Below are 43,215 nucleotides of genomic sequence, written 5' to 3'. Positions count from 1 at the left end.
CTCCAGGCCCGCGGGCTGTGCGCCGGTGGCGGGGCGGGGCGGCGGGACGATGCGCTTGGCGCGCAGGTCCTTGATGACCAGCCGGGTGATGGCCTTGAGCGTGTCGAGCACCCCGCGGCCATTGGCGGCGGACGTCTCCAACTCCGGGACACCCCGGGGGTTGAGCTCCTTGCGGAGCTCCTCCACGGGCAGCACGCCGTCCAGGTCCCGCTTGTTCCACTGCATCACCAGCGGGAAGCGGTCCAGGCGGATGCCGTGCTCGAAGAGGTTCTCCTCCAGGTTGGCCAGGGACTCGCGGTTGGCGTCCATGGCCTCTGGCTGCGAGTCCGCCACGAACACCACGCCGTCGGCGCCCTGGAGCACCAGCTTGCGGGTGGCGTTGTAGAAGACCTGTCCCGGCACGGTGTAGAGCGCCAGTCGCACGGAGCAATCGCCCACGCGCTCCACCTTCACGGGAAGGAAGTCGAAGAAGAGCGTCCGGTCCCCCTCCGTGGCGATGGACATCATCTCGCCGCGGTGTGCGGGGCGGACCGTCTCGTAGATCTTCCTCAGCGAGGTCGTCTTCCCGGAAAGGCCCGGTCCATAGAAGACGATTTTCGCGGCCACTTCACGGGCCATCAGATTGACGCTGCTCACGGTGCCAGCTTACCTAGTCCGACTTGACACCTCGCGCCAGTTGACGACGAGACATTCACCCCAGGACCGCGAGGTTCAGCGCTGGAGGTGAGGCCAAGGCCCCAAGGCAGGCTCGCCAGGATGCGCGCCCGCAAGCCCTCCGCGACGGCTCACGCCGCTTTCCGGAAAGGGAAATGCGGCACGAACCGCACGAAACGGGATGAATCCGCTCGTGGGGGGCAGTCGCCGTGGTGAGACGCGCGTCATGCCCCCCTTCGAGCGAGAGGACCTCAAGCGGCCTTCGTTACCTTGCCCGCCTTGATGCAGCGGGTGCACGCGAGAACGCGCTGGGTGCTGCCCTGAACGCTGGCCCGAACCTTCTGGAGATTCGGCAGGGTCCGCTTCTTCGTCTTGTTGTTCGCGTGGCTGACGTTGTTACCCACCAGCGGACGCTTGCCACACAAGTCACACTTCCACGCCATGACCTCTAACTCCTTGAAAACTGGGGCGTTGGACGCCTGCCGATTAAAAGAGCGGCGGAACCTGCCAGAGAACGGCCTGGAAATCCAGCCTTAGATCCTGGATCAGCCCTTGAGCGGATCCTTCTTCTTCAACATGTCCTGCACCAGCCGCGCGGCCCGGATGCCCGAGAGCAGCTCGCCTTCCAGCCCCAGCCCGGGGAGGACCTCGCGGTTGGCGAGCAGGATGTTCTTGGCCGGCGTGCGCTGGGCCAAACCCGTGACACCCAGGAAGGCTTCCGATTCGAAGCTGAACAAGGGGTGCGGCATCAGCCGGCTGCCACGGACCCCGCCGGCGTCCAGGTAGGGGGCCGAGCGCAGCACGCGGTGCTGGGCGGTGAAGGGCATCAGCGCGTCCAGGTATTCGTCGATGCGCGTCGCCAGGCCCTGCAGGTGCTCCTCGCCCAGGTCCCGCGCCGAGGCCGGGACGAAGGCGCCGGCGCACACCACGCGCAGCCCTTCCGTCGCCTTGGCCTCCTTGCCGCCGTGCGCCTGTGTCGCGCGCGCGGGCTGGATCTGGAGCAGCACGGGGCCCAGCTCCGCGTCGCCCGTGTCCAGCAGGGCCAGCTCACCCAGGCCGCGAGGCAGCGCCGACTCCGGCACCACCCAGTTCACGGTGAAGAGCAGGGACTTGGTGTTGGACTGGTCCAGGTGCTCCAGCAGCCCGCGGTGGTGCTTCTTGTCCGTCACCAGCCGCCGCAGCGCGCCCGCGTCCGTGGCCGCCACCAGGCAGGACGCGCGGTACATCGTGTCCGAGCGCATCAGCTTCATGCCCGCGAACTTGCTGCCGTCGAAGGCCAGCTCCTCCACGATGAAGCCCGCCGGGTTGTCGCGCCCGAGCACGTCTCCACCCAGCTCCGCCACGCGGCGCGCGAGCACCTCGCGCAGGCCTTCGTGTCCGCCGGGGAAGTAGGAAGGGGTCGACAGCACCTGGGACATGGCCCGCGTCAGCGCCAGGGGCGCCTCCGGACGGTCCAGGTGGGTGACGAAGGGCAGCAGTCCCCGCACCAGGGACACCGACGCGCTGTCTCCCGTGAGCCGGGGCGGCGTCTCCAGGCCCGGATGCGCCCGGATGAGCTTCTTCAGGCCCCAGCCCTCGAAGAAGCCGTCCGGCGGCAGGGCGGGGCCCGCCTTGAAGAAGGCATCACTGGCTTCGTGCTGCGCGGCGGCGCCGGCCAGGGTGCCCAGCAGGGCTTCGCCTTCCTCGCCCAGCTCGCGCGTCACCTCGGCCTTGCGGCGGGCGGCATCACCATGGAGGTCCATGCGGCTGCGGGACATGAGGAGCTGCAGCTCCGGCGCGTGGGGCCGCAGCGTGCGCTGGACGTTGGCGTTGAGGCCCAGCTCCGTGAGGGCCTCCTCCACCGCGGGCATGGCCTTGAGCGGCGGCGCGACGAAGGGGGCGTAGGGGAGCACGTAGCCGCCGTGCTCGTAGCCCGGCCCCATTCCGTCGTGCTCCACCAGCAGGACGCGGTGGTTGCGCTTCGCCAGGAGGGCCGCCGCGAGCGCACCGCCCAGCTGACTGCCGAGCACGATGACGTCGTAGACATGCCGGGACGGCCCGGCGGGGAGCTTGAGCTTGGCAGAGGACGTCGCCATGAGGCGGGCAACACTACACAACGTGCCCGCCGCTGGCGCCCTTTTCACCACGGCGCGCCCGCGGGGGGCGGGTCAGCGGGCCTGGGCGCTGAAGAGGCGCTGCTCCAGCTCGGGCGGCAGCTGGGTGAAGTCCTGGACCACCCAGTGCGCGCCGGCCTCGCGGAGGTCGGCCTCCGGCGCGGCGGTGGTCAATCCCACCACCGTCATGCCGGCTTCGCGGGCGGACATGATGCCCAGGACAGCGTCCTCGAAGGCGAGGCACTCGGTGGGGGCCACGCCCAGCGCCTTGGCGGCGGCCAGGAAGATGTCCGGGGCGGGCTTGCCACGCGTCACCTGTTCGGCGCCGACGATGCTCGCGAAGAGGGGCCGGATGCCGAGCCCGTCCAGCACCAGCTCGCGGTTGCCCTGGGGCGCGGCGGTGGCGATGGCCGCTGGGACGTGGGCCTCCCGCAGGCGCTGGATGAAGGCCTCCGCGCCCTGGTGCAGCTTCAGGTGCGGCCGGTACAGGGTGCGGTAGTGGTGCTCCTTCTCCTCGGCGATGCGCTCCACTTCATCCGGGGCCACCGGGCGGCCGAGCAGCTGGGGGATGATCTCCTCGTTCTTCCTGCCGGCGAAGCGGCTCTGGAAGTCGCCGGCGGTCAGCGGCAAGCCCAGCTTCCGAGCGAACGAGACCCAGGCCTCGTTGTGGAACTGCATGTTGTCGACGAGGGTGCCGTCCATGTCGAAGACGACGGCACGCAGGGGCGCCAGTGCGGAGGTCATGCGTTCCCCATAGCGCGTCCGTCCCGGCGGCGGGCCAATGAATCCACCCAAAGGGGCTGCTCGCCTGATATCCCCGGCGCCATGACGGACGACCTCCTGCTCGAGACGCGTGGCGCGGTAGGCGTGGTGACCCTGAACCGGCCCAAGGCCCTGAACGCGCTGACCCTGGGCATGTGCCGCAAGCTGCACCCGGCGCTCGACGCCTGGGCGGCGGACCCGGCCATCCAGGCCGTCATCATCCGGGGCGCTGGCGGCCGGGCCTTCTGCGCGGGTGGAGACGTGCGCGCGGTGGCGCTGTCGGTGGGGGATGCGTCCGTTGAAGCGGAGGAGCGGGTGTCTCGCGAGTTCTTCCGCGCCGAGTACGGGCTGAACCACCGCATCCACTACTTGGGCAAGCCGTTCATCGCGCTGGTGGACGGCGTCTGCATGGGCGGCGGGCTCGGCCTGTCGATTCACGGCACCCACCGGGTCGTCACCGAGAAGCTGGTGCTGGCCATGCCGGAGACGGCCATTGGCCTCTTTCCGGACGTGGGCGGCGGCTGGTTCCTGCCGCGCTTCCCGGGTGAGTCGGGCACGTACCTGGGCCTCACGGGCGCCCGGTGCGACGCGGCGGACGCGATGTGGCTGGGCTACGCCACGCACCACGTGGAGTCCGCGCGGCTGGACGCGGTGCTGGACGCGCTGGTGCGCGCGCCCTGGGGCACCGGCGCGGCGAGCACCGTGGTGGACACGGTGCTGGCCGGCTTCCACGCGGACGCGGGCACGTCGCCGCTGAGCGTGCAGCACGCGGCCGTCGACCGGTGCTTCGCGGCCGAGCGCGTGGACGACATCCAGCAGGCGCTGGAGCTGGAGGGCACGCAGTGGGCCCAGGAGACGTGGGCCACGTTGCTCCACAGGTGCCCGGCCAGCTTGAAGGTGACGCTGCGCCAGCTCCGGATGGGGCGCACCCGCGGCTACGACGAGATGGCCAACGTGGAGTACCGGCTCAGCCAGACGATGACGGCGCGGCCGGACTTCCGTGAGGGCATCCGCGCGGTGCTCGTGGACAAGGACAACAAGCCGCACTGGCGGCCCACCACGCTGGCGGAGGTGACCGAAGACATGGTGGAGGCGCTCTTCGCGCCGCTGCCTCATGACACGTGGACGCTGCCGGCGCGTCGCGGGTAGGGGCTGTCGCTAAAGGTCCTCGTCGCAGAGGACGGTGATGCCGTCCGCGCGAAGCAGCGCCGTGGTGATGCCTTCGCCCGAGCGGAGCTGGCCGGACTCGTAGACCCGCTGGCTTCCGCACGACGGGCTCTTCTCCTTCAGCAGCGCCACCGTCGCGCCGAAGCGTCGGGCCGCGTCGAGCGCGAGCCGGGCGCCCCGTTGGAAGGCCTCCGTCCGGTCGATGCCCTCGGCGCGCTCGACAGCGGTGGCCCGCCCGGCCCAGACGTCCACCCCCGTGCCTCCGCGCAGGTCCACGGGCGGGCGCGGCACGGGCAGGCCCGAGGCCACCTCCGGGCACACGGGGACGACGTCCTTGTCCGCCAGCGCCGCGAGGACGCGCTCGGAGCGCTGGCAGCGGCCGTCGTACCGGCAGGCCTCGCCCAGCAGGCAGGCGCTGACCAGCACCACGCGGGCTTCCCGGAGCGCGGCGATGCGCTCGTCGCGTGAGGGCGGGGCGCGCTCGCTCACGCCGGGTCGACCGTCGCGCCGGGATTGCGAAGCGCCAGCTCGCCCACCGTGGCCCGCGCGTCCACGCGCGTGCGCGCCGCGTCCAGCGTCACCTTGCCCGTCACCGCGAGCCGCACGGCCAGCGGGTAGAGCCGGTGCTCCTCCGCGAGGATTCGCGCGCTGAGCGCCTTCTCGTCGTCTTCCGGCAGCACCGGCACGGCCGCCTGCGCGATGATGGGCCCCGTGTCGGTGCCCGCGTCCACGAAGTGCACCGTGCACCCTGCCACCTTCACGCCGCGCTCCAGCGCCTGTCGCGGCGCATGCAGGCCCGGGAAGGCGGGCAGCAGCGACGGGTGGATGTTCAGCACCCGCCCCGCGTAGTGGCCCAGGAAGTCCGCGCTCAACAAGCGCATGAACCCCGCAAGGCACACCCACTCCACGTTCGCCCCGCGCAGCGCGTCCAGCAGGGCCTTCTCGAAGTCCGCCTTCGTCGCGTGGGCCTTGTGGTCCACCACCGTGGCCGTCACCCCCGCCTTTCGCGCCCGCTCCAGGGCGAAGGCGGTGGGGACGTTGGACACCACGCAGGCCACCTCGGCGGGGAAGTCCGCGCGCGCGCACACATCCAGCAGCGCCTGCAGATTGCTCCCGCTGCCGGACACGAGCACGCCCAGGCGGACCCGCTGGCCGCTCATGGGTCGATGACCGCCGTGGCCTCGCCCTGGCCCGCCTCCACGCGACCGACCTCGAAGGCCCGCGCGCCCCGGCCGCTCAGCACGCTCAGCGCCTGGGCGACGTCCTCCTTCGCCACGACGAGGATGAGCCCCAGGCCCATGTTGAACGTGCTGAACATCTCGTCGCGGGCCACGCTGCCCAGCTTCGCGATGAGGTCGAAGATGGGCGGCTTGGGCCACGTCTGCTCGCTCAGCACCGCGCGCGTGCCGTCCGGCAGGCAGCGGGGCAGGTTGCCCGGGATGCCGCTGCCGGTGATGTGCGCCAGGCCCTTCACCTTCACGGCCTGGAGCAGCGCCAGGACGTCCTTCACGTAGATGCGCGTGGGCTCCAGCAGCGCGTCCACCAGCGGCCGGTCCAGGCCCTCGGGCGTCGCGTCCAGGGCCAGCTTCCCGTCGTCCAGCAGCACCTTGCGCGCCAGCGAATAGCCGTTGCTGTGCAGGCCGGAGGAGGGGAGCCCGATGAGCGCGTCACCCGGCTTCACGCTCTTGCCATCGATGATGGCGGCGCGCTCCACCACGCCCACGCAGAAGCCCGCGAGGTCGTATTCGCCACGCGCGTAGAAGCCCGGCATCTCCGCCGTCTCGCCGCCCAGCAGGGCGCAGCCGGCCTGCTCGCAGCCCAGGGCGATGCCCTTCACCACCTCGGCGGCGTCGTCGACCTCCAGGCGCCCGGTGGCGAAGTAGTCGAGGAAGAAGAGGGGCTCGGCGCCGCAGGTGAGGATGTCGTTCACCGACATGGCCACCAGGTCGATGCCCACCGTCCCATGGCGTCCGGCGGCGAAGGCCACCTTCAGCTTGGTGCCCACCCCGTCCGTGCCGGCCACCAGCACCGGCTGCTGGTACTTGCCTGGCGGCAGGGCGAACAGACCGCCAAATCCACCGACTCCGCCCATGACTTCAGGGCGCAGGGTGCGCGCGGCATGGGGCTTGATGCGCTCGACGAACGCGTCGCCGGCCTCGATGTCTACTCCGGACTGCTTGTAGGTCGTTCCCACGGGCGGCCTTCTACCCGGCCCCCGCGCCGGTGTCTCGCGTGGCGTGGCGGGTGTCCCACCGTCGCGCACAGAAAAGGGAATTTGACCCGGCGAGTGTGGGCTGATTGACTCCTTTGCAGGATGGGCGCTGAGGAAACCCTCTTTCAACGTTTCGGTAAGGAGTTCCCCCAGGGCACCGAGCTCTTCCATGAGGGAGAGGCCGGCAAGGAGATGTTTGTCATCCAAGCGGGACGGGTGGCCATCTCCAAGCGAGTCCGCGACGTCGAGAAGGTCCTCGCCGTCCTGGGGCCCGGTGAATTCTTCGGGGAGATGGCCATCATCTCCAACAAGCCGCGCAATGCCTCGGCCACGGTCAACGAGGACGCGAGGCTGCTGGTCATCGACCCCAAGACGTTCGAGGGGATGATCCGCGGCAACGCGGAGATCGCCGTCCGGATGATCAAGAAGCTGGCGGAGCGCCTCTCCGAGGCGGACGCCCAACTCGAGAACCTGCTGCACAACGACCCGGCCAGCCGGGTGGTGCACCGGATTCTCCAGGCCTGCCAGCACCGGGGCCGGCCCCTGGACGAGGGCGTGGAGATCGACTTCGCGGTGCGGGAGCTGCCGCGCCAGATTGGCGTGGGCGAGCCCGCGGTCCGCGCCATCGTGGACCGGCTGGAGCGTTCCGGCCTGGTCGAGCGGGACGGGGACCGGATGACCGTGCCGGACACGGCCGGGCTGCACGACTTCCTCCAATACCTGGAGATGAAGTGGAAGTTCGGAGACCTCTAGCGTGAAGCTGCGAGTCCTCGGCTGCCACGGCGGCGAGCTACCCACCTGCAAGAGCACCTGCTTCCTCGTCGATGACGTGCTGGCGCTCGATGCGGGGGCGCTCACGGGGACGCTGTCGCTGGACGAGCTGTGCCGCGTGGACCACGTCCTGGTGGGGCACAGCCACTTCGACCATGTGAAGGACCTGCCGTTGATGGCGGACCTGGTCATCGGCCGGCGCGACACCCCGGTCACCATCCACGCCTCGCGCGAGTGCGCCCGGGCCCTGCGCGACAACATGTTCAACAACGCGCTCTGGCCGGACTTCACCCGCATCCCGACGAAGCGCCAGCCCGTGCTGCAGATCAAGACGTTCCGGGCCGGGAGCAGCTTCCAGGTGGGCCCCTACACCGTGCGCAGCGTGCCGGTGAGCCACCCCGTGGAGTCGTGTGGCTTCATCATCTCCAACGGCAAGAGCGCCCTGGCGATGAGCGGCGACACCGGCCCCACGGACAAGCTGTGGAAGGCGCTGAACGAGACGAAGAACCTCAAGGCGCTGCTGCTGGAGACGTCCTTCCCCAACAAGCTCCAGTCGCTGGCCGACATCTCCGGCCACCTCACGCCACACACGCTGGGCCTGGAACTCCAGAAGTTCGAGCGCAACGGCGCCTCGGTGCTGCTGTACCACCTCAAGCCCGCCTTCGTGTCGCAGCTCAAGAAGGAGCTGGCCGAGCTGCCGGTGGACGTGCTGGAGCTGGGCGATATCTTCGAGCTGTAGACGCGTCGCGCCATACGGAGGGGTTGACGGCCGAAAGCGACCGGATTAACCCCGCCCACCTCATGGCCTGGTTTTCGAAGAAGCCGCGCATCGCCGTCGACACCGAACCGCAAGCCGAGCCCCGCCCGTCCCGCATGGAGGGCCTGTGGGCGAAGTGCGAGACGTGCGACGAGATCATCTACCGCCAGGAGCTGGAGAAGAACTGGATGGTGTGTCCGCACTGCGAGCACCACCACTACTGGGCGGCGCGCGCGCGGCTGGCGGCGACGCTGGACCCCGACAGCTTCGAGGAGTTCGACAAGGAACTGGAGCCGCAGGACCCGCTCGGGTTCAGTGATTCGAAGAAGTACAAGGACCGGCTCAAGTCCTCCCGGAAGAACCTGGGCGAGCCGGATGCCTTCATCTCCGGCGTGGGCCGCATCCAGGGCCACCAGGTGTCGGTGGGTTGCTTCGTCTTTGAGTTCATGGGCGGCTCCATGGGCTCGGTGGTGGGTGAGAAGGTGGCCCGCGTCTTCGAGCGCGCGCACGAGCTGAAGTGCTCCGCCATCGTCTTCTCCGCGTCGGGCGGCGCGCGCATGCAGGAGGGCATCTTCTCCCTCATGCAGATGGCCAAGACGTCGGCGGCCATCGCCCGCTTCCGCACCGGCACGCGGCCGTACATCTCCGTGCTGCTCAACCCCACCACCGGCGGCGTCGCCGCGTCCTTCTCGTGGCTGGGCGACGTCATCCTCGCCGAGCCCAAGGCCCTCATCGGGTTCGCCGGTCCGCGCGTCATCGAGCAGACCATCCGCCAGAAGCTGCCGGAGGGCTTCCAGCGCTCCGAGTTCCTGCTGGACCACGGGATGATCGACGCCATCATCCACCGCAAGGACCTGCGGGCGAAGCTGGGGCAGATCCTGGGGCTGCTGGGCTGAGCCCGCCCCGGACACCGGAGGAGGCGCTGGCCTTCTTCACGAAGCTCAACCCCTCCGGCATCAAGCTGGGGTTGGAGCGCGTGCAGGAGGCCCTGGCCGCCCTGGGACATCCGGAGCGGCGGTATCCGGCGCTCCACGTCGCCGGGACGAACGGGAAGGGCAGCACCTGTGCGATGACCGCGGCGGCGCTTCATGCCGCCGGGCACCGCGTGGGCCTCTACACGTCTCCGCATCTGGTGCGCGTCAACGAGCGCATCCGCGTGGACAGCGAGGACATCTCCGACGCGGACCTCGGTCTGCGCATCCTGGAGGTATTGGAGCGCTACCCCAGCGCCGTGTCCTCGCCCATGACGTACTTCGAGTTCGGCACCGTGGTGGCCCTGTGGCACTTCGCCCAGGTCCGCGTGGACGTGGCCGTGCTGGAGACGGGCCTGGGCGGCCGGCTGGACGCCACCACCGCCGCCAGCCCGGTGGTGACGGCGATTACCCCCGTGTCCTTCGACCACATGGAGTACCTGGGCGACACGCTGGCGGCCATCGCCGGCGAGAAGGCGGGCATCCTCAAGCCCGGGGTGCCGTGTGTCGTCGCGCGGCAGGCTCCGGAGGCCCTGGAGGCCATCCTCCGCAAGGCCGAGGAGGTCGGGGCGCCGGTGCGGCTGGAGGGGCGTGACTTCGCCGGCGAGCGTCAGCCCGACGGCGGCCTGTCGTACCGCGGGGCGGCCTGGTCCCTGGAGGGGCTGTCCGTCGCGCTGCGGGGGCCCCATCAACGGCAGAACGCGGTGGTGGCGCTCGCCTGCCTGGAGGCCTTGCAGGAGCGCCGCGTCACCGTGCCGCCCGAGGCCGCGCGCGCGGGCCTGGCGTCGGCGTGCTGGCCGGGGCGATTGGAGGAGGTGGGGCAGCAGCCCGTCCTCCTGCTGGACGGCGCGCACAACCCAGCGGGCGTGGAGGTGCTGCTCGCGTCGCTGGGTGACCTCTACCCGGGGCGTCGCATCCACCTCGTCTTCGGCGTGGTGGGGGACAAGGACCGGGGACCGATGCTGCGAGCGCTGCTTCCCGAGTGCGCCTCGGTGCAGCTCACGCCTCTGGAGACGCCTCGCTCGCTGCCTCCCGAGGCCTACCTGGCGGAGGCGCGCGCGTTGTGCGCGGACGTGACTGCCTGGCCGGACGCGGACGCGGCCCTCGCCGCGGCGCGCGAGCGGGCAGCCGCGGATGACCTCGTCCTTTGTACAGGTTCACTGTTCCTTGTCGGGATGATGAAGGCTCGCCTGTATCGAAACCTTGGCGCGATGCATCAGCCGCCGTAGATTCTAGGCATGCGCCTGCCGGACTGGAGAGCCGCCGCGACATCGGGGCCGCCCATCCCCTCCATCGACGAAGTCGACTTCAGGGCGCTTTACTCGAAGACGAAGTACGTCGTGGAGACGGCGGACGGCTGGTCGCTGGTCATCACCCGCTACCGTCCGGTGAAGCAGCCTTTCGCGCAACCGTTGTTTGGTGAGCCCCTGCTGCTGGTGCACGGTTTCTCACAGAACCGGCACACCTGGACCAGCGGGCAGTTCGTCAAGAACCTGCTCTTCTTCGGGGTGGACATCCACATCCTGGAGCTGCGGGGCCACGGCAAGAGCTCCATCGCGTTCCAGAAGGAGCGGGCCGACCGCTTCAAGCGCCCCCTGCCGCCGGACATCGACTACGGCTGGGACATCGACAGCTACTTCCTCTACGACCTGCCAGCGGCGGTCTCCGGCGTGAAGCGCATCACCCGGCGCGAGCGCATCTTCTACTGCGGCCACTCCATGGGCGGGATGCTGGGCTACGGCTACGCCGGCATCCACAACGACTTCGAGGGCCTCATCACCATCGGCTCTCCGGCGGACCTGGGCCGCGGCTTCATGCTGCTGCGCCTGGTGGCGCACGGCGCGCCCCTGCTGGCCGGGATGATCGACCTGACGCTCGCCAGCCTCAACGTGAGCGGCAAGGTGGAGGGGGCGGGGCGCTCGCTGCTCGCGCGGGGCGTGGGCGTGTTGAACAAGGGCCTGGGCCGCCGGCTGAAGCCGCGGGTGCGGCGGACGCTGCGCTTCGACGCGGTGCCGGTGGACATCATCCTCAAGTCGCTGGAGCGCCAGCTCGCGAAGGCGGAAGACTCGCCGCTGTATCAACAGCTCACCACGCGGCTCAACCGTCTCATCAATCCGGAGCGGGTGAGCGCGGATGACATCCGCTGGTTGCTCCGCGAAGGTGGAGAGCGGGAGCCGCGCCGGGTGCTGGAGCAGTTCGCGCGGTGGATTCGCCGGGGAGAGATGGTCTGCTACCGCACCGGCTTCGACTTCAAGCGGGGCTTCGGTCGCATCGAGGTTCCCATGGCCATCATCTTCGGGGACCTGGACCCGCTGGCCTCGCTGGAGTCGACGCGCAGCGTGTATCGCGCCGCGAAGAGTGAGTACCTGCTCTGGCGCCCGGTGAAGGGCAACAGCCACATCGAGCTGACGATGGGGCACGACATTCGGCAGATCTGCTACGACATCAAGAACCTCATCGAGTACGCGCGGACCCACCGGTATCGCTCGCCGAGCCTTCCGCGGCTCCGCTAGACGCGTCTGGATGGAAAGTTGGAGGCACGTTGGTGCGTGATAGCCTCCACGCTCTTTTGTCAACGTGAAGGGGTGTGGTCGATGAAGCTGTTTGCCGCGTGGCTGCTCGGTGTGGTGCTCGTGCCCTTCTTGGCGCTCGCGCAGGCTCCGGCCACGAACCTGAACACCATCACCGCGGTGCAGGTGAATGGTGGGACGGTGACCATCTCCGGCTCGCAGAAGGCCAACTTCACCACGTTCACCATGACGGACCCGCCGCGGCTCGTCATCGACATCTCCGAGGCCGTCTTCACCGACGTTCCCGAGGAGATCCAGGTGGGCAACGGCACGGTGACGGCCATCCGCACCGCCAGCTATGGCTCCGAGGCGTCCTCCATCGCGCGCGTGCTCATCGGCTACGAGCGCGAGGTGGAGGCGGACATCCAGGCCAATGGCAACCAGCTCGTCGTCCGCGTCGCGGGCGGCGGAGGTCAGGCCGTGGCGCAGGCGCCGGACACCGAGCAGCCCCAGGCGGGGAGCGGCGCCGCGGAGGCCGCCGCTGCCGCCGCGGCGGAGCGTCAGGCCCAGGAGCAGGCCGCCGCGGAGGCCGCCGCCGCGGCTCGCGCCGAGCGTGAGGCCCAGGCGCAGGCTTCCGCCGAAGCCGCCGCCGCCGCGAAGCGTGACGCGGAGGCGGAGGCGAATCGTCAGGAGGAAGCGCGGGCCGCCGCTCAGCGTCAGCAGGAGGAGCAGGCTCGGGCCGAGGCGGACCGCAAGCGCCAGGAGGAGGCTTCGCGTGCCTCCGCGCAGGCCTCCGCCGACGAGCAGCGGCGCCAGGAAGAGGCCGCTGCGGCGGAGCGCAAGCGCCAGGAGGAGGCCGCGCGCGCGTCCGCGCAGGCCTCCGCCGCCGACGAGCGCCGGGCCCAGCAGCAGGCCGCCGCCGAGGAGCTGGAGCGTCGCAAGGCGGCGGCCCGGGCCGAGGCCGAGCAGCGGCAGGTCGCTCAGCAGTCCGCCGCCGAGGAGCGTCGTGCCGCCGCGCGGGCCGCTGCGGCGGAGCGCCGCGCTCAGCAGGAGGCCGCCGCCGAGGAGCGCCGTCAGCGTCAGGCCGAGGCGCGTGCGTCCCGGGAGCGCCGCCAGCAGCAGGCGGTGGAGCCGTCCCGGCCGAGCAGCTCCGGCGCGGTGTCCTCGCGCCGCAAGACGCTGACGCTGGTGGGCTTCCAGCAGCAGCCGGGGGCCTCGCGTGTGTTCATCCGCACCAATGAGCCGGTCAGCTACTCCGTGTCGGAGCAGGGCCGCTCCGTGGTGCTGGAGCTGGAGAACACCCGCGTGGACGCCAGCAACAACACGCTGCCGCTGGACACGTCCTTCTTCGCGACGCCGGTGAGCCGGGTGGACCCGAGCGCGTCCGGGCGGGATGTGCGCATCACCATCGAGCTCCGGCAGTCCGCGCCGTTCGAGGCCCGCCAGGAGGGCAACGTCATTTCATTGGACTTCCAGCGCACAGGCCGGTGAAAAGGGCGGGCCGCTCGGCCTGGGCGCGGCATACCCTGCACCCCTGAATGAGCTTCCTCGTTCCGCTCGCCGCCGCGCTGCTGGTCTCCACGTCGCAGGTGCCGCTCACCACCCCGTTGGCGCTGCCCAACGGTGAGCAGGCGCAGCTGGCCGCGGACCTGGTCGTCTATGAAGCGGACACGAAGGTCGTCACCGCGCGCGGCAACGCCGTGCTGCGCACGGAGACGATGCAGCTTCGCGCCGACGAGGTGACGTACGACGAGGTGAACCAGTTCGTCACCGCCTCGGGCGGCGTGATGTTCGTGGGCCCCAGCGGCCTGGCCGCGGTCGCCGACACCGTGAAGATGGATGTGCGCACCTCCGAGGCGAACCTCGAGGGCGGCCTCTTCATGCAGAAGCAGGGCGTCACCCAGGAGGCCCTGTACACGGCGAAGACGCCCCAGGAGCTGCGGGCCATGGGGGAGACGCCCCTGCTCATGAGCGGCTCGCGCATCCGCCGGACGGGAGAGAACACCTTCCTCGTGGAGGACCTGGCCTTCACGCCGTGCAACTGCAGCCCGGGGGAGCCCGGCTGGCGCATGGAGGCCTCGTCGGCCACCGTCGTCCTGGGCGAGCGCGCCACGATGACGCTGCCCGTGGTGTACGTGAAGTCCGTGCCCGTGTTCGCGCTGCCGTGGCTCTACATGCCGCTGTCACAGCGGCGCACCGGCCTGCTGCTCCCCAAGCCCACCTTCTCCGCGCTCAACGGCTTCTCCCTGGAGCAGCCCCTCTTCATCACGCTGGGGCAGAGCTACGACGTGACGCTCACGCCGGGGTACTTCAGCGGCGGCTACGAACTGCACGAGGGCGTACCGGGTGCCCCCGGGCCGGTTCGGGAGCCGCGCTACCTGGGCGTGAAGGGGCCGCGCCTGCTCACCGAGTTCCGCTATGCGCCCAGCGAGCGGACCCGGGGGCGGGCCACGCTGGGGTTCCTCTACGACCTCCGGCCCATCCGGGATCCGCGCAGCTTCCTGTTCTACCGGCGGACGGTGGACGGTGTTGAAACAGCCGAGTTCGTCAATGAGCGACGAGGACTCCGGGGCGAGGCATCCTGGCAGCACACCCAGGACATGGGGGGCGGATGGCACAACCGGGTCGACGCCTCGTTCGTCTCGGACGGCAACTACACCCGCGACCTCACGGCGGACCTCGTCACCCGCGAGTTCACCTACCTGCGCAGCACGGGCACGGTGTTCCAGCGCCAGGACGACCTCTACGCGGGGCTCGACGTGGCGCTGCGCCAGGACATCCGGTGGGGGTATCGCTTCTTCCAGGACAACCGCGTCCCGGCGGCCACGGACCCGGCGCGCCCGGACCTGAAGGGCCCCACCACGTTCCAACGGCTGCCGGCCATCACCCTGGCCCTGCCGGAGCGGCCCGTGCTTGGCGGAATCATGGGGGGCCTGTCGGTGAAGTACCTGCGGCTCGCGCCCCTGCGAGGCGGGTACGGCGACGAGGGCATCGACGGCCTCTTCCAGCCCGACGGGCGCTATGTCCCGGTCGGCTCCGATGCGCGTGACGTGGACCCCTCGCAGTCCGACGGCATCTTCAACTCGAACGACCGTGAAGCTCGCGACCGGGTGGACTTCTTCCCCCGCCTGTCCACGTCCTTCGGCCTGGGCAGTCTGATGCGCGTGTCGCCGTCGCTGGGCCTGCGCCAGGACGTGTGGCTGGGCGAGGTGTCGGGCCGGACGTGGCAGCGGGGCTATCCCATCGCCGGGCTGCTGCTCGAAAGCCAGGTGGCGCGCGTCTTCGAGGGCCGTGAGACGAGCTTCCGTCATGCCATCACCCCCTCGCTGGAGCTGCGCTACGTGCCGGGCGGGTGGGGCCGTCTCCCCTCGGTTGGGACCTCCGGGGAAGACCTGGCCCGCCCCTATGACGAAGTGGACGCCGCGGTGCCGTTCCAGGCCGACGGCCGCACCCAGGGCTTCCTCCACGCGGTGCTCGCCGTGGACCAGACGCTGCGCTTCAAGCGCGGCAACGACATCCGCGAGCCGCTGCGCCTGCGCATCGGACAAGGCTTCGACCTCACCCGGCACGTGCCCGCAGCGGGGAAGGTGGACGACCCGGGGCCCGTGCTGCGCGACACCTTCGCCCGCCTCAGCGCCACCGCCGGAATCCTCACGGCCGCGGGCACCGTTCGCTATGACCCCAACGCGGGCCGCATCTCCGGGCTCTCCGCGGAGGTGAATGTCGACAATGGCAAGGGGCACGCCGTGTACGCGCGCTTCGATGACCTGCTGTGGGCTGGTGGCGCCGCGCTCAACATGGGGGTGGATCCTCGCTCCGTGGGCCCTGATGTGCTTCGCCGCTCGCTGGATACCCTGGTAGGCGGACTATCCCGAGTAGAACCCGGCTTCCCTCCGGCCGAACGGGCTCAAGCCCTCATCGCGGGTACGCGTTTGAAGCTCGGATTTGGGCTGGGAGTGCGGTACGAAGCAATTGTGCAGCCGCTTTACCAGGATTCAAAAACTCAAGAAAACCGCCCTCTGGCTCAGCAGACGTTCGGCCTCTCGTATGGGCCTGCATGCGACTGCTGGCGGGTAGAGGGGGTGGTGACGCTGCGACGGGAGCTGGGGCTGGAATTCTCCGGCATCAACCTCATCGTGGCGGATTTCGGATCCTTTGGTTCCGGAGGCTAGGAATCACCAGCAGTGGGTGGTGGTTCCTCCAACCCCGAAACAGCCAGGAGAAGTACTTCGTGTCGGACCTCGGAAAACGAATTGGGCAGCGCATCCGCGAGCTTCGGACACAGCGGCCGGAGCGATGGACGCAGGAAGAGCTCGCGGAGCGGGCGCAGATCAGCGTGTCGTTCCTTTCCATGATCGAGCGCGGCGAGCGTGTCCCCCATGTGGAGACGCTGGCGGCCCTCGCCAACGCGCTGGGCGTGAGCCTGGGCGAGCTCTTCACGGGAACGGAGCAGACCCTTGCTCAGACGGAGGACCTCCTGCGGCCCCTGTCTGACTTCGCGCGCGCCCGTGGCCTCACCGCCCGGGACGTGGACCGTCTCCTGGGCGTGGCCCGGGTGATGTTCAGCGGCACCGCCGCCTGAAGTGACCCCAGGGATTCCAGGCCCTGGACGCAAGAGGGCTCCGGTCCACCTGTCCTGTCCTTGACTGGACGGTAGGTGGCCCGGGAAGATGCGGAAGATGCGCTGTGCGCTGCTCGCGTACAGCCCGCTTCCTTCATCGCCTTCAAGGAGTTTCCCCTGATGCGTCCGGGTCTGGCCCCGTGGGTGGCCTTCGCGAGCCTGCTGTTCGTTGCATGCTCGCCGTCGGCCCCCGCCACACTTGAATTCGTGGACCAGTCACCGGCTCAGCCGCGACTGGGAGAAATCACCACGCTGCGCTTCCGCGCGGTGGACTCCCGAGGCCAGCCGCAGGCGGGTACGCCGGTGTCCTTCACGCTGGAGTCCCCCGTTCCGGGCATCGAGCTGTCGCCCACCGAGGGTGTCACCAACACGGGTGACGGCATCGTGTCCGTGCAGATGACGGCGCGCGGCGGCCGGGTGGCCTCCGCCGTGGTCATCGCCACCGCTGGCACCGGCGCCGAGATGAAGCGGGCCGTCTCGCCGGTGGTCAGCTTCGCGGGCACCAACTCGAACTCCCGCCAGTTCACCTTCCAGTGCGGCTCGTTCTCCGGCAACGGCTCCGGTCTGCACCACGCCGTGGGCGCCTGGGACGAGACGCGCAGCCTCATCGCGGGCGTGAAGGTCAACTGCATCGCCCACGTGGGAGATCGCAACGGTGACGGCGTGGTGGGCGCGCAGGTGTCCTTCCTCACGGAGGCGGGCACCATCGGTCCCAGCGCCGTGTCCGTCACGGACGTGGTGGGCAACGCGGAGGTCCTCTACAAGACGTCCCTGCCGCTGCCGCAGGACGTGGAGCCGGGCATCTTCACCTGGAACCCGCTGGTGGACGCGACCCACACGGGCGAGTACCTGGCGCCGCTGTGGATGCACCCCTTCCTCTGGGACGAGAACCCCATTGCCGTCTACGGCAACGCCCCGCAGCCCCAGCAGGACCGCCCGGAGCCGCGCCGTCCGGACCCCATCCGCCCCGGCATCGTCCTCAACCCGCGTGACAACCTGGTCTCGCTGATCGCCATCACCAGCGGTGAGGAGGCCTTCGACGACCTCAACAACAACGGCGTCTGGGACACGGGCGAGCCGTTCACGGACCTGACCGAGCCCTTCGTCGACAACAACGACAACGGCACGTGGGACCCGGGCGAGCGCTACGTGGACACCAACGGCGACGGCCGCTGGACGGGCAAGAACGGCGAGCACGACGCCAGCACGCTCATCTGGGTCCAGGAGCGCATCCTCTGGACGGGCATGCCGCACGGGCTGGACAAGGACCAGACGCAGCGGCAGATCAGCCCGCCGCCCAACGCGCCGCCGCCGCTCATCAGCCACTACGGTGGCCTCGCGATTTCGTTCATCGTCTCCGACCCCTGGTACAACCGCATGGCCCAGAACGGCGACGATGACGGTTGCGATGGCGGCGGCACCGGCCCCGTCAATGTGTCTCCGGCCGGCACGGGCATCGCGCTGACCTACCCGTCCTTCAACTTCGAGACGTACGTGGTCAGCGATGCGCACGAGCCGCCCGCCGAAGGCCCGCCGCCGCCGCTCTTCGTCCCCCCGGCGGAGTGGACGGTGTCGCCCATCTGCAAGTACACGGCGGCGCTGCTGGAGGGCCACGAGGCCGTCGTCCAGGGGCCCACCGTCAGAGGCACGGTGGAGTAGCCGCCGCCGTTTCTCCGGGCGGGCCCAGGAAGGCATTGACCCCAGGGCCCGCCCTCCGTAGGTTCTCCACTGGTTGACTGGCGAATCACCCGCCGGTGGAGGACAACCGTGGGTCAGCAGAGCAAGCCGGCGGCGGACGGTGGCACGCGCGAAAGCGAGCGCCGCCGCACCATCCTCCGCGCGGCCATCGACGTGTTCGCGCGCAAGGGCTACCACGGCTGCCGCATCGCGGACGTGGCGAAAGAGGCCGGCGTCGCGTACGGGCTCGTCTACCACTACTTCAAGAACAAGGATGAGCTGCTCGAGACGGTGTTCGACACCGGCTGGAGCGGCTTCGTCACGCGCGTGCGCGCGGTGGTGGAGGGCGAAGGCTCGCTGGCGGAGAAGGTCCACGGCATCGTCGAGGTGGCCTTCGAGGCCTACCGGGTGGACCCGCGCGCGGTGAAGGTGCTCATCCTGGAGATTGCGCGCAGCCCGGCGGGCTCGCGCATCAACCGGCAGACGGCCTTCGTGGACGCCATCCGGCTCAGCTCGGCGCTCTTCCACGCCGCGCAGGAGCGGGGCGAGTTGCGGCGGGGGTTGGACCCGCACCTGGCCTCCGCGCTCCTCTTCGGCAACATCGAAATGGCGCTCACCGCCTTCGTCGTGGGGCTGGCCGACGCGCGCGACCCCGACGCGCTGGAGCGGGCGAAGTCGCAGATTGCCGACTCCTTCCTCTACGGCGTCCTCACGGGCGCCCAGGCCGCTGAGGTGTCCGAATGGAAGCCGGAGAAGTCCGCTACGAAGTCCAAGGCCCCCAAGCGCTCCTGACCATTGACCGGCCCAAGGCCCGCAACGCCTTGTCCCCGGGGGGGGTGCGCGAGCTGATGGCCGCGCTGGAGCGGGCCGAGTCCGACGCCGCGGTGCGCGTGGTGGTGCTCACGGGCGCGGGTGAGAAGGTCTTCTGCGCGGGCGGGGACCTGGGCACCCTGGCCGGTGACGCGGGCTTCCTGGCCACGCACGAGGGTCGCCGCTCCTACGGGCGGCTGCTGGCGCGCTTCCAGGAGCTGCGCAAGCCCACCGTGGCGCGCGTCAACGGGCACGCGCTGGCGGGAGGCCTGGGGCTGGTGCTCGCGTGTGATCTGGCGGTCGCCGTGGAGGGCGCGGACCTGGGCACGCCCGAAATCGACGTGGGCCTCTTCCCGATGATGATGATGGCGCTGCTCCAGCGTCACCTGGGCCGCAAGCGCGCGCTGGAGCTGGTGCTCACCGGAGACCGGCTGCCCGCGCGCGAGGCGCTGACGTTGGGGCTGCTCAACCGCGTGGTGCCGGCCGCGGAGCTGGACGCCGCGGTGGGCGCGCTCGCGGGAAAGCTGGCGGGAAAGAGCCAGGCGGTGCTGGCGCTGGGGCGCCGTGCCTTCTTCACCGCGGAGGACCTGCCGCTGCCCGCCGCGCTGGAGTACCTGGCCTCGCAGCTGTCGCTGAACGTGCTGGCGGACGACGCGGGGGAGGGCATCTCCGCGTTCCTGGAGAAGCGTCCCCCGAAGTGGAACGACCGCTGACGGCGGCTACGGCGTGCCCAGCCGGGTGTTGCCGCCCCGGGCGACGCTGGGCGGCAGGTGCGGGAAGAAGTCCAGCTTCAGCAGGTTCGCTCCGTCCACCCACAGCCCGTCCACCTTCACGCCCCAGTGCAGGTGCGGGCCGGTGACGCGGCCGGTGCTGCCCACCTTGCCCAGCACCTGGCCCTGCTTCACCCGTGCGCCCGTCTTCACGTCGATGCGGGACAGGTGGAAGTACGCCGTGTAGAGCCCCGCGCCGTGGTGCACCAGCACGGTGTTGCCCGCCGCGTAGTTGTCGCGCGCCATGACCACCGTGCCGTCGTTGGCGGCCTGCACCGGAGTGCCCGGGTCCCCGTCGATGTCCACGCCGAAGTGCTGGCTGGACAGCTTGCCGTTGAAGGTGCGGCGGTCGCCGAAGGGCGCGGTGATGCGGTCCTCCCGCGGCCACGCGAAGTTCCGCGAGAAGTGCGGCGCGCTGAAGTCCTGGGCGAAGGCCGCCGCGAAGGCGCGGCGGTCCGCGGCCATGCGCCTGCGCACCGACGCGGGCGGCTTCACGTACTTGCCGGCCACGCGCAGCTCGCGTGACGGGTAGCCGGACTCCACGATGTCCAGCGTGCCTTTCAGCTCCACCTGCGGCGCGCCCGGGATGACAGGGCCCATGGCCGTCACCTCCGCGGCACCGGGCGTCAGCTCCACCGGCAGGCCGGAAACGGCCAGATAGCCATCGCCCCAAGGGAAGAAGCGCAGCGCGCGTCCGGCGAGCGTTCCGGTGGGAGGCGCCGTCACGCCGCTCACCCTCACCAGCACCGGGTCTCCCGGCTTGGCCGCGGTGGGCTGCAGCGTCAGCTGGGGCGGGGCCTCCTGGGGGGCGTTTTCGCTGGACGCGCCCGCGGGCACCGGGGCGGTTTCGGTCGCACCGGCCTTCGCTCCAAGTGCGAGCAGGGCGAGGAGCAGGAAAGGGGACTTGGAATACTTCCGGCCGGGTGCGTGCGAAGACATGGGCCGTTTTTACACCACGTCGCGCGCAACTCTTCCCGGGGTGTGGTGTTGATTCGCCGCACGCTTGCTCCGCCCCTCGAAAGCGCTCGGCATGTCGCCTGGGTGGGAGGACGGCCGCACGCCTCCTCTGCGCCAGGCCGACGCCAGAGGTTGTCGGTACTTGGACGACGCATCCTGTCCGCGCGCCGCCTGCCTGGCCGCAGGGCAGGCGGGCCACCAGGGCACATTCCGTCAAGGCGTACCCGGGGGACTGGGGGCTTCCTAGCTTCTGAACGGACTCGTTGACTGGGAGATTCGCGGATGCCTCGTCCCTATAGCTTTGACCACTACCAGGTTCCGAAGACGCTGCCGGCGCCGAAGCGAAGCCTGCGTCGGCAGGACAAGGCGCGGCTGGCCCATTCCAAGGCGCATCCCGAGGCCATGGAGAGCCACGAGGGCGTTCACTACGGCAAGCGCTTCGCGGAGACGGAAGAGCGCTACATCGCGCATCAGATGGAGGCGCAGTTGGAGGAGCTGGCGCGGCCGGAGCCGGACGCCAAGTTCTCTCATGGCCCGGAGTTCAAGGCGGCGGGTGGCGCGTCGAAGCGCAAGGCGCGCCCGACGTCCGCGCCTGTCGTGGGAGGAACGGCGCCGATTGGCGCGCTGCCCCCCACGCGCGAGCAGCCGCCGCGCGGGCGCCTGCCGGAGCTTCGCGACGAGGTGGCGCATCAGCTCCAGGCCCTGCGGGGTGGGCTGGGCGACGCCGTCAAGGCCGTGTCCCGGCTCATCTTGCTGCCCGTCACGGTCGTCCGCATGGCCGCGGGCCGCATCCTTCCGCTGTCCTGACCTGGGTGAGCGACGCGCGTGGAGCTGAGTCTCGTTTCGTACAACATCCATAGTGGTATCGGGACGGACGGCCGCTTCGACCTGGGCCGGGTGGGCGCGGTGCTCCGCGAAGTGGACGCGGACATCGTCGCGCTCCAGGAGGTCGGCGACTTCCGCGCGGTGACGCCTCGGGAGGACCAGCCAGAGCACCTGGCGGACATGCTCGGGTTGCACATGGCCTTCGGCCCCAATGTCGTGCGCAACGGCCGGCGCTACGGCAACGCCATCCTGTCGCGGCTGCCCATCCTCAAGTCGAAGAACTACGACTTGAGCGTGGGCCGCCGCGAGCCGCGGGGCGCGCTGCGCTGCGACCTGGACATCGGGGAAGGGCAGCAGCTCCACGTCTTCTCCCTCCACCTGGGCCTGCGCCTGGGCGAGCGGCGCAAGCAGGAGGCGCTGCTGCTGTCCTCGGACATCCTCCGCGATGCCGCGCGGAAGGATCCGTTGGTGGTGTGTGGAGATTTCAACTATTGGGGCAACGGCCCGGTGCCCTCGCTGGTGCGCGAGGCCATCCACGACGCGGCGCTGGAGCTCGGCGCGCCCGCTCGCACGTACCCCACGCGCCTGCCCCTGCTGCGGCTGGACCGCATCTTCGTGGACGCGGGCGTCCGGCCGCTGTCCATCCATCCTCACCGCACGGAGCTCAGCCGGGTGGCGTCTGACCACCTGCCCCTCGTGCTGCGCTTCGAGAGCCCCATCGCCGTGGAGCCTTCCGTCTCTCCCCCGGTGCAGCTCATCGGGTAGACTGGGCGGATGGGCTGGCGCGCGCGTTCACTGGCCGACGCTTGCGGGTGCCGGACAAAAACTCCGTGACGTGGTTGTCGCGGAACGGGTGCATGCCTAGGTTGGCCCGCACCTGAGAGGCCGTATGCGTCGGCCGGAGAGCGCATGCACGTGGGAAGTGAACAGGCGGAGCGCGGAATCTCCGCGCTCGTCGGGCGCATGGCCGACGGCTTCAGCCGGCTGGTGACGCAGCACCTGCAACTGGCGCGCATGGAGCTGGCCGAGGACGTCAAGGCCACGGGCCTGGACGTGGCGATGATCGTGGCCTTCGTGCCCTTCATCCTCGTGGGTTATGGTTTCGTGTGCGCGGCGCTGGCGGCGTGGCTGTCCACGTGGTTGGGGTGGCCCGGAGCGCTGGCCGGAATCGGCCTGCTGAATCTGGTGGGCGGCGTGGGCGGCGCGATGTGGGCGGTGAACCGGCTGAAGGCGCGCCGGATGATGGACGATTCGTCACAGGAGCTCTCGCTCAGCGTGGCCGCGCTCACCAACACGGCCCCTGCCGCATCCGCGAACGCGCTCCAGGGGACGAACAGTGAAATCTTCAAGGAGCCCCCGCATGGCCGGTAGCAATGGACAGTCCAAGGCCTACGGCCCCCGCAGCAGCGCGGACCTGCGCGCCGAAATCGAGCGCACGCGCGCCGAGCTGGCCACGTCCGTGAGCGCCCTCCGCGAGGAAGTGGCCGTGGCCGCCGACTGGCGCCAGTGGGTGAACCGCAATCCCTACGCCTGCGTGGGCGCCGCCTTCGTGGTGGGGCTGTGGCTGGGCTCGCGCGACTGACGACTTCCGTAGTACCCCCAATGAGGAGCTGACTTCGATGGAGATGAATCCGCAGCAGATGGCCGACAGGGCCCGTGAGTTGCAGGACCGCGTGGTGCCGCAGATCGACGAGGCCCGTCAGAACATCGTGGACCTGAACCACCGCGTGGTGAGCTTCATCCGCGCCAATCCGGGCACGTGTCTGCTGGGCGCCGTGGCCGTGGGCTTCCTCGTCGGACGCATTGCCTCGCGCCGCTGAGCCGCGCGCTGGAACCACACGAGAGGGTGAACGCATGACGACGTTTCCAGGTGCATCGAGCAATGGCACGCCGCAGGACCCGCAGGGGAGCGGCTTCGGGCAGCGGGTGGACCACATTGGCAGCGACGCGCAGCAGCTCTGGTCCGACGCGCGCAGCGCGGTGACGGACTTGGGGCAGACGCTGGACCTGCGCGGACGCGTGGAGCGCAACCCGTACGGGATGATGGCGGCCGCCGTGGGCGTCGGCTATCTGCTGGGCGGCGGGCTCTTCACGCCGCTGACGGCGCGCATCCTCCGGCTGGGCGTGCGCCTCGCGGCGCTGCCGCTCGTCAAGGATGAGCTGATGGGCATGGCGGAAGCGGCCTTCCAGGGCTATCAGACTGGACGTGGTATGGCTGATCCGGGCCCGCAGGGCTCCGCGTCGGCGAATGCCAGCTCCGCAGGAACTCCTCGCCCGCCGACGTACTGAGTCCGGGCTCTCCTCCACCCCACAACCCCTGGAGTCGCAAATGGTGAACTTCAACAACCTCAAGAAGCTGGACAAGGACGACCTGCTGCACCTGGTGGGCCTGGAGACGCGCCGGGACACGGTGGACACGCTCCTGCCCGTCGTGGGCGCCTTCGCCGCGGGCATCCTCGTGGGCGCGGGCCTGGGGCTGCTGCTGGCGCCCAAGACGGGCAACCAGCTGCGCGATGACCTCCGTCAGCGCCTGCACACCGGCCAGGAGTACCTGTCCAACGCGGTCGGCCGCTCGTCCGAGGGCGCGGCGCAGACGGGCCCGCAGGGCACCGTGTCCCGCACCTCCTGATTCGCGGCATCCGCCGTACACGGCCCCGGACGGGGCCATGGGCCTCCATTCGCGCCGGCGACGGCCGCGGGTGGGGGCCTTCCCGTTTGGAGCCGGTTAGAGTCCACCGCCGTGAGCGAGACGACGCAGGGAGGGGTGGTGAAGCCCGCCGGGGCCAGCGAGGGCGTGCGCCCGGACGCGGCGCTGGCGCGGCTGCGCGCGCTGGAGACGCTGGAGTCCGGCTACGAGGCGTGGCTGGAGCTTCAGGTGGAGCATGCGGCGTCGCGGCTGCGCTTCCGCGAGGAGCGCGAGCGGTTGGAGCAGCAGGGCTCGTTCCTGCTGGGCGCGGTGCGCGCAGCGGGGCTGACGCCGCCGTCGGGCGCCGAGCCCGCGCTGGTGACTCCGCCGGCCGCTCCGGGGGACTTCCTGCGGGACGCGGAGGACAAGCTGACGCAGGCCCGCGACGCGCTTGCCCTGCGCGAGGCGCAGAGCGAGGCGAAACATGCCGAGGCCTTCGCGGAGATTCGTGCCACGCTCAAGGACCGCATCCAGCGCTACCTGAGCGCGAGCCGCCCATCCCTGACGTTGCTGCTGCGCCGCGTGGGGACGGAGCGCGCGATTCTCCATCTGAAGCGCGTGTCCGGAGACACGCCCGTGCTGCTGTGCTTTCTGCTGACGGGCAGGATTCCGTCCCGGTACGGCTTCCTGCTGGATGACTCCACCGAGGACGTGTCGCTGCCGCCCGCGCCGCTCTACGCCGATGAGGGCGTGGCCGCGGAGGAGGTGCGTCCGGACGCGGCGGGGCTGGAGGCGCGCGTGCGGGGGGCCGGGGAGGTGGCGCCGCTGAAGGGCTTCCTGCCCTTGTTCGTTCCTCGCCCTTCGGGAGGCGAGGACTTCTTCCGGTTGCTGCAGCGGGGCGTGGTGCTGGAGGTGGAGGTCTCAGACGGGACGGCCTTCCGCAATGTCCTCTCCCGCGAGGAGTCCGAGCGCTTCGCGGGGCACCTGCTGCGCCTCAAGCTGGAGGGGCGCATCGGGCTGGACATCGAAGTGGGCTGACGCGCCGCCGAGGCGGTGCTTCCTAGCGCGTGCGCACCACGCCCACCTCGGCGGTGCCCGCCAGCAGCGCGCTGCCGAGGAACAGGTTGCCGGACTCGGCGCCGCCCATGCGCACGGCGTGGAAGATGACCAGGTAGGTCTGCTCGCGCTGGGGGAACGCGGTGGCGGGAATCGTCACGCGGGCCTCGCGGTACGGACCCGGCAGGCCCACCAGTTGGAGGAACTGGACCGGCGTGGAGGGCAGGTTGGTGTACGTCGGCTCGCCCTGCGCGCCCTCGGCGCTCAGGGGCACCACGGTGACGAAGCCGAGCGTGCGTTCGGTGTTCGCCGGGGGCGCGGGCCGGTCAAAGGACAGGGGCGTGCTCGCGTCGATGCGCAGGAAGCCTTCGGGCGGGTGCAGCGCGGCGATGGGCTCCTTCATCGGCGCGTCGTCCACCTGGCCCACGTAGCGCGTGCCACCCCGGTTCGCGATGAACTGGTACGTGGCGCCGGACTGGTAGGTGAAGTCGGAGGCGCCCACGCTGGTGCGGCGGTAGTTGCCGGAGCCCTCGTCCGTGAGCGCCGTGGCCTGGCCCCCCACCGGCTGCACCGTGAACTCAGCCCCCGACAGGCCGGAGGGCTGCGAGTCCTCCCCCGTCCGGCTGCCGAAGAAGAGGATGGCGGCCGTCTGCGCGGGCAGGGCGATGACGTCGCCGCCGTCCGGGCTGAAGGTGCCCGCGTCATGGCCTGCCAGCGCGGAGGCGGAGACCTCGACCTCCGGGGTGGAGAGCAGCGTGCCGACCATGACGTGCTCGGCGGTGAGCTGATCCAGGTCGCAAGCCAGGAAGGCGAGGGAGGAGGCGGCAAGCGCCGCGGACACCAGGGTGCGTTTCATGGGAACGCGAGCATAGCAGGTGCCCACGTCACGACGCCCGCGCGCGGGCCCGTCTCGGGGTATCCTCCGGGCCACCCGTGCAAGGTCACCGCGTTCACTCCGCAGGCCGGCGCTTCCTGAAGCGGCTTGGCGTCTCGCTGTTGATGGCCCTCCTCTTCGGAGGCGTGCTGGGGCTGCTCGTGTACCTGCGCCCCACCAGCATCGTGCCGCCCAAGGATCCGCCGTCGGCCTGGGTTCCCTCCGCGGCGGTGAACGCCGCGCAGGCCTGGCTGGAGGGCTGGGAGCGCGTCACCTACGACTGGCGCGTGCGGGAGCTGGGGGAGCGCTCCGAGCGCCCCGACGAGGCCGTCGTCATCGCCATCGACGACGAGACGCTCGCCGAGGCCCGCCAGGATGTGCGCCCCGGCGTCGCCACGCAGCCCTGGCCGCGCCAGCTCGTGGGCCGCATGGTGCACCGGCTGGTCCAGGAGGGGGCGTTGCTGGTGCTCGTGGACCTGCCCTTCACGGACCTGAGCCCCAACGCCTGCGCCGAAGCCTCGCCCGCGTCGTCGCTCTCCTGCGACGACGCGGCCTTCGCCGCCCTGCTGGCGAAAGACGCGGGCCGGGCGCTGCTGTCGTTCACCTGGGAAGCGCAGGGCCCCCGGGTGTTGCCCCCCGCCAACCGCCTGTGGCCGTACCGCGTGAAGCTGGGCGTCTATGACGCGTCCGAAGCGGCCTCCCTGCGCGCGCAGGCCGTGCTCGCGGCGCAGCGCCCCGCCTTCATCATCCCCGCGGGCAGTCAGGTGGAGGTCTGGGGCGGCGCCACGGACGAAGCGGACGGCAAGGCGCTGGGCTCGCGCCTGGGGGCCACCGCGCACGTCCTGGAGGAGCGCCGCGCCGCGGATGACAGCTATCGCGTAGGCCCCACGGAGCTCTTCGTCGCGCTGGCGGAGGTGCAGGTGGAGGGACTGGACGCGGCGGGCCTCATCGAGCTGCGCCAGGTCCAGCACCCCGTGGTGCCGCTGTTGAACGGCAGCGCGGGCTTCGGCGCGTCCACGCTCGTGGCGGGCCGGGACGGGCGCGTGCGCGCCGTGGCGCACCTCATGAGCTACACCGTGCGCGGCAAGCGCCACATCCTGCCGTCGCTGCCCCTGGCCGCGGCCATGCGGCTGGCCGGTACGCGCACGCTCCGCTACGCGGACGGCAAGCTGCACGTGGGAGACCAGTACGCGTTCCCCATGAGCGCCTCGGGCCTGAGCCTGCTGCGCTGGGACGCGCCCAACGCGGGCCGGGGCTCGCGCGGCTCGCTGGCGCGCTCCATCCGCGCGTGGAACGTGCTCCTCAACGTCTTCGACGTGGCGGACGAGCGCCCCGCGCGCTTCGAGAATGACCTGGAGGGCCGCACCGTCGTCCTCACGCGAACCGCCGGCGAGTCCGCGCACCTGCGCCCCACGCCCCTGGGGCCACAGACGCCCGGGGGCGCGATTCTGGGGCAGGCGCTGGCCAACATCCTCCGCTCGGAGGGCATCACCCGCGCGGCGCCAGACTTGGACCTGCTCCTCACGCTGGGGCTGGCCTTCCTCGGGGCCTTCCTGGCGCTGTCGCTCAGCTTCCTGCTGCGCTCGGTGCGCGGCGCCGTGCTCTACGTGGGCTTCCTGGTGGCGGCGGGCGCGGGCTACACCTTCGGCGCCGCGTACGTCTTGGTCGAGCAGCGGCTGTGGGTGGCCATGGCCGGGCCGCTGCTGGCCATGGTGGGGGCCTTCGTCGCGACCATCCGCTACGCCTACGGCACGGAGCGGCAGATTCGCGACTTCGTGCACAACGCGCTCGGCCGCTACGTCAGCCCGGACGTGGCCCGCCTGGTGGCGCGGGACTTGAGCCTGATGCGCCCCGAGCGCCGGCAGATGTCCGTGTACGTCTGTGACATTGAAGGCTTCACGCGGCTGTCGGAGGGCATGCCGCCCGAGCAGCTCGTGGGCCTCTTCAACGCGTACCTCACGGAGATCTCCGCGGTGGTGCGGTCCACGGCGGGGCAGGTGGACAAGTACATCGGCGATTCGGTGATGGCCTTCTGGGGCGCGCCGGTGCGCACGGACCGCCACGCGCACCTGGCCTGTGAGGCGGCGCTGAAGATGCGGGAGGTGCTGACCGAGCGTCAGCCCGCCTGGGAGAAGAAGTACGGCCACCGCCTCAGCTTCCGCGCGGCCGTGGACACCGGGGAGCTGGTGGTGGGCGACCTGGGCAGCGAGCTGAAGTCCAACTACACCGTGCTCGGAGACGCGGTGGGGCTGGCCTCGCGGCTGGAGTCCATCAACAAGGTGTACGGCACCTACGTGCTGGCCGGGGACACCACCGCGCAGCTCGCCAGCGGCAGCTACGTCTTCCGCGTGGTGGACCTGGTGCGCTTCAAGGGCCGCCCCCAGCCGGTGCGCGTGCATGAGCTGGTGGCGCGCCGCGGAGAAATCACCCCCCGCATGCAGGAGCAGCTCGCGCTCCACGAGCAGGCCCTCACCGCCTACCACCAGCGCCGCTTCGCGGAGGCGCACGCCCTCTTCGAGCGCGCCTCGCACGAGTACCAGGACACCGTCGCCGCGCTCTACGCCGGCCGCTGCGCCCGCTTCCTCGTCACGCCGCCGCCCGCGGACTGGGACGGGGTGCACGGCATGGAGGAGGGCGCGCCCACCACCGCCGCGGCGGCATGAGTCACGGCTCGCCGCCGTCCGAGTCCGGCTGGCCGAAGAGCTCCTTCACGGGCGCGTCCTTCGCGATGTGCTCCGCCACCACGCGGCGCATCTTCTCCGCCGTCATCGCCGAGTAGTACACCTCGCCCGGCCAGCCCATGAGCTGGTAGTCCTCGGGGGAGAGCGGGTCTCTCTTGCGGCCGGTGTCCTCGCGGACGACGACGTTCGGCCCCATGTGGCAGAAGCCGTAGCAGCCGCCGCGGTACAGCTCGCAGCGCGGCGCGAGCCCCTGGGCGGAGAGGGTGTCCCGGGCCTCGGCGTGGACGGCGTCCGCGCCGCCCGCCTTGCAGCTGGAGCCCTTGCACACCGACACGCGGTAGCGCTTCACGGCGGCGTCTCCATGAGGCCGCCATCAAGCGTATTGAAGAGGTTCAGCTTCACCACCAGCCCCCTGAAAAAGCGCCGGCCCGCCTACCGCTTCAACGCGGGAGGGCGGGCCGGGAGTCCTGGTGAGGCCGGTACGGCCTCACTGGGAACCTGGATTCACTTGATGAACTTCGTCACCTGGATGGGGCCCTGCTGCGTGACGACCGTCTGGTGGCCCGCATGGGCCCCCGCGGGCAGCGCCTTGCCGTGGCCGTCGTGCTCCGTGTGCGGCAGCTTCAGCTCCACCAGGCCCTCGCCGATGCGCGTGTGCGCTTCCTTGTGGACGTGGTGCGGCTCCTCGGAGCCCTCGCGCTTGTTCCACGGGTCCGACGGGTGCGACACCGGCGCGCCCTTGAGCAGCTTCGGGATGTCGTAGACGAAGTTCTGCCGCGTGTACTCGGGCGGGGTGTGCGTGTAGGTGTCCATGCGGATGGCGTCCTTGGGGCACGCATCCACGCAGAGGCCGCACACGATGCACCGCAGCTCGTCGATGACGAACTGGGTGGGGTACTTCTCGATGACGCGGTCCTCGGAGTCCGAGGCTTCGTCCTCGTACTCACCCGCCTCGATGTAGATGCACTGCGCCGGGCAGATGGTGGCGCACATGTAGCAGGCCACGCAGCGCGGCTTGCCGTCCTCGCGCGGAACCAGCCGGTGCAGGCCGCGGTAGCCCTCGGGGTAGATGGGCTTCTCCTCGGGGTACGCCACCGTCGTCATCAGGCTGGCGCCTGTGCGGTCCACCACCTGGGTGTTGGTGTCGCGCGTCCCGAAGAGGTTGCGGAAGAAGTGCTTCGCGGTGATGCCCAGGCCGCGGAGCAGGTTGGGCACGTAGGTCCGCTCGCGGATGTCCGTGCGAGGGTCCTTGCTTACCTTGTAGGCCATGATGGTTCTCGATTCCCGGATGCTGGGGCCGAAAGGTGCGGCCTAGTGGGTGGACGCCGGGGCCGCGCCGTGGGCGTGCGCCGGCACGTCATGGGCACCATGCCCGCCGTGTCCGTGGTCGTGGCCATGGGCGCTGCCGCCCTCGGGGACCTTCGTCGTCGTCGTCAACACCACCAGGAGGCCAATCTCCGCCAGGCCGAGGATGGCCAGCGCCCGCAGGGACGGATCCCAGAGGACCAGCGCGCCGGTCACGAACACGTTCACCAGGCCGATGGGGAGGAGGATCTTCCAGCCCAGCGACTGAATCTGGTCGTAGCGGAAGCGGGGGAACGTCCAGCGGATGAGCAGCTGCACCCAGATGAGGAACAGCACCTTCAGCCAGAACACCGTGCCCAGGATGGTGCCCAGCAGCCAGCCGTGCTCCTGCATGACGGGCAGGTTGGCCAGCCACTCGTTGCCGAAGGGCAGGTGGTAGCCGCCGAAGAAGAGCGCCGTCGTCACGCCGGCCAGCACCACGACCTCCACGAACTCGGAGATCATGAAGAGGCCGAACTTCATGCCGGAGTACTCGACGAAGTAGCCGATGATTTCGGACTCGCCTTCCGGCAGGTCGAACGGGGCGCGCTTGGTCTCCGCGAAGGACGCGGCGAAGAAGAGCAGGAAGCCCAGCGGCTGGATGAAGATGCCCCACGCGGGCAGCCCCAGGTCGAAGGCGCCGTCGGTGCGCCACAGGTACTGGGCCTGGCCCGTGCCGCCGGTGAGCGCGCTGCCGATGTCACCGATGATGGCGGGGAACTGGACCGAGGAGAACGTCAGGAAGAGGCCCACCAGCGACAGGCCGAGCGCGACCTCGTAGGAGATCATCTGCGAGGTGGCGCGCACGCCGCCCAGCAGCGCGAACTTGTTGTTGGAGGCCCAGCCGGCCAGCGCGGTGCCGTAGACGGCCAGCGAGGCGATGGCGAGCACGTACAGGACGCCGAAGTCCGGCGTGGCCACCACCATGTCCACGTTGCGGCCGAACACCTGCACCGACGGACCGGCGGGCACCACGGCGAACAGGGCGAAGGTGGGCGCGAAGGCCAGGATGGGGCCCAGGTTGAACATGAACCGGTTCGCGGTGGCCGGAATCAGGTCCTCCTTGGTCAGCATCTTCAGCACGTCCGTGAGGATGTGCGGGAGGCCGCCCAGCGAGCGGTTCTTCAGGCCGGGCAGGGCGATGCGCGCGCGGTTGGGGCCCATGCGGTCCTGGATGAACGCGCTCCACTTGCGCTCCGCCATGGTCAGCAGCGTGGCGATGACCATCACGAAGATGAGGACGAGGAAGAGCACGTTGGTCAGCCGGCTCGCGCCAGTGAACCAGTGCTCCTCCACCAGGCCACCCACCAGGTAGGCCGACGCCATGCCACCCGCCATCAGGAAGACGATGGTGAACATGGCGACGAGAATCGTCAGTACGCGGCTCATGACTAGATACCCCTCACCCGAGGCGTGCCGAACTCACGGTACCCCGCGGGGCGACCGTCGGCACCTGCCGGCAGCGGATTGATGCCCGGCTTCTCCCGGTCCACCGGAGACGCCTTCTCCCAGTTGAACTCCGCGAACTCGGCCACCTTGCCAGCCAGCTCGCGCCACACGTCGACGGCGCGCTTCCAGGTGGACTCGCCACCCAGCTCACGCGTCAGCTCCCGGACCCACTCCCAGCCCGGGACGACGTCGCCCTTGGGCGGGTACGCCTTGCGGAAGCGCTGGATGATGCCGTCCTGCTGGACGAACGAGCCCTCGTCCTCCACGGGGACGGAGGCCGGCAGCAGCACCGTGGCCTGCGCGGTGATGGCGGACTCGGTGAAGGCCTGCGCCACGAACACGTCCAGCTGGCCGGCGGCCTCCGCGAAGGCGTCCACGTCGCCCGGCACCTCGGTGCCGATGGCGTAGAGCGCCTTCACCGTGCCCGCCTTCAGCGCGGTGGTGAGCGCGTCGAAGGTCTCCAGCTTGAGGCCCAGCCCCTTCGCGATGAGCTCCAGGCCCTTGCGGTTGGGGTTCTTGTCCGCCGTCATCAGGAAGTGGTCGGCGGGGCCCGAAGCACGGCCGCCCACGTACACGGTGGACACGCCCAGCGTGCCCTTGGCGAAGCTCAGCCCGGCCAGCAGGTCCTCGTTGGAGGCCAGGGGCGAGGCCAGCACCGCCAGCTGCTTGCCGCCCTGCACCGAGCGCAGCGCCTTGGCCGCGGCCTGGACCGCTTCCTTGCGCGTGGTGACGGGCACCGCCTCACCGGCGCGGCCGGCGCGGCGGCCCACCTGCGCCTGCAGCACGCGGCCCAGGTTCAGGTACTTGTAGGTGAGCCGGCCCTCGTCGCACATCCAGCTCTTGTTGATGGCCTCGTTCTCCCGCGGGCGGTAGCGGTACGAGTCCTGCGACATCCAGTCCACGTAGGTGGTGCAGCCGCGCGAGCAGCCGGTGCACACCGACGGGGTGGCGGACAGGAACCACGCGCGCGCCTTGAAGCGGAAATCACGGCTGAGCAGCGCGCCCACCGGGCACACGTCCACGGTGTTGAGCGAGTAGTTGCTGTCCAGCTCGCTGCCCGGGAACACGTCGATGCGCTCGTGGCTGCCGCGGCCGAACACGCCCAGCTGCGGCTCCTTGGCCACTTCATTCATCACGCGCACGCAGCGGGTGCACATGATGCAGCGCTCCTGGTCCAGCACGACGCGGGGCCCCAGCACCTTGCGCTTGTTCTTGAGGGCCTTGGTGCCCTCCAGGCGCGAGGGCCGGTAGTCGTACTTCATGTAGTAGTCCTGCAGCTTGCACTCACCGGCCTGGTCGCAGATGGAACAGTCGACCGGGTGGTTGAGCAGCAGGAACTCCATCACCGCGCGCTGCTGCTCCTTCACCTTCGGCGTGGTCGTCTTGACGGCCTGGCCTTCGGCCATGGGCGTCTGGCACGCGGGCACCAGCTTGGGCGCGTTGGACGCTTCAATGAGGCAGATGCGGCAGTTGGCCGCGATGGAGAGGCGCGGGTGGTAGCAGTAGTAGGGGATGTCCGAACCGACCGCCTTGGCCGCCTCGATCATGTTCGTCCCCGGCTTCACCACGACTTCCTTGCCGTCGATGGTGGCGGTGATGAACCCCGGGTTCTTCGGCGCCGGCTTGGGCGGCGGGCCGGAGGGCGGCTTGGGCGGAGGCGTCCCCGTGGGGCCGCTGGCGGCGGCGGGCGGGGTGTCCAGCTTCGCGCCGGCGGGCGGGTTGGACGGCTCCGGGCCAATCTTGGCCGCGGGCGTGTCCGTGGGCGCCCCCTTCGGAGGCGGCTGCGCATCACCGGTGGGCTTCTTCGTGTCGTTGTCGCTCACTGCTCGACCTCGCCGCCGATCATGTTGATGGTGTCAAACGTGGGGATGAGGTCCGCCAGCATCTTGCCTTCGATGATGTGGGGGACGGCCGCGAGCACGGGGAAGCCCGGCGCGCGCACGTGGACCTTGTACGGACGGCCGCGGCCGTCGCTCACCAGGTACCAGCCCAGCTCGCCGTTGGAGGCCTCGGTGGCGTCGTAGACTTCACCGGGGGGCACCTGGATGCCCTCCATCACCAGCTTGAAGTGCGACATCACGCCTTCGATGGTGCCGTAGACCTCGGGCTTGGGCGGCAGCGCGATGCGCCAGTCATCTACGATGATGGGGCCCGCGGGGATGGTGTCCATTGCTTGGCGTAGGATGCGGATGGACTGGCGCATCTCCTCGAGCCGGACGAGGTAGCGGTCGTAGTTGTCGCCGTGCTCGCCCAGCGGGATGTCGAAGTCGAGCCGGTCGTAGACCCAGTACGGCTTCGTCTTGCGGATGTCGTAGTCCACGCCGCACGCGCGCAGGGCGGGGCCGGTGTAGCCGTACTCGATGGCGTCCTCGGCGCTGATGACCCCCGTGCCCTTCGTGCGGTCCACGAAGATGCGGTTGTTCGTCAGCAGGCCTTCCATCTCGTCGAGCAGCGCCTGGCCCTGGTCCAGCGTCTTGTGGACGCGGGCAATCCAGCCCTCGGGGAGGTCGCGGTTGCTGCCGCCCACGCGGCCGAAGCTGGTGGTGAGGCGCGCGCCCGTCAGCTCGGCGGTGCGGTCATGGAGCAGCTCGCGGAACTCCATGGCGAGGAGGAACGGCGCGAAGCCGCCCATCTCCAGGCCGGTGGCGCCCACGCACGTCAGGTGGTCCGTCAGCCGGTGCAGCTCGGAGCCGATGACGCGGATGTACTGGGCGCGCTCGGGAATCTCCAGGCCGATGAGCTTCTCCACGGCGTTGAGGAACCCGAAGTTGTTCATCATCGCGGACAGGTAGTTGAGCCGGTCCGTGTAGGGCAGGCACTGCGTCCACGTGACGTTCTCGCAGCTCTTCTGGAAGCCGCGGTGCAGGAAGCCGATCTCAGGGTCGATCTTGACGATCGTCTCACCCTCGAGCTCCACCTTCAGCCGCACGGTGCCGTGCGTGGCCGGGTGGGAGGGGCCCATGTTGATGACCATCCGCTTGGTCTGCAGATGGGCTTCCAGCTCCGACTCGTGGGCGTACGCGTCGGTGTCGGGGTTCGGCGCTTCGGGCTTGAGGGTGTCAGCCATGGATGTCCTCGCTCAGGAGAGCCCGCTGGTGCCGGGGCCGCGGAAGATGTCCTTGATGGGGCGCTCGGGGATGAGCGGCTGCCGGTCGCGCAGCGCGTAGTCCTTGCGCAGGGGGTGCCCCTCGAACTCGTCGTAGAGGAGGATGCGGCGCAGGTCCGGATGCCCGTCGAAGCGGATGCCGTAGAAGTCGAAGGTCAGCCGCTCCCACCAGTTGGCGCCGCGGAAGAGCGGTACCAGGGTGGGGACCACCGGGTTGGCTTCGCTCACCCGCACCTTGAGCCGCACGTGCTCGTGCCGCTTGAGGGAGTAGAGGAAGTAGACGACCTCGAAGCGAGGGTCGTTCTCCGCCAGGTGCAGCCGATCCACGGCGTCGATGGAGCCGAACAGCTTGAACTCCAGCTCCGGGTCGTTCTTCAGGAACGCGGCGACCTTCGGGAGCGAGTCTGCATGGATGACGGCCCAGGCGCCTCCGGTCCGGTCCACGTAGCGATCCGCCACCGCCTCTGGGAGCTGGGCGGAGACCCTGTCCAACGCGAAAGTGCTCAAGGGGGCCCCAATGACTAAGGGAGAAGAATCCGCGGCTTTATAAGGAGCCCTCGGCGGGTGCGTCAACGTAAACCCTCAACCATGTAGCCCACTTAGGAGGCCCAGAAGCGGGCGTTGCGCGAAACCGGGGGGGTGCGTGGGCATGGGCCCGGACAGGGGGTGGATCAGCCGGCCGCGAGCCCGGCCCTGGGTTGTCCTACACTCGGTGCGAAGGTGGCCACGGGCAGTCGCTTGCCGGGCACCAGGGTGGGGCTCACCGGCGCCCAGGCGAAGGCCTCCGCGCAGCGCTCCCGGGTGGCCTGGGAGGCGAGGACGGTGACGCCGGCCACCTTGGTGAGCTGCTCGATGCGGGACGCCACGTTCACCGTGTCCCCGATGGCGGTGTACTCCAGGCGGCGGGTGGTGGAGCCGATGTTCCCCAGAATGACGGGGCCGGTGTGGACGCCCACCCCCATGCGCAGCACGGGGGCGCCCCGGGCGGCCCGGGCGGCGTTGACGCCTTCCAGCTCCACCACCATGTCCAGCGCGCAGCGCACCGCGTGGAGGGGGTGCTCCGCGTCGTCCAGCGGCGCGCCGAAGTACACCATGAGCGCGTCCCCGATGAACTTGTCGAGCGTCCCCCCGTGGCGGAACACCACCTCCACCATGCGGCCGTAGTACTCGTTGAGGAGCTCCACCACCTGGCCCGGTGGCATGCGCTCGCTCAGCGCGGTGAAGTCCCGGAGGTCGGCGAACAGCACCGTGACTTCCCGGAGCTCCGGGGCCAGCGAGGTTTGTCGTTGCAGTCGCTCTGCTACTGAGGGCGAGAAGTACCGGCCCAGGCGGGCGCGCTTCAGCGCCTCCTGGGAGACGGCGGCGGTGAGGGAGCGGATGCGGCCCAGCAGGTGGTGGGCGCCGGCCGCCATGATGCCCAGGAGGACGACCGCGGCCACCTGGGCGCCCACGCCGATGTCCGCCTCGGCCTGCAGCCGGACCACGCCGACGCTGGCGACGGCCATGACCACCGCGGTGACGGAGCGGCGCAGCGACAGGGCCGCCAGCAGCACCAGCACGGTGTAGATGCCCAGCGTGAAGCCGGCCACGCCGCCTGGGGAGGGGGACACGGGAATGGCCAGGTGCTGCATCCAGTAGATGGCGGGCGCGTCCACGAAGGCCAGCGTCAGTCCGGCCCACGAGGCGCTTCGCGGCCAGCGTGACACCGCCACCCGTCCAGCCACGGTGCACAGCCAGTAGATGCCCAGGGGGACGAGGTAGACCTCCCAGTCCGCCATGCCCCGTGCGACGCCTTGATACAGCGCGACGCCCAGCAGCAGGGTGACGGCCAGCAGTCGCAGCCGCGCCATCTGCCGTGCGTTGTGATGACGTTCGGCATCCAGCGCCCGGCTCACCAGGTCCTGGCCCTCATCGGGATGGGCGCCGTGCGGTGACGCAGGGCCCTCGCTGGCTGCCATTCGAGGCGGAGTCAAGGCCCGCCATTCTGCAATGGCCTCGCGCGGAGCGCACCTTGGCGGGGGGCGGTCGTCCGGTCGGCACACGCCTGTTTCAATCGGGTATAGAAGAGGAGGTCATGCCCGAATCCCCCCCTTCCGGCATTCTCCAGTCCTGGTGGCCGCGCCTTCTGGTGGGGGCCGTGCTGGGCGTGTTGCTGTTCGCCGCCGAGTCGTGGCTGCTGCTGCGCTCGGGTGTCGTGGGCATGGACATCCCGGTGGAGGGCCCCTACGCCGCGTTGATGGCGGCCGTGCGGCCCGTCATCCCAGGCCTGCTGTTGCGAGTGGCGGCCGTCTACGCCGTGGCCGGCATGGTGCTGACCGGCGCGGGGGCGCTGCTGGCGCGTGCCTGGGGCCGAGGCGGGGCGTGGGCGACGCTGGGGCAGGGGCTGCTGCTGTTCGTGCTGCTGGCATGGGACCGGGCCATCGCGCGTCCGGCCCTCTTCGATGACCTGCCCGCGTTCCGGCCGCTGCTGGCCTGGCTGGTGGAACACGGCGAGCCCTGGCATCCGCGCGCGGTGCTGGCCGCCTGGCTGGTGGCGCACGCCGCGGTGTGGGTGGGGCGCGCTGGGCAATGGCGGCGCGCGCTGTGGGGCGGCGCGGCGCTGGCGGGCGTGGCGGGGCTGCTGGTGGTGGGGAAGGGGATGGCTGGACGCGGCGCGCCCGGGCATCCGCTGGTGGTCGTCATCGGCATCGACGCGTTCCGGCCGGACCGATTGAAGTCTCAGGGCGGCTCGGGCGAGGTGGCGCCCCACGTGGAGCGCCTGCTGGAGGACGGCACGCTCTTCACCCGCGCGTACACGCCCATTGCCCAGACGGAGCCCGCGTGGCGTTCGCTGCTCACCGCGCGGTGGCCGCACGAGACGGGCGTGCGCTACTCGCTGACGTCCGACTCGCGGATGCAGCTCCAGCGCACCTTCGCGGAGTCCTTCGCCCAGGCGGGGTGGCGCACGGTGTTCGCCACCGACTGCTCGCGCTTCCACGCGGAGGGGCCCGCGTCCGGCTTCGAGACGCGCCTGCAGCCGCCGCGCGGGGCGGTGAACTTCCTCCTGGAGAAGCTGCGCTACCGCGCGCTGGGCATGTTCGCGGACCACGCGCCAGGCGCCGCCTGGCTGCCCGAGTTCATCGACAACCGCGCGCTGGCCGGCATCCATGACCCCATGGGCTACGCGGAGCGGCTGGCCGCGCGGCTGGTGGACGAGGCGAGCCAGGGCCCCACGCTGTTCGCCTTCCACGCGACGGCGGCGCACTTCCCGGGCGACCCGGTGCATCCCTTCTACCGCCGCTTCGTGCCGGCCTCGGAGCCGCTGGAGCGCCGGCTGCGCATGCACTTCGCGCCGGTATCCCCGGGCGCGAAGGGCGGCTGGAACCGCGCGGGCGCGGAGGCGCTCTATGACGAGCTGATTGCCCAGGCGGACGCGCAGGTGGGGACGCTGCTGGACGCGCTGCGCCGCTCGGGGCGCTACGACGACGCGCTCATCCTCCTGATGTCGGACCATGGCGAGAGCTTCCACGCGGACCGCGACGACCTCGCGGGCGCCACGCCGGTGCATGGCGCGCGGCTGTCGGAGGAGGAGAACCGCATCCTCCTGGCGGTGAAGCCGCCCAAGGGACGAGGCGCGGCGCCGGCCCTGGTGGACTCGCTGGTGCGGCTGGTGGACGTGGGGCCCACCCTGCTGGAGCTGTCCGGGCTGCCGCGCCTTTCGGACGTGGACGGCGTGTCGCTGGCGCCGCTGCTGCGCGGTGAGGACCTGGCGCCGCTGGCGCTGTACGCGGAGACGGGCTTCACCCACGTGCTGCCGGAGGTGTTCGACCCGGGGCACTGGCCGGGGGCGCCGCGCTCCTTCGACGCGTACCGCATCCGTCCGGATGGCGTGGTGGAGATGGGGCCCGCGGCCCACGCCCGCATCCTCCAGGAGAAGGACGTGGGCGCCTTCGACGGCCAGCGCTGGTGGGTGGACCGGCCCCAGGCCAACGGCACGGTGCTGCGCGCCTGCCAGGGCGACTGTGAAGGGCCGGACGCCCACGCGCTGGAGGCTTGGTTCGACAGCGTCCAGGGCCGCACGGCGGCGGGCGGCTGGCGAAAGGTGGCCGGCCAACGCCCTGGGGCCGCGCATCCACAACCGCGTGGCGGGTGAGGCCGGCCAGAAATACCAGGGCCCCGGCGCTTCCACCAACTGAGGCGGGAAGCGGGCGGGGCCCTGGCGGTACCGCGCGTGGGGCGCGTTACTTGTTCATGGACAGCAGCAGGTTGTGCCGCGCGGCCGTGGGGTTGGCCTCCTCGCGGTCCGCGATGCGGTGGACCTGGTTGCCAATCTTGTCCTGCAGCAGCATCAGGCCGTCGAGCACCTGCTCCGGGCGCGGCGGGCAGCCAGGGATGTACACGTCCACCGGGATGATGCGGTCGATGCCCTGCAGCACCGCGTAGTTGTCGTAGAAGCCGCCCGAGGACGCGCACACGCCGAAGGCCACGACCCACTTGGGCTCGGCCATCTGCTCGTAGACGCGCTTGAGGATGGGGGCCTGCTTCAGGTTGATGGTGCCCACCACCATCAGCAGGTCCGCCTGGCGCGGCGAGAAGCGAGGGAACTCCGCGCCAAAGCGGGAGATGTCGTGCCGGCTGGCGGCCACGGACATGTACTCCATGCCGCAGCAGGCCGTGGCGTACGGATAGGTGAAGAGCGAGTACTTGCGCGCCCAACCCAGGCCCTTGGAGACGATGGACTGGAGCCAGCCCATGGAGTCGTCACGGCGCGTGGTAACGATGTTTGCGAGGTCTGCGTCAGCCATGATGTCTCAGCTCTCCCAGTCCAGGGCGCCCTTCTTCCAGATGTAGATAAGGCCGACCACCAGCGTCGCCGCGAAAACCAGCATCTCCACGTACCCGAACCACGCGAGCGCCTGGAAGTTCACCGCCCAGGGGTACAGGAACACCGCCTCCACGTCGAACACGATGAAGAGCAGGGCCACGACGTAGAACTTCACCGCGAAGCGCTGCCGCGCCGGGCCGCTCGACTCGGAGCCGGCCTCGAAGCTGGTCGCCTTGATGGCGCTTGGGCGGCGAGGACCCAGCCGCGTGGTGATCTGGGGAATGAGCATCGCCATGCCACCCGCCAGCAGCAGGACGACGGCCAGCGGCAGGTATGGCGTGAGGGGAGTCGGAGTCATCGCGCGCGGAACCTAATGACACCGCGCTCGCCATGTCAAAGGGAAAGTCCAGGGAGCGGCGCGCCAACCCCTTGAGATGACGGCGAAAAGCGGCGTTCATGATGCCCCAGGGCGCGCCCGGCGTGGATCAGCGGCCCGCCAGGTCTCCGCCCCATCGGCCGGTTTGACGCTCCGCGAAGGGACGCCTACCGTCCGAGAACCGCCGGCATCCATCCGGCGTGGAACTTTCTCACCGGGGAGATGGCAAGCATGTGGGGCCGGCTCGGCTTGCGGACGCAGGTGGCCATCGCGGTGCTCGTGCCCTGCCTGGCGGTGGTGAGCTTCTGCGTCGTGTACTTCCCCATGCACCAGCGGGAAGTCACCCTGGAGTTGCTCCAGAAGCGGGTGCGGGTGGTGGCGCGGCTGATGTCGCAGCACCCCGCGCTGCTGGCCGCGGACGGCACGCCGGAGTCCATGGCCCGGGTGCGGGACGTGTTGTCGATGCTGGAGGCCCCGGAGGCGCTGAACGAGCGCAGCGGCTTCACGTTGCGCTACCAGGGGCTGGTGTCGGCGGACGGCGCCGTGCTCCATGCGCGCGGCCCCATTCCCGCGGCCATCCGCTCGCTCGGCGTGGAGGGGCTGGAGGGCTGCACCACGTCCACCCACCGCGACGAGGTGTCGGTCCGCTGCGCCAGTGGTGAGCGCCTCTACGTGGCGAGCTTCGGCGTCCAGGAGGCGCTCAGCTCGGTGGATGACCTGCGGGGCGCGGTGCTCGCCGGACTGGCGGGCGCGCTGGTGCTGGGGCTGGCCCTGTCGCTATTCATCAGCCGCGCCATCGCCGAACCGGTGGCGCGGGTGACGGAGGTGGTGCGGGACGTGGCCCGGGGCGACATGTCCCGCGGGGAGCTGGACGTGCCGGCCACGGGCGAGGTGCGCCTCATGGCGCAGTCCTTCAACAAGATGCTGGGCACGCTGCGCAGCTCGGTGATGGAGATGGTGTCGCGCACGGAGCAGCTCTCCGGCGCGTCGCGCGGCCTGCTGGGGGCGTCCGCGGACCAGGAGCACGTCATCAGCCAGCAGGCGGCCTACGCGCAGCAGATCGCCGCCACGTTCGAGGAGCTGAGCCGCACGGCCGAGCAGATCTCCAGCTCCACGGAGGTGGTGGAGTCGAGCGCGCGGCGCACCCACGAGGCCGTGGCGGAGGCCATGGCGGTGGTGGCGCAGGTGGTGGCGGGCATCAACGACATCCGCACCGAGTCCAAGGGCGTGGCGGACGCGATTGTCGGCCTCAACCAGGACCTGCAGCAGGTGTCGAAGATCGCGCAGGTCATCAACCAGGTGGCGGAGCGCTCTGACTTGCTGGCGCTGAACGCGGCGCTGGAGGGCACCAAGGCGGGCGAGGTGGGGCGGGGCTTCTCGCTGGTGGCCGCGGAGATGCGCAAGCTGGCGGAGAACGTGTCCGCCTCCGCGCGTGACATCGCCCGCATCGTGGAGAAGGTGCAGGACTCCGGCGAGGAGGCGGCGGCCAAGGCCCGCGTGGGCATGGCCACCAGCGACCGGGGCGTGGAGGTGGCCGAGCAGGCCTCCTCCGTGTTCCAGCGCATCGTCGAGCTGGCGCGCGGCACCAGCGAGGCGGCGCGGCAGATCACCATCGCCACCCGGCAGCAGCGCCAGTCCAGCGAGCAGGCCGTGCAGGGCGCCCGCAACGTCGCGGAGCTGGTGAAGCAGGGCGTGGACGCGACGGGCCGCACCACGCGCATCGCCCAGGACCTGCAGGCGGTGGCCGAGGGGCTCACCGCCGTCACCAGCCGCTTCAAGACGACGCGGAGCTGAGGCTCACTCCCGCTGCCAGCGCAGCTGGAACTCCACCTCGTCCACGTTGTCCTCGCGCTCGTGCTCGATGTTGAAGAGCGCGTCGGCGGGGATGCGCAGGCGCTCGCCGGCGACCTGGATGCTGAAGGCCTTGCCCGCCTCGATGGCGTCCGCCAGCCGCCGCAGCTTCGCGACGAAGTCCTTGCGCGGGTACGTCTTCTCCAAATCTCGGTCCGCTCGCTTCGCCTTCGCCTTCTTCTGCGCCATCGTTGAGGGCTCTTTCGTCCAGGGTTTGCCCGGATGATGGCATCGCCCGTGTTGAGCGCGCAGCCCGAATCGGCGCCGCGTTCGAGACGCGCGTCAGCCCATCAGCCGGTGGAGGCTGAGGTCCAGGCGGCTCTGGACCAGCCCCAGGAGGCTCTCCACCTCGCGCCCGTCCAGCTTCAGCCGGGTGGCCAGCTCGCGGTGAGTCCCTTTCAGGAGCCGCTCACGGGCCTGTGCCACGTGACGCGCCACACTGGAGCGGGGCTCCGCGTACAGCGTGGCGATGCGGTCCATGGTGAGGCCGTGGAGATGGTGCAGGCGCAAGAGCGCGCGCTCCCGTTCGGACAGCGTCGCCAGCGCGGCCTGGAGGGATTCGGACAGGGCCCGCCGGGAGTGGGCCCGGAGCACGTCGCGCTCGGGGTCGTCCCGGGACAACAACTGCTCCAGGGCCTCCGGGGACGTGGAGGTCTGCTCGTGGCGGCCGGCCTGCTCCAGCAGCTCTCCGCCGACGCGCGAGGCGACGATTCGCACCCAGCCGCCCAGCGAGCCACGTCCCGAGTACTCCGCGATTTTCGGCGCGCCGCCGTGGACGCCCAGCAGGAGCCGCTGGCGCGTCACCTGGAGCACCTCGTCCACCATCGCAGTGAGGTGCCGTGACAGCCGGGCGGCGACCTTCTGGAGGACGTGTTTCTCGAAGAGCTGCAACGCCTGGGGCTCTCCCTGGGCGCAGGCACACGCCAGGTAGACGTCCGCGGCGTGGAGCTGCTCCAGCGCGTCCAGGGGCGTGCCTTCCGCGCGCAGGTGCCGGCCCACGTGGCGCAACAGGGCCGCGGGCGCCAGCGTCACGGTGGGCCACGCCGCACGGCCTGTATCGAGCAGCTCCGTGAGCAGGGCCTCCAGCGCGGGCGCGGAGCGCAGCGTGTCGTGCAGTGACTCGGGAGCCCCCGCGAGCAGCAGCGGCGTCAGCGTCTCCGGAGCCTGGCTCATCGGGTGACCTTGCTCACGCGGGGTAAATGACGCGCCTGCCAGGCCACGAGCTCATCGTGCTCACGCCGCGCGCGCAGCCCCTGGGCTTCCAGCCACGTCTTCGCCTCGTGAATGAGGGCCGTGGCCTGCTCGCGCCCATCCGGGGCGGGCCGCTCCCACAGGGCTCGCGCGAGGAGGAAGGACACCCGCGCGGCTTCCTTCCGGTCCAGCCACGCGCGCGCGTGGATGCGCCGTGCGCGCTCGAGCAGCGGGACGGCCCGCTCCGGCGCGCGCAGGCCCAGGTGCGCCTCGCCGAGGCAGGCGAGGTCCAGCGCGGCG

Annotated in this window: 43 protein-coding genes and 1 pseudogene (1 of these 44 cut by a window edge); 23 read left to right on the top strand and 21 right to left on the bottom strand. The window is 70.5% G+C overall.

Annotated features, from left to right (window positions below; translation table 11 throughout):
* The 4 genes and pseudogenes from HV826_RS13030 to HV826_RS13015 all read right to left on the bottom strand — a co-directional run.
* Window positions 1-636 (bottom strand): annotated as a pseudogene (locus HV826_RS13030) (ATP/GTP-binding protein); the annotation flags it as partial.
* Between the two features lie 269 nt (window positions 637-905).
* Complete coding sequence (gene rpmB, locus HV826_RS13025; protein ID WP_163784574.1) at window positions 906-1,097, bottom strand: 50S ribosomal protein L28; 192 nt, start codon at window positions 1,095-1,097, stop codon at window positions 906-908.
* 102 nt (window positions 1,098-1,199) lie between these two features.
* Window positions 1,200-2,729, bottom strand: a complete 1,530-nt coding sequence (locus HV826_RS13020; protein WP_176417335.1) for an NAD(P)-binding protein — start codon at window positions 2,727-2,729, stop codon at window positions 1,200-1,202.
* A gap of 72 nt (window positions 2,730-2,801) precedes the next feature.
* Window positions 2,802-3,491, bottom strand: coding sequence for an HAD family phosphatase (locus tag HV826_RS13015; RefSeq protein ID WP_176417334.1), 690 nt, complete (start codon window positions 3,489-3,491; stop codon window positions 2,802-2,804).
* Window positions 3,492-3,572: 81 nt separating this feature from the next.
* Here HV826_RS13015 and HV826_RS13010 point away from each other — a divergent pair, with 81 nt between their 5' ends.
* Window positions 3,573-4,658, top strand: a complete 1,086-nt coding sequence (locus tag HV826_RS13010; protein WP_176417333.1) for an enoyl-CoA hydratase/isomerase family protein — start codon at window positions 3,573-3,575, stop codon at window positions 4,656-4,658.
* Between the two features lie 9 nt (window positions 4,659-4,667).
* Here the strand turns inward: HV826_RS13010 and HV826_RS13005 are convergent, their stop codons facing one another.
* The 3 genes from HV826_RS13005 to purM are packed head-to-tail and all read right to left on the bottom strand — an operon-like array spanning window position 4,668 to window position 6,870.
* Entirely contained in the window at window positions 4,668-5,165 is a 498-nt protein-coding gene (locus HV826_RS13005) for a DUF523 domain-containing protein (protein WP_368670907.1), read from the bottom strand.
* Window positions 5,162-5,836, bottom strand: a complete 675-nt coding sequence (gene purN, locus HV826_RS13000) for a phosphoribosylglycinamide formyltransferase (protein WP_176417332.1) — start codon at window positions 5,834-5,836, stop codon at window positions 5,162-5,164. Before purN ends, HV826_RS13005 begins: the two co-directional genes overlap by 4 nt.
* Window positions 5,833-6,870: a phosphoribosylformylglycinamidine cyclo-ligase gene (gene purM, locus HV826_RS12995; RefSeq protein WP_176417331.1), complete on the bottom strand. Its 1,038-nt coding sequence runs from the start codon at window positions 6,868-6,870 to the stop codon at window positions 5,833-5,835. Before purM ends, purN begins: the two co-directional genes overlap by 4 nt.
* Before the next feature lie 120 nt (window positions 6,871-6,990).
* On the opposite strand from purM, the gene HV826_RS12990 reads away from it, so the two are divergent.
* From HV826_RS12990 to HV826_RS12940, 11 genes are all read left to right on the top strand, one after another.
* Window positions 6,991-7,641, top strand: a complete 651-nt coding sequence (locus tag HV826_RS12990; protein ID WP_176417330.1) for a Crp/Fnr family transcriptional regulator — start codon at window positions 6,991-6,993, stop codon at window positions 7,639-7,641.
* A gap of 1 nt (window position 7,642) precedes the next feature.
* Entirely contained in the window at window positions 7,643-8,398 is a 756-nt protein-coding gene (locus tag HV826_RS12985; RefSeq protein ID WP_176417329.1) for a 3',5'-cyclic-nucleotide phosphodiesterase, read from the top strand.
* Window positions 8,399-8,460: 62 nt separating this feature from the next.
* A complete protein-coding gene (accD, locus tag HV826_RS12980) occupies window positions 8,461-9,312 on the top strand; it encodes an acetyl-CoA carboxylase, carboxyltransferase subunit beta (RefSeq protein ID WP_176417328.1) in 852 nt (283 codons plus the stop codon).
* A gap of 71 nt (window positions 9,313-9,383) precedes the next feature.
* Entirely contained in the window at window positions 9,384-10,616 is a 1,233-nt protein-coding gene (locus tag HV826_RS12975; RefSeq protein WP_176417327.1) for a folylpolyglutamate synthase/dihydrofolate synthase family protein, read from the top strand.
* 9 nt (window positions 10,617-10,625) lie between these two features.
* On the top strand, window positions 10,626-11,900 hold the full coding sequence (locus HV826_RS12970; protein WP_176417326.1) for an alpha/beta fold hydrolase: 1,275 nt from the start codon (window positions 10,626-10,628) through the stop codon (window positions 11,898-11,900).
* Window positions 11,901-11,918: 18 nt separating this feature from the next.
* Complete coding sequence (locus tag HV826_RS12965) at window positions 11,919-13,388, top strand: AMIN domain-containing protein (RefSeq protein WP_176417325.1); 1,470 nt, start codon at window positions 11,919-11,921, stop codon at window positions 13,386-13,388.
* 47 nt (window positions 13,389-13,435) lie between these two features.
* On the top strand, window positions 13,436-16,069 hold the full coding sequence (locus HV826_RS12960) for an LPS-assembly protein LptD (protein WP_176417324.1): 2,634 nt from the start codon (window positions 13,436-13,438) through the stop codon (window positions 16,067-16,069).
* Between the two features lie 59 nt (window positions 16,070-16,128).
* Window positions 16,129-16,479 (top strand): helix-turn-helix domain-containing protein, encoded by a 351-nt coding sequence (locus tag HV826_RS12955; protein WP_002634858.1) that lies wholly within the window; start codon window positions 16,129-16,131, stop codon window positions 16,477-16,479.
* A 159-nt stretch (window positions 16,480-16,638) separates the two neighbouring features.
* Complete coding sequence (locus tag HV826_RS12950; protein WP_176417323.1) at window positions 16,639-18,177, top strand: hypothetical protein; 1,539 nt, start codon at window positions 16,639-16,641, stop codon at window positions 18,175-18,177.
* A gap of 108 nt (window positions 18,178-18,285) precedes the next feature.
* Window positions 18,286-18,987, top strand: a complete 702-nt coding sequence (locus tag HV826_RS12945; RefSeq protein WP_176417322.1) for a TetR/AcrR family transcriptional regulator — start codon at window positions 18,286-18,288, stop codon at window positions 18,985-18,987.
* Complete coding sequence (locus HV826_RS12940; RefSeq protein WP_176417321.1) at window positions 18,936-19,718, top strand: enoyl-CoA hydratase/isomerase family protein; 783 nt, start codon at window positions 18,936-18,938, stop codon at window positions 19,716-19,718. Before HV826_RS12945 ends, HV826_RS12940 begins: the two co-directional genes overlap by 52 nt.
* 6 nt (window positions 19,719-19,724) lie before the next feature.
* On the opposite strand, the gene HV826_RS12935 is transcribed toward HV826_RS12940, so the two are convergent.
* Complete coding sequence (locus HV826_RS12935; protein WP_176417320.1) at window positions 19,725-20,714, bottom strand: M23 family metallopeptidase; 990 nt, start codon at window positions 20,712-20,714, stop codon at window positions 19,725-19,727.
* Window positions 20,715-21,014: 300 nt separating this feature from the next.
* Between HV826_RS12935 and HV826_RS12930 the strand changes: the two genes are divergently transcribed.
* The 8 genes from HV826_RS12930 to HV826_RS12895 all read left to right on the top strand — a co-directional run bounded on the left by HV826_RS12930 (window position 21,015) and on the right by HV826_RS12895 (window position 25,221).
* Window positions 21,015-21,539, top strand: coding sequence for a hypothetical protein (locus tag HV826_RS12930; protein ID WP_176417319.1), 525 nt, complete (start codon window positions 21,015-21,017; stop codon window positions 21,537-21,539).
* Window positions 21,540-21,557: 18 nt separating this feature from the next.
* On the top strand, window positions 21,558-22,322 hold the full coding sequence (locus tag HV826_RS12925) for an endonuclease/exonuclease/phosphatase family protein (RefSeq protein WP_176417318.1): 765 nt from the start codon (window positions 21,558-21,560) through the stop codon (window positions 22,320-22,322).
* Between the two features lie 144 nt (window positions 22,323-22,466).
* On the top strand, window positions 22,467-22,928 hold the full coding sequence (locus tag HV826_RS12920; protein WP_176417317.1) for a phage holin family protein: 462 nt from the start codon (window positions 22,467-22,469) through the stop codon (window positions 22,926-22,928).
* Complete coding sequence (locus HV826_RS12915) at window positions 22,918-23,139, top strand: DUF3618 domain-containing protein (RefSeq protein ID WP_176417316.1); 222 nt, start codon at window positions 22,918-22,920, stop codon at window positions 23,137-23,139. The genes HV826_RS12920 and HV826_RS12915 overlap by 11 nt, the downstream gene beginning before the upstream one ends.
* Window positions 23,140-23,176: 37 nt before the next feature.
* Entirely contained in the window at window positions 23,177-23,377 is a 201-nt protein-coding gene (locus tag HV826_RS12910) for a hypothetical protein (RefSeq protein WP_163783003.1), read from the top strand.
* 34 nt (window positions 23,378-23,411) lie between these two features.
* Window positions 23,412-23,846, top strand: coding sequence for a hypothetical protein (locus HV826_RS12905; RefSeq protein WP_176417315.1), 435 nt, complete (start codon window positions 23,412-23,414; stop codon window positions 23,844-23,846).
* A 40-nt stretch (window positions 23,847-23,886) separates the two neighbouring features.
* On the top strand, window positions 23,887-24,186 hold the full coding sequence (locus HV826_RS12900) for a YtxH domain-containing protein (protein WP_176417314.1): 300 nt from the start codon (window positions 23,887-23,889) through the stop codon (window positions 24,184-24,186).
* Window positions 24,187-24,297: 111 nt separating this feature from the next.
* On the top strand, window positions 24,298-25,221 hold the full coding sequence (locus HV826_RS12895; RefSeq protein ID WP_176417313.1) for a hypothetical protein: 924 nt from the start codon (window positions 24,298-24,300) through the stop codon (window positions 25,219-25,221).
* A 22-nt stretch (window positions 25,222-25,243) separates the two neighbouring features.
* Here HV826_RS12895 and HV826_RS12890 read toward each other — a convergent pair whose 3' ends face one another.
* Complete coding sequence (locus HV826_RS12890) at window positions 25,244-26,095, bottom strand: hypothetical protein (RefSeq protein ID WP_217917964.1); 852 nt, start codon at window positions 26,093-26,095, stop codon at window positions 25,244-25,246.
* A 143-nt stretch (window positions 26,096-26,238) separates the two neighbouring features.
* Here HV826_RS12890 and HV826_RS12885 point away from each other — a divergent pair, with 143 nt between their 5' ends.
* Complete coding sequence (locus tag HV826_RS12885) at window positions 26,239-28,776, top strand: adenylate/guanylate cyclase domain-containing protein (RefSeq protein WP_176417311.1); 2,538 nt, start codon at window positions 26,239-26,241, stop codon at window positions 28,774-28,776.
* Window position 28,777: 1 nt separating this feature from the next.
* Here HV826_RS12885 and HV826_RS12880 read toward each other — a convergent pair whose 3' ends face one another.
* The 7 genes from HV826_RS12880 to HV826_RS12850 all read right to left on the bottom strand — a co-directional run bounded on the left by HV826_RS12880 (window position 28,778) and on the right by HV826_RS12850 (window position 36,651).
* The gene (locus HV826_RS12880) at window positions 28,778-29,143 is read right to left on the bottom strand and encodes a (2Fe-2S) ferredoxin domain-containing protein (RefSeq protein ID WP_176417310.1); all 366 of its coding nucleotides are present in this window, start codon (window positions 29,141-29,143) and stop codon (window positions 28,778-28,780) included.
* Window positions 29,144-29,298: 155 nt separating this feature from the next.
* On the bottom strand, window positions 29,299-30,063 hold the full coding sequence (locus HV826_RS12875) for an NADH-quinone oxidoreductase subunit I (protein ID WP_176417309.1): 765 nt from the start codon (window positions 30,061-30,063) through the stop codon (window positions 29,299-29,301).
* 42 nt (window positions 30,064-30,105) lie between these two features.
* On the bottom strand, window positions 30,106-31,527 hold the full coding sequence (locus HV826_RS12870) for a complex I subunit 1 family protein (RefSeq protein WP_176417308.1): 1,422 nt from the start codon (window positions 31,525-31,527) through the stop codon (window positions 30,106-30,108).
* A 2-nt stretch (window positions 31,528-31,529) separates the two neighbouring features.
* Window positions 31,530-33,410, bottom strand: coding sequence for a 2Fe-2S iron-sulfur cluster-binding protein (locus HV826_RS12865; RefSeq protein ID WP_176417307.1), 1,881 nt, complete (start codon window positions 33,408-33,410; stop codon window positions 31,530-31,532).
* A complete protein-coding gene (gene nuoD / locus HV826_RS12860; RefSeq protein ID WP_176417306.1) occupies window positions 33,407-34,654 on the bottom strand; it encodes an NADH dehydrogenase (quinone) subunit D in 1,248 nt (415 codons plus the stop codon). The genes HV826_RS12865 and nuoD overlap by 4 nt, the downstream gene beginning before the upstream one ends.
* A 12-nt stretch (window positions 34,655-34,666) precedes the next feature.
* Window positions 34,667-35,185: an NADH-quinone oxidoreductase subunit C gene (locus HV826_RS12855; protein WP_020478794.1), complete on the bottom strand. Its 519-nt coding sequence runs from the start codon at window positions 35,183-35,185 to the stop codon at window positions 34,667-34,669.
* 179 nt (window positions 35,186-35,364) lie between these two features.
* Complete coding sequence (locus HV826_RS12850) at window positions 35,365-36,651, bottom strand: adenylate/guanylate cyclase domain-containing protein (RefSeq protein WP_176417305.1); 1,287 nt, start codon at window positions 36,649-36,651, stop codon at window positions 35,365-35,367.
* 116 nt (window positions 36,652-36,767) lie between these two features.
* On the opposite strand from HV826_RS12850, the gene HV826_RS12845 reads away from it, so the two are divergent.
* On the top strand, window positions 36,768-38,825 hold the full coding sequence (locus HV826_RS12845; RefSeq protein ID WP_176417304.1) for a sulfatase-like hydrolase/transferase: 2,058 nt from the start codon (window positions 36,768-36,770) through the stop codon (window positions 38,823-38,825).
* 88 nt (window positions 38,826-38,913) lie between these two features.
* Here HV826_RS12845 and HV826_RS12840 read toward each other — a convergent pair whose 3' ends face one another.
* Window positions 38,914-39,477: an NADH-quinone oxidoreductase subunit B gene (locus tag HV826_RS12840; protein ID WP_140790248.1), complete on the bottom strand. Its 564-nt coding sequence runs from the start codon at window positions 39,475-39,477 to the stop codon at window positions 38,914-38,916.
* Between the two features lie 6 nt (window positions 39,478-39,483).
* The gene (locus HV826_RS12835) at window positions 39,484-39,855 is read right to left on the bottom strand and encodes an NADH-quinone oxidoreductase subunit A (protein WP_176417303.1); all 372 of its coding nucleotides are present in this window, start codon (window positions 39,853-39,855) and stop codon (window positions 39,484-39,486) included.
* Window positions 39,856-40,095: 240 nt separating this feature from the next.
* Between HV826_RS12835 and HV826_RS12830 the strand changes: the two genes are divergently transcribed.
* Window positions 40,096-41,667 carry a methyl-accepting chemotaxis protein gene (locus HV826_RS12830; protein WP_407938397.1) on the top strand — a complete coding sequence of 524 codons (1,572 nt, stop codon included), beginning with the start codon at window positions 40,096-40,098 and terminating at the stop codon, window positions 41,665-41,667.
* 3 nt (window positions 41,668-41,670) lie between these two features.
* Here HV826_RS12830 and HV826_RS12825 read toward each other — a convergent pair whose 3' ends face one another.
* From HV826_RS12825 to HV826_RS12815, 3 genes are all read right to left on the bottom strand, one after another.
* Window positions 41,671-41,913: an amphi-Trp domain-containing protein gene (locus HV826_RS12825; RefSeq protein WP_176417301.1), complete on the bottom strand. Its 243-nt coding sequence runs from the start codon at window positions 41,911-41,913 to the stop codon at window positions 41,671-41,673.
* Window positions 41,914-42,006: 93 nt separating this feature from the next.
* Entirely contained in the window at window positions 42,007-42,897 is an 891-nt protein-coding gene (locus HV826_RS12820; protein ID WP_176417300.1) for a sigma-70 family RNA polymerase sigma factor, read from the bottom strand.
* On the bottom strand, window positions 42,894-43,215 hold the 3' end of the coding sequence (locus tag HV826_RS12815) for a tetratricopeptide repeat protein (protein ID WP_176417299.1). Its footprint extends 2,792 nt past the window's final position; 322 of the gene's 3,114 nt are visible here — the last part of the coding sequence; the start codon falls outside the window, past its right edge — the gene reads right to left on this strand; the stop codon is at window positions 42,894-42,896. Before HV826_RS12815 ends, HV826_RS12820 begins: the two co-directional genes overlap by 4 nt.

The sequence above is a fragment of the Myxococcus sp. AM010 genome (assembly GCF_013372585.1).
Taxonomy (GTDB): domain Bacteria; phylum Myxococcota; class Myxococcia; order Myxococcales; family Myxococcaceae; genus Myxococcus; species Myxococcus vastator.
The sequence above is the reverse complement of the archived record's forward strand: the minus strand, read 5'-3'. Positions and strand labels throughout refer to the sequence as shown.

Coding starts and splice junctions, on each gene's coding strand:
- HV826_RS12930 (WP_176417319.1), top strand. CDS start 21,015: ATGCCTCGTCCCTATAGCTTTGACCACTACCAGGTTCCGAAGACGCTG.
- HV826_RS12935 (WP_176417320.1), bottom strand. CDS start 20,714: ATGTCTTCGCACGCACCCGGCCGGAAGTATTCCAAGTCCCCTTTCCTG.
- HV826_RS12870 (WP_176417308.1), bottom strand. CDS start 31,527: ATGAGCCGCGTACTGACGATTCTCGTCGCCATGTTCACCATCGTCTTC.
- HV826_RS12820 (WP_176417300.1), bottom strand. CDS start 42,897: ATGAGCCAGGCTCCGGAGACGCTGACGCCGCTGCTGCTCGCGGGGGCT.
- HV826_RS12845 (WP_176417304.1), top strand. CDS start 36,768: ATGCCCGAATCCCCCCCTTCCGGCATTCTCCAGTCCTGGTGGCCGCGC.
- HV826_RS13020 (WP_176417335.1), bottom strand. CDS start 2,729: ATGGCGACGTCCTCTGCCAAGCTCAAGCTCCCCGCCGGGCCGTCCCGG.
- HV826_RS12900 (WP_176417314.1), top strand. CDS start 23,887: ATGGTGAACTTCAACAACCTCAAGAAGCTGGACAAGGACGACCTGCTG.
- HV826_RS12905 (WP_176417315.1), top strand. CDS start 23,412: ATGACGACGTTTCCAGGTGCATCGAGCAATGGCACGCCGCAGGACCCG.
- HV826_RS13015 (WP_176417334.1), bottom strand. CDS start 3,491: ATGACCTCCGCACTGGCGCCCCTGCGTGCCGTCGTCTTCGACATGGAC.
- HV826_RS12970 (WP_176417326.1), top strand. CDS start 10,626: ATGCGCCTGCCGGACTGGAGAGCCGCCGCGACATCGGGGCCGCCCATC.
- HV826_RS12890 (WP_217917964.1), bottom strand. CDS start 26,095: ATGAAACGCACCCTGGTGTCCGCGGCGCTTGCCGCCTCCTCCCTCGCC.
- rpmB (WP_163784574.1), bottom strand. CDS start 1,097: ATGGCGTGGAAGTGTGACTTGTGTGGCAAGCGTCCGCTGGTGGGTAAC.
- HV826_RS12910 (WP_163783003.1), top strand. CDS start 23,177: ATGGAGATGAATCCGCAGCAGATGGCCGACAGGGCCCGTGAGTTGCAG.
- HV826_RS13010 (WP_176417333.1), top strand. CDS start 3,573: ATGACGGACGACCTCCTGCTCGAGACGCGTGGCGCGGTAGGCGTGGTG.
- HV826_RS12990 (WP_176417330.1), top strand. CDS start 6,991: ATGGGCGCTGAGGAAACCCTCTTTCAACGTTTCGGTAAGGAGTTCCCC.
- HV826_RS12850 (WP_176417305.1), bottom strand. CDS start 36,651: ATGGCAGCCAGCGAGGGCCCTGCGTCACCGCACGGCGCCCATCCCGAT.
- nuoD (WP_176417306.1), bottom strand. CDS start 34,654: ATGGCTGACACCCTCAAGCCCGAAGCGCCGAACCCCGACACCGACGCG.
- HV826_RS12960 (WP_176417324.1), top strand. CDS start 13,436: ATGAGCTTCCTCGTTCCGCTCGCCGCCGCGCTGCTGGTCTCCACGTCG.
- HV826_RS12920 (WP_176417317.1), top strand. CDS start 22,467: ATGCACGTGGGAAGTGAACAGGCGGAGCGCGGAATCTCCGCGCTCGTC.
- HV826_RS12840 (WP_140790248.1), bottom strand. CDS start 39,477: ATGGCTGACGCAGACCTCGCAAACATCGTTACCACGCGCCGTGACGAC.
- purN (WP_176417332.1), bottom strand. CDS start 5,836: ATGAGCGGCCAGCGGGTCCGCCTGGGCGTGCTCGTGTCCGGCAGCGGG.
- HV826_RS12830 (WP_407938397.1), top strand. CDS start 40,096: ATGGCAAGCATGTGGGGCCGGCTCGGCTTGCGGACGCAGGTGGCCATC.
- HV826_RS12835 (WP_176417303.1), bottom strand. CDS start 39,855: ATGACTCCGACTCCCCTCACGCCATACCTGCCGCTGGCCGTCGTCCTG.
- HV826_RS12825 (WP_176417301.1), bottom strand. CDS start 41,913: ATGGCGCAGAAGAAGGCGAAGGCGAAGCGAGCGGACCGAGATTTGGAG.
- HV826_RS12885 (WP_176417311.1), top strand. CDS start 26,239: ATGGCCCTCCTCTTCGGAGGCGTGCTGGGGCTGCTCGTGTACCTGCGC.
- HV826_RS12940 (WP_176417321.1), top strand. CDS start 18,936: ATGGAAGCCGGAGAAGTCCGCTACGAAGTCCAAGGCCCCCAAGCGCTC.
- accD (WP_176417328.1), top strand. CDS start 8,461: ATGGCCTGGTTTTCGAAGAAGCCGCGCATCGCCGTCGACACCGAACCG.
- HV826_RS12875 (WP_176417309.1), bottom strand. CDS start 30,063: ATGGCCTACAAGGTAAGCAAGGACCCTCGCACGGACATCCGCGAGCGG.
- HV826_RS12950 (WP_176417323.1), top strand. CDS start 16,639: ATGCGTCCGGGTCTGGCCCCGTGGGTGGCCTTCGCGAGCCTGCTGTTC.
- HV826_RS12915 (WP_176417316.1), top strand. CDS start 22,918: ATGGCCGGTAGCAATGGACAGTCCAAGGCCTACGGCCCCCGCAGCAGC.